Source organism: Colwellia sp. D2M02 (assembly GCF_018860755.1).
In the GTDB taxonomy this organism is placed as follows: domain Bacteria; phylum Pseudomonadota; class Gammaproteobacteria; order Enterobacterales; family Alteromonadaceae; genus Colwellia; species Colwellia asteriadis.
In genome coordinates this window covers 261100-318770 of sequence record NZ_JAHKPW010000070.1, presented here as the reverse complement: position 1 = coordinate 318770, position 57671 = coordinate 261100, and the positions used below count along the sequence as shown (strand labels likewise).

General features: G+C 38.2%; 48 protein-coding genes. 24 read left to right on the top strand and 24 right to left on the bottom strand.

Annotated elements, in window-relative coordinates; genetic code table 11:
- Window positions 1-20: 20 nt before the first annotated feature.
- The 14 genes from KO495_RS13800 to KO495_RS13735 all read right to left on the bottom strand — a co-directional run bounded on the left by KO495_RS13800 (window position 21) and on the right by KO495_RS13735 (window position 15702).
- Complete coding sequence (locus KO495_RS13800) at window positions 21-1010, bottom strand: type VI secretion system baseplate subunit TssG (RefSeq protein WP_215980978.1); 990 nt, start codon at window positions 1008-1010, stop codon at window positions 21-23.
- Entirely contained in the window at window positions 1010-2731 is a 1722-nt protein-coding gene (tssF, locus tag KO495_RS13795; RefSeq protein WP_252738956.1) for a type VI secretion system baseplate subunit TssF, read from the bottom strand. The genes KO495_RS13800 and tssF overlap by 1 nt, the downstream gene beginning before the upstream one ends.
- Before the next feature lie 57 nt (window positions 2732-2788).
- Window positions 2789-3193 carry a type VI secretion system baseplate subunit TssE gene (gene tssE / locus KO495_RS13790; protein WP_215980976.1) on the bottom strand — a complete coding sequence of 135 codons (405 nt, stop codon included), beginning with the start codon at window positions 3191-3193 and terminating at the stop codon, window positions 2789-2791.
- Window positions 3194-3266: 73 nt separating this feature from the next.
- On the bottom strand, window positions 3267-3752 hold the full coding sequence (locus tag KO495_RS13785) for an Hcp family type VI secretion system effector (protein ID WP_215980975.1): 486 nt from the start codon (window positions 3750-3752) through the stop codon (window positions 3267-3269).
- A 157-nt stretch (window positions 3753-3909) separates the two neighbouring features.
- Entirely contained in the window at window positions 3910-4194 is a 285-nt protein-coding gene (locus KO495_RS13780) for a hypothetical protein (protein ID WP_215980974.1), read from the bottom strand.
- A 29-nt stretch (window positions 4195-4223) separates the two neighbouring features.
- Window positions 4224-5744 (bottom strand): type VI secretion system contractile sheath large subunit, encoded by a 1521-nt coding sequence (tssC, locus tag KO495_RS13775; protein WP_215980973.1) that lies wholly within the window; start codon window positions 5742-5744, stop codon window positions 4224-4226.
- Between the two features lie 12 nt (window positions 5745-5756).
- On the bottom strand, window positions 5757-6266 hold the full coding sequence (gene tssB / locus KO495_RS13770) for a type VI secretion system contractile sheath small subunit (protein WP_215980972.1): 510 nt from the start codon (window positions 6264-6266) through the stop codon (window positions 5757-5759).
- An 80-nt stretch (window positions 6267-6346) separates the two neighbouring features.
- On the bottom strand, window positions 6347-7954 hold the full coding sequence (locus KO495_RS13765; protein ID WP_215980971.1) for a TssA family type VI secretion system protein: 1608 nt from the start codon (window positions 7952-7954) through the stop codon (window positions 6347-6349).
- Entirely contained in the window at window positions 7923-8924 is a 1002-nt protein-coding gene (tagF, locus tag KO495_RS13760; protein WP_215980970.1) for a type VI secretion system-associated protein TagF, read from the bottom strand. The genes KO495_RS13765 and tagF overlap by 32 nt, the downstream gene beginning before the upstream one ends.
- 9 nt (window positions 8925-8933) lie before the next feature.
- Window positions 8934-12614 carry a type VI secretion system membrane subunit TssM gene (gene tssM / locus KO495_RS13755; protein ID WP_215981075.1) on the bottom strand — a complete coding sequence of 1227 codons (3681 nt, stop codon included), beginning with the start codon at window positions 12612-12614 and terminating at the stop codon, window positions 8934-8936.
- 1 nt (window position 12615) lies between these two features.
- Window positions 12616-13347 (bottom strand): type IVB secretion system protein IcmH/DotU, encoded by a 732-nt coding sequence (gene icmH, locus KO495_RS13750; protein ID WP_215980969.1) that lies wholly within the window; start codon window positions 13345-13347, stop codon window positions 12616-12618.
- 42 nt (window positions 13348-13389) lie between these two features.
- A complete protein-coding gene (gene tssK, locus KO495_RS13745) occupies window positions 13390-14730 on the bottom strand; it encodes a type VI secretion system baseplate subunit TssK (RefSeq protein WP_215980968.1) in 1341 nt (446 codons plus the stop codon).
- Entirely contained in the window at window positions 14730-15197 is a 468-nt protein-coding gene (gene tssJ / locus KO495_RS13740; protein ID WP_215980967.1) for a type VI secretion system lipoprotein TssJ, read from the bottom strand. The genes tssK and tssJ overlap by 1 nt, the downstream gene beginning before the upstream one ends.
- A 19-nt stretch (window positions 15198-15216) precedes the next feature.
- Complete coding sequence (locus tag KO495_RS13735) at window positions 15217-15702, bottom strand: hypothetical protein (RefSeq protein WP_215980966.1); 486 nt, start codon at window positions 15700-15702, stop codon at window positions 15217-15219.
- A 341-nt stretch (window positions 15703-16043) separates the two neighbouring features.
- Between KO495_RS13735 and KO495_RS13730 the strand changes: the two genes are divergently transcribed.
- The 16 genes from KO495_RS13730 (at window position 16044) to KO495_RS13655 (ending at window position 32110) form a co-directional block, all read left to right on the top strand.
- Entirely contained in the window at window positions 16044-19799 is a 3756-nt protein-coding gene (locus tag KO495_RS13730) for a contractile injection system protein, VgrG/Pvc8 family (RefSeq protein ID WP_215980965.1), read from the top strand.
- Window positions 19799-20476, top strand: a complete 678-nt coding sequence (locus tag KO495_RS13725; RefSeq protein WP_215980964.1) for a GAD-like domain-containing protein — start codon at window positions 19799-19801, stop codon at window positions 20474-20476. The genes KO495_RS13730 and KO495_RS13725 overlap by 1 nt, the downstream gene beginning before the upstream one ends.
- Before the next feature lie 47 nt (window positions 20477-20523).
- On the top strand, window positions 20524-20793 hold the full coding sequence (locus KO495_RS13720; protein ID WP_215980963.1) for a hypothetical protein: 270 nt from the start codon (window positions 20524-20526) through the stop codon (window positions 20791-20793).
- Between the two features lie 58 nt (window positions 20794-20851).
- Window positions 20852-21721, top strand: coding sequence for a hypothetical protein (locus tag KO495_RS13715; RefSeq protein ID WP_215980962.1), 870 nt, complete (start codon window positions 20852-20854; stop codon window positions 21719-21721).
- Window positions 21722-21732: 11 nt separating this feature from the next.
- Window positions 21733-22488: a PoNe immunity protein domain-containing protein gene (locus KO495_RS13710; protein WP_215980961.1), complete on the top strand. Its 756-nt coding sequence runs from the start codon at window positions 21733-21735 to the stop codon at window positions 22486-22488.
- A 17-nt stretch (window positions 22489-22505) separates the two neighbouring features.
- Window positions 22506-23303 carry a PoNe immunity protein domain-containing protein gene (locus tag KO495_RS13705; protein WP_215980960.1) on the top strand — a complete coding sequence of 266 codons (798 nt, stop codon included), beginning with the start codon at window positions 22506-22508 and terminating at the stop codon, window positions 23301-23303.
- A 55-nt stretch (window positions 23304-23358) separates the two neighbouring features.
- Entirely contained in the window at window positions 23359-23880 is a 522-nt protein-coding gene (locus KO495_RS13700) for a hypothetical protein (RefSeq protein ID WP_215980959.1), read from the top strand.
- Between the two features lie 250 nt (window positions 23881-24130).
- Entirely contained in the window at window positions 24131-24928 is a 798-nt protein-coding gene (locus tag KO495_RS13695; protein WP_215980958.1) for a DNA/RNA non-specific endonuclease, read from the top strand.
- A gap of 6 nt (window positions 24929-24934) precedes the next feature.
- Window positions 24935-25270 (top strand): immunity protein YezG family protein, encoded by a 336-nt coding sequence (locus tag KO495_RS13690; protein WP_215980957.1) that lies wholly within the window; start codon window positions 24935-24937, stop codon window positions 25268-25270.
- Between the two features lie 264 nt (window positions 25271-25534).
- Window positions 25535-26104 (top strand): hypothetical protein, encoded by a 570-nt coding sequence (locus tag KO495_RS13685; protein WP_215980956.1) that lies wholly within the window; start codon window positions 25535-25537, stop codon window positions 26102-26104.
- A 146-nt stretch (window positions 26105-26250) separates the two neighbouring features.
- Window positions 26251-26460, top strand: a complete 210-nt coding sequence (locus tag KO495_RS13680; RefSeq protein WP_215980955.1) for a hypothetical protein — start codon at window positions 26251-26253, stop codon at window positions 26458-26460.
- A 257-nt stretch (window positions 26461-26717) separates the two neighbouring features.
- Window positions 26718-28403 carry a molecular chaperone HscC gene (locus KO495_RS13675; RefSeq protein WP_215980954.1) on the top strand — a complete coding sequence of 562 codons (1686 nt, stop codon included), beginning with the start codon at window positions 26718-26720 and terminating at the stop codon, window positions 28401-28403.
- Window positions 28403-29698 (top strand): hypothetical protein, encoded by a 1296-nt coding sequence (locus KO495_RS13670; RefSeq protein WP_215980953.1) that lies wholly within the window; start codon window positions 28403-28405, stop codon window positions 29696-29698. Before KO495_RS13675 ends, KO495_RS13670 begins: the two co-directional genes overlap by 1 nt.
- Before the next feature lie 247 nt (window positions 29699-29945).
- The gene (locus tag KO495_RS13665; protein ID WP_215980952.1) at window positions 29946-30548 is read left to right on the top strand and encodes a hypothetical protein; all 603 of its coding nucleotides are present in this window, start codon (window positions 29946-29948) and stop codon (window positions 30546-30548) included.
- 27 nt (window positions 30549-30575) lie between these two features.
- Complete coding sequence (locus KO495_RS13660) at window positions 30576-31163, top strand: hypothetical protein (protein ID WP_215980951.1); 588 nt, start codon at window positions 30576-30578, stop codon at window positions 31161-31163.
- A 47-nt stretch (window positions 31164-31210) separates the two neighbouring features.
- Complete coding sequence (locus KO495_RS13655; protein ID WP_215980950.1) at window positions 31211-32110, top strand: hypothetical protein; 900 nt, start codon at window positions 31211-31213, stop codon at window positions 32108-32110.
- Between the two features lie 129 nt (window positions 32111-32239).
- Here KO495_RS13655 and KO495_RS13650 read toward each other — a convergent pair whose 3' ends face one another.
- Together KO495_RS13650 and KO495_RS13645 are read right to left on the bottom strand one after the other, a co-directional pair.
- The gene (locus KO495_RS13650) at window positions 32240-34087 is read right to left on the bottom strand and encodes a DUF4105 domain-containing protein (protein ID WP_215980949.1); all 1848 of its coding nucleotides are present in this window, start codon (window positions 34085-34087) and stop codon (window positions 32240-32242) included.
- Window positions 34088-34274: 187 nt separating this feature from the next.
- Window positions 34275-34757, bottom strand: coding sequence for a DUF3015 family protein (locus KO495_RS13645; RefSeq protein ID WP_215980948.1), 483 nt, complete (start codon window positions 34755-34757; stop codon window positions 34275-34277).
- Window positions 34758-34983: 226 nt separating this feature from the next.
- Between KO495_RS13645 and KO495_RS13640 the strand changes: the two genes are divergently transcribed.
- Both KO495_RS13640 and KO495_RS13635 read left to right on the top strand, forming a co-directional pair.
- Complete coding sequence (locus KO495_RS13640) at window positions 34984-35379, top strand: immunity protein YezG family protein (protein WP_215980947.1); 396 nt, start codon at window positions 34984-34986, stop codon at window positions 35377-35379.
- 291 nt (window positions 35380-35670) lie between these two features.
- Window positions 35671-37113, top strand: a complete 1443-nt coding sequence (locus KO495_RS13635) for a response regulator (RefSeq protein ID WP_215980946.1) — start codon at window positions 35671-35673, stop codon at window positions 37111-37113.
- A gap of 33 nt (window positions 37114-37146) precedes the next feature.
- Here the strand turns inward: KO495_RS13635 and KO495_RS13630 are convergent, their stop codons facing one another.
- Window positions 37147-38172: a Gfo/Idh/MocA family oxidoreductase gene (locus KO495_RS13630; protein WP_215980945.1), complete on the bottom strand. Its 1026-nt coding sequence runs from the start codon at window positions 38170-38172 to the stop codon at window positions 37147-37149.
- A 200-nt stretch (window positions 38173-38372) separates the two neighbouring features.
- Between KO495_RS13630 and KO495_RS13625 the strand changes: the two genes are divergently transcribed.
- The 4 genes from KO495_RS13625 to KO495_RS13610 all read left to right on the top strand — a co-directional run bounded on the left by KO495_RS13625 (window position 38373) and on the right by KO495_RS13610 (window position 48575).
- Window positions 38373-39158 (top strand): DUF4097 family beta strand repeat-containing protein, encoded by a 786-nt coding sequence (locus KO495_RS13625; protein WP_215980944.1) that lies wholly within the window; start codon window positions 38373-38375, stop codon window positions 39156-39158.
- 333 nt (window positions 39159-39491) lie between these two features.
- Complete coding sequence (locus KO495_RS13620; RefSeq protein WP_215980943.1) at window positions 39492-42284, top strand: pitrilysin family protein; 2793 nt, start codon at window positions 39492-39494, stop codon at window positions 42282-42284.
- Between the two features lie 364 nt (window positions 42285-42648).
- The gene (locus KO495_RS13615; RefSeq protein ID WP_215980942.1) at window positions 42649-45693 is read left to right on the top strand and encodes a hypothetical protein; all 3045 of its coding nucleotides are present in this window, start codon (window positions 42649-42651) and stop codon (window positions 45691-45693) included.
- Window positions 45684-48575: an ankyrin repeat domain-containing protein gene (locus KO495_RS13610; RefSeq protein ID WP_215980941.1), complete on the top strand. Its 2892-nt coding sequence runs from the start codon at window positions 45684-45686 to the stop codon at window positions 48573-48575. The genes KO495_RS13615 and KO495_RS13610 overlap by 10 nt, the downstream gene beginning before the upstream one ends.
- A gap of 84 nt (window positions 48576-48659) precedes the next feature.
- Here the strand turns inward: KO495_RS13610 and KO495_RS13605 are convergent, their stop codons facing one another.
- Window positions 48660-49331, bottom strand: a complete 672-nt coding sequence (locus tag KO495_RS13605; protein WP_215980940.1) for an SGNH/GDSL hydrolase family protein — start codon at window positions 49329-49331, stop codon at window positions 48660-48662.
- Between the two features lie 273 nt (window positions 49332-49604).
- Here KO495_RS13605 and KO495_RS13600 point away from each other — a divergent pair, with 273 nt between their 5' ends.
- Window positions 49605-51776, top strand: a complete 2172-nt coding sequence (locus KO495_RS13600) for a cation:dicarboxylase symporter family transporter (protein WP_215980939.1) — start codon at window positions 49605-49607, stop codon at window positions 51774-51776.
- Window positions 51777-51886: 110 nt separating this feature from the next.
- On the opposite strand, the gene ggt is transcribed toward KO495_RS13600, so the two are convergent.
- The 6 genes from ggt to KO495_RS13570 form a co-directional block, all read right to left on the bottom strand.
- Window positions 51887-53680: a gamma-glutamyltransferase gene (ggt, locus tag KO495_RS13595; RefSeq protein WP_215980938.1), complete on the bottom strand. Its 1794-nt coding sequence runs from the start codon at window positions 53678-53680 to the stop codon at window positions 51887-51889.
- A 67-nt stretch (window positions 53681-53747) separates the two neighbouring features.
- Window positions 53748-54581: an N-formylglutamate amidohydrolase gene (locus KO495_RS13590; protein ID WP_215980937.1), complete on the bottom strand. Its 834-nt coding sequence runs from the start codon at window positions 54579-54581 to the stop codon at window positions 53748-53750.
- Window positions 54582-54678: 97 nt separating this feature from the next.
- On the bottom strand, window positions 54679-55743 hold the full coding sequence (locus KO495_RS13585) for a DUF2235 domain-containing protein (RefSeq protein WP_215980936.1): 1065 nt from the start codon (window positions 55741-55743) through the stop codon (window positions 54679-54681).
- A gap of 56 nt (window positions 55744-55799) precedes the next feature.
- On the bottom strand, window positions 55800-56180 hold the full coding sequence (locus KO495_RS13580; RefSeq protein ID WP_215980935.1) for a TM2 domain-containing protein: 381 nt from the start codon (window positions 56178-56180) through the stop codon (window positions 55800-55802).
- A gap of 57 nt (window positions 56181-56237) precedes the next feature.
- Window positions 56238-56468 carry a membrane protein insertion efficiency factor YidD gene (gene yidD / locus KO495_RS13575; protein ID WP_215980934.1) on the bottom strand — a complete coding sequence of 77 codons (231 nt, stop codon included), beginning with the start codon at window positions 56466-56468 and terminating at the stop codon, window positions 56238-56240.
- On the bottom strand, window positions 56461-56685 hold the full coding sequence (locus tag KO495_RS13570; protein ID WP_215980933.1) for a DUF4177 domain-containing protein: 225 nt from the start codon (window positions 56683-56685) through the stop codon (window positions 56461-56463). Before KO495_RS13570 ends, yidD begins: the two co-directional genes overlap by 8 nt.
- Before the next feature lie 144 nt (window positions 56686-56829).
- On the opposite strand from KO495_RS13570, the gene KO495_RS13565 reads away from it, so the two are divergent.
- Window positions 56830-57561 (top strand): YebC/PmpR family DNA-binding transcriptional regulator, encoded by a 732-nt coding sequence (locus KO495_RS13565; RefSeq protein ID WP_215980932.1) that lies wholly within the window; start codon window positions 56830-56832, stop codon window positions 57559-57561.
- The last annotated feature ends 110 nt before the right edge of the window (window positions 57562-57671 follow it).

Below are 57671 nucleotides of genomic sequence, written 5' to 3'. Positions count from 1 at the left end.
GCTATATCCTATCTGCTGATTTAACGAGCCTGAGCCATCCGTTGTTTGTATTGACTATCTTTAAACTGTTGAAATTCTATTAATTGTGATACTTCGCCTATATGACTATTAACACCGAGTATTACAGTGTCATCGCCTAATTGTTGAATCGCTTTATAATCATGGTGAATAGACATAGTGCACTCCCATGACAAGTCAGACGGCAATTGTGATTCAATCAATTTTTGTAATTTATTACCGTTAGTGCTGCCAGGAAAAAAGCTTTTAGCTCTGCTTTCTTCCATTTCACCCAGCTCGACAATAACTTTGCCACCTGACACTAAAACATGATCGCCCAAGATAACCGACTCACCTAAAACCGAGGTGCCTTCATCACCAAGCTTGGTGCTATTTCCAACAGGTTGCCAATTGGGACTTGAGTCATCTACTGTTATTTGTTCGCAATTAAATTCATTGCACAGTAGCTTTGCCATACCGCTAGCACTTGAGGTTTTTAATACTGCAACGCCAGCATGAGTATCTGTGCTGTGACGGCCCGACAAAATAGCGTTTAATACTTCTTCAAACTGATCTGAGCCAATACCTTTAATGGTTAATTGTGACTTTTTCCATGACTGATACAACAAGCAATAGTAGAGATGGTTAAACATATCTAAAAAAGCCCGAGTACGAGCAGCTGCAAGATCATCTCCCGCTGCTTGCTCTAGCAAATAATGTGGCATAGCCGCATCAACGCCATATAAACCTGAGTAATTTGATTCAACATGAAAAACCCCTCTGCCATGTTTAAGTAGGCTGGCTTTTCTTATGTCTGAAACAGGAAACCCTAATTCTTTATTGGGGGTAATAAGTACCCGACTACTCAAGCCTATTTGCATTTCATCAAGCTCTGCCCACTCTGTTTCTAAGAGGTTAAGCGCTTTAAATAAGCCGAATTTCCACGGTTTATCTTGAAGTTTTTGTAGGTTACTAGAGAGTTTACTCCAACTCGGTTGCTGTACTTCGTTCACTATATATGCGCACTTTGCCCAGGCTCTATCGCCCAAACAAATTCCTTATAGCTAGGTACGCACTCAATACGTGTTTGCATACTTTGGTTAATAGGCGCATATAAAACAAAAAACTGATGTAATACAGAAGCGAAATGGTATACGTCTGACTGACAAACAAATTTGTTTTCATCTAAGGTAATATGAAGCTCTGCGCCCTGAATAAATATGCCGCGTTTAATTTGGTTCACTTTATTACTTTTTACATCAATAATTGCTTCAATTCTTCGCTTGTTTTCTGAGCGTTTCGACCAATCAAATAAAGCCAACAATCGTTTCAACTCATTGACGTTGGATAACGATGAAAACTTAAGATTAAGTAAACTAATTAACTGCCAATGCTTAGTGTTGTCTTGAGATTCGTTGTAACCTGATGGACGGGCAATATTGCGAACTTGTAACATTGAAGGCATGTTTTTTCCGCCTTGGCTTAACTGCCCTTCTCTGATGGTTTGCTTCGGCCAGCGACCATTATAGGCAGTAAGCTCCAATGAGACAGTCTCATCAACACTATTTTGCTCAATAGGCAAAGCAACATAATGTGTTGGTACAACATCACCCACATCTTTTAAAATAAGTGTGTATAGCCTTTTTTCATCGCCAAAAATACTTTGGTAACGTGGGGTATAATCGTACGCCTGTGACGTTAACCTTTCACGTCCCTCAACCCTATCAACCGAATAGGTAAATACACTATTTCGTTTATTTCGATCGGGAACAACAACATATTCTGTTTGGTTCAATTCTAACTTAACTGGCTCTGCGTCTTGAGCAAAAAGATTAATACCAACAACACAATTAAGCTTGATGTTCGCAGCACTTAATTTATGCCCTGGCGGTAGTTTAACCGCAGATTTAATAACAACGTCGAAGAAATCACAACGCTCTGGTAATTCAACCTCGCTATTAAATTCAATATCAATAAAGTTAAAGCGCTCTTTGCCATTAAAGTAGTCGTGTAGTAATGCATAGCCAGGGTGGCTGGTAGAAGCATTGGGTAATAACGCGCTATGTTGATTTAAATTAGCAGGGGCAATTACTGCCTTAGTTAACCGGCAGTTAAAACCTGAATCAGCAGCGCCAAAGTCTAATAAAACGGGTTCACTGGCACTCATTAATAAGTGGTATAAACCACTAACAAGGGGGGTATCTCCGTCTAAATACAGACGTAATTTACTTAAATCGTAGTTTTCTTTCTCTCCCTGACATATCCACTTTACTTTAAAGCGTAATTCGGAGCCGTCAAAGGTGTCATGATTCTGCGCCGCAACAATTTCTAATGGCAACACGCTCACATCATGGCAAGTGGTAAATTTACACTTAACTTGTTCAACCGCCACTTCAGTTGTAATTTCAAGACCCTTTTTCACTAAAAGTGATTCTTGCATTGAGTATTTAGGGTGAAATTGAAAAACTGTTGTTGATGGGTAAAAATTTAATAACGCTGGGCATAGCTGCCTAAGCACTTGCTCTGATACTTCAGGTAGTGATTGGTCTAGACGTTTTTGAATGTTGGCGTTCAGGTAAGCGACTCCCTCAAGTAACCGCTCTACATGCGGATCTCGTTCTTTAATGGAGTCAATATTTAACTGCCCAGCGTGTTCTGGGTAATGCTCTGCAAATTGTTTACCTGCTTGAGTTAATAAGCGCATTTGAGCATCAAAGTACTGTTGCACACACATTCCTTGTTAGTTTAATTGTTGTTTCAATCAATAAATTTTTAGTCAGTGGTTTGATAATCATGATGAAGCAATCTTACGGTGTACATCAGCTTTGCCACCTGAGGCAAACTTAGTACTAAATTGCAGTGATAAACCACTCACTAAAAATGCTTGAATCTCTAAATTAATCACGCAGTCATGTTGATTAATATTTTTAGCGATTACATTAACGCTTCTAACTCTCGGCTCGTATTTTTCAATAAGCTTTTTAACTTCAAATGCTAATGTTTGTTGCGAGTACGGTAGCCCTTCATAAATATCCTCTACGTCAGGTAAGCCATAATCACTCATATGTACTAGTACGCCGCGGCGTGAGTTAAGTAGAGAGTTTAAGTGTAAGCATACGCTATCAAGTTCTTCTCGTTGTTCTGCTTCTACCGACTTGTAACACACCGGGTTAGCTAATTTATCAAATAACGCCATAAAGAATATTAGTCAAAGTGATTAAATAGAAAGGTGCTACCTGAGCATCAGGTAGCACCACCATTAATGGGTATTAACGGCCTTCATTCCATGAATCTGTGAACTCAATGTTGCCATCAAGGTATGTCCATGTGATTTTTTTATAACGTAATGAAACAGTTTCAAGATGCGGGTAACGCTCTTTATCTAAATCTTTAACGTTATGCATTGTTGGTGCAATTGACGTGATTTTTACATCTTCCAATTTTTGACAGAAGTACTCTCTTTCAGTACCCGTGTCATCAATGCGGTACCACTTAAGCTCAAGTTGCTTAAGTGTTTGACCATTAGCACAAGCTTTGTATAGGTATGGCGTAGAAGCATCAACTGCTTTTGTAATAACAAAAGGTTCATGTTTACGAGTACCTGTTAGTTCACCTGTATCGTTATCGATTGGAATACGTAACTCGTGATCAAAATGTAAAATTTCAATTGAACCTTCACGTTCTGCAACAGTTACTGAACCTTGGATATCATTTGCTTGGTCATCTTTCAACCACATATAAGCAGGAATTGCCATTGGGTATATCTCCTTTAAATTAACTAAATTTCCTAATTGATGGCATACACCTCTGTAAAATAAAATGCTATCCTACGGAGGTGCCCCAAAAAGCCCAGTGCCTTATGCCAAGGGGAACATCCCCTGAGCTGGCTGCAACCAGCTCAGGGAAATTACGCTATCTAACAATGACTAACTTTACGTCCTCAAAATAAATACTTGCTTGCCTGAATGATTTATCTTTCAAAACTAACAACACACTATTTTCGCGAACTTCTTTAACATTGCCAGAAATAACCTGTTCATTTTTCAACACTAAACTTACTTTTTTACCTATAGCTTGGTTAAGCTGTTCTGCAAACTGATAGTTACCGCTAGCTGTCTCCATATCCTTTGCAGACACTTGACAAAATGCGGTAACCATCATTAAAACGACTATTAACAAATAGCTACTTTGCTTCATTAACTTAACTTCCTATAGGTTCAGCTTTTTTACTTCTCGCCTGGCATTTGCCCAACTAAAGATAAGCTGACATCGACACCTTCTACTTGGAAGTGCGGTACAATAAAGGTATTCACGCGATAGTAACCTGGGTTGCCTGGTATTTCAGAAACAGTCACGTTAGCGTCTTTCAACGGATGAGTAGCAATTAGCTCTTCATCTGGGTTATTCATTTTAGTAACCAGTGAGCCTAACCAATCATTTAGCTGTTGCTCAAGCTCATGACGAGGTTTACTTGAACCAATGTTTTCACGTTGTAATACCTTCATGTAATGTGCAATTCTCGACACTAAGAAAATATAAGGTAGACGTGAGTTAATACGAGCATTAGCCGTTGCTTCAGGTGTGTCATACTCGGTTGGTCTTTGTGTACTATTTGCCGAGAAGAAACAAGCAAAATCAGAATTTTGATAGTAACTTAGCGGAATAAAACCTTGGTTTGCAAACTCAAGCTCTTTGGTTTCAGAAATCAATACTTCTGTTGGGATTTTAGTTTCTAATCCCTTACCTGCTTCAAATGAATGCATTGGTAGGTTTTCAACTTTACCACCAGATTGCGGACCACGAATATTTACAGCCCAGCCATTTTTATGGAAGCTTTGGATTATATTTGCAGCAAAGGTAAATGATGCATTACCCCATAAATATTTATCGTGGTCTTCACCTGTAATATCTTCTTCATAATTAAAGTTGCGTACTGGGTTTGCGTCACCGTAAGGTAAGCGCTGTAAATAACGCGGGAAAGATAAGCCGATATAACGTGAGTCTTCCGTGTTTCTAAAGTTCTTCCAACGGAGAAACTCTGCTCGCTCCATGTATGAACCTAGATCTTGAATTTTCGCTACATCTTCTAATGAATCTTTTAAGAAAAACTTAGCACCAACAGAGCCTAAGAATGGGCAATGAGCCGCTGAAGATACACGAGATATTTCTTGTAATAAGCTCACATCAGCAGCGCTACAGTCAAACTCAAAGTTAGAAATAATATTAGAGAATGGTTCGCCACCTGGAGTGTCATACTCTGATGTGTAAATATGCTTGTAAAGTGCTGATTGAGTTGTATCTGGCGCTTCTTCAAAGTCATCACGTAAAGTTTCTTTATCAACATCAAGCAATTCAATTTTGATATTTGAATTATTCGGTGTACGGTTGATGATATATTGCAATGAACGCCACGCCGATTCAATTTGCTGGAACTCTGAGTTATGTAATATCTCATCTAACTGCTCTGAAATAATACGATCAATTTTTAAAACGTAATTATCCAACAAGCTCTTATCGATACGAGTAACGTTACCGTCACTGGCCATATCTAAAAAGACACTTAATGCTGCAGTTAAACGCTCATCAGCTTTTGTTTCAGCCAAGTTATTAGCATCACGAAATGATTCAATAGATACTTTTTCTCCAACAGGAGCAATATCGACTAGATCACAAAGGTTTTCATAAGTACTTTTAGCAACCGTTTCTTCTACCGTTGCTGCTACATTTAATTGTTCTTGCATTGACATAACTAATTCCCTCTATTCTGCCGTTTTAGGTTCTAATAATGGCGCTATGTCTTCAAGCCTTGCTTTTAACTCGTCAAGCTCTGGCTTATTTTGCAATACACGCTCTAATTCTTTACGAAGTGATGAATTATCAAGTAAGTTTGATTTCAAGTCTTTCAGCAAGTTACGCATTGCTATCATTTTATTTAGCTCTGGTATTTGTGCAGCGACTTGTTCAGGGTCAAATGATTTAAATGAATCAAATGTTAGGTCAACACCAATAGCGCCTTCCCCTGTAATTTTGTTATCAACCATAAACTTAGCTTGTGGCGCAGTATTTTTAAGCACTTGGTCTAAGTTGTTTTTACTAATAGATACGCGTTCACGCTCCGCTAGTTCTTCTTGGTTTTTACCATTAGAGTAATCGCCAACAACCAACATTTTTAATGGTAATTCTTTACTATTAGAGGCGCCGTTTGTTTCAAGCTCTAAAGATATATTTACGCGAGCTCTCGGAATCTCTTTTTGAAATGTATCAGACATAGTCTTTCCTTTATTATTTCAATTATCCAACGCGCAAATAGCGCGAACTATCAATTATCCTAGAAAATCTAGGCACTAAGTTAAATCCAACCCAAAGCGACTTCAGGTTGAGTTAAAATCATTTTCTGTTTTAACGTTTGGCTTTTGCCTGCCAAAGCGTCATCACCACTAGCAGCCAAAGTATCAAAGCACAACACAGCGTTTCGCCACACTTGCATACAAAATGCAGGCTGCCATTGACCGAGTTCATGTTTGTCAATTTTTTGAACAAGCTCAACAAGCATAGGCGCAGCAAAATCATAACGTTCAGATAACAAACACATTTTTGCTTTAAGTAATTGCACGTTAGCTTGTGTAAAAGCATCGCTTGCCGGCAAGGCTCCTAAGGTTACTAATGCGTTATCTAATTTACCTTGTTCCACTTGCTCTTTAGCTGTGGCTTCAGCTTGCTCAAATTCAGTGTTGTTAGCACCTGCTGCTGAGTCAATTTGATTAAATTGCCCAGCAATATCACTAATAATATCTTTAGTTTTTGCGCTACATAGCGCACTGCCATCATCATAAGTTAGCTGGCTTAATTGAGGGAAACGAGAAGTGAGTTGATATAACTCAAGCTCAAGCTGTTTAATAACAACGGGATTTCCCAGCCCTTTTAATGCGTTTAATTGCATGGCTTGAAGGTCTAAATTAAAATGCATAGCGCCTTCCATAAATAGTGCTTCACCTAGCATTAATGCATTAAAGTAGTCGTCATTATTTAGTGCGTTGCTAATAGGAGAAAAAGCTGTACTTCTTGGTGCGGGTATACGTGTTTTTCCTTGCTCGTTAGGCGGTAATTTAATATCTGACCAACGCGCAGCCCTAGACAGTCGCATTAAACGCGCTATATTTTGCTTCTCTTTATCAAATGCGAGTAATTTACGCAGCATTTCAGCAAATTGCGTATCAGACTCAATATTCTGTAATGGCGCCGCGACCGCTGAATGAGATACATTTTGGGCTGTAACGTTTTGTGCTTGATCAGCGCTTTCACTACTAACTGTGTGTTTTTCAACCGCCTGGCTTGCTTCTGGCTTAACCGTTTCAACTTTTTCAACAATAACTGGATATTTTTTCTGTAATTTATCAGCCCACTGCATAAAGTCAGACAACGGTCCAGCATCTTGATCTAACTTTCTAACATTCTCATGCGCATACTTATTTAGCTGCTGTTGCAACTCAACAATAAGTTCAGGGGCAAACTGTCCTTGTTGCTCCGCTAAGGCAATAATACGGTTTTGCTGTCCAAGCAACCAAGTATGTACAGCCTTACGCGCTTTATCTTTAGTGGGGTGCACATCAGGTAAGAATGACTCAACAAAGTGGTTAAACAGTGCCAAGCCGCTGGCTAGTCCTGCAACGCCATACTCACTGGCCGCCGCAAATAATAAATAGCTCGCTATGCGTAAATCTTTTGATTTATCTGAGGTTAGACGTGTAGCAGTAATAAAAATATGTTTACAATCAAGTTCGCTAACACCCGAGAAACTTGATTTTAAATACTTAAAATCTTCCTCGTACTTTAAATCTTCACCACAAGCTATATCGCCTAGGGGTGATGAAAGTTGCTCTAACCAAGCAGACCAATTGTCGTGGGTATGGTGCTGTGTCATGGTTCTAAGCCTTACACCATCTGCGTAAAGCGTCATACATACTCACGTTGTTCATTTTGGCCAATGAGAGTGAGGCTTCGGATAACGATTGCGTTGCTTTTAATGCATTCAATTCAATAATGGCATTATTAGCTGAAGCGTCAGACCATATACTGTCAAAGTAAGACGGAGCCATAGGCGTTGTAAATATCGTTAAGCTTGCTGACTTATCATCACGCCCTACTTGATAAAACACCCACGGTCGCCAGTTATGATCGGCCACAACAGCGGTAACCAAATGCAACCAAAATGCAGCAATTACTTCAAAACCGTCGCCTAATTTAGGCATTGGAAAACGTAAACCTTGTTGGCTTCGTAGGCATCCTCGATTAGCAATAGACTTTAAGATTAATGATGACTCGTGAATAAGTACTGCACGTGACTCAAGATCATCAATGCCTACGGATGTCCATAGCGCTTCCATCGGTATATGACGAAATTTCTCTAATAATTGATTAATCACTGCAGGTTGCTTCAAGCCATACACAATATGCTCTAGTTGGCTTGACTGCTTTTGCATTTCTTCGTCTGATGACGATGCAAATACTTCACCTACAATTTGATGTAGATGATTAAAGTCATTACTGTCATTTAAGAATAAAGCCGCGGGATGCGTACGATATAACTCTTGTCCAGTATTAATAAAGCTAACAAAAGGATAATGTCGGCCACTACTGTCAAGGCTCGGCGTAATAACACCTATTAAACTCGCTTCAGTGTCATTACCCGCCATAAAAAACAAGTTAGTTAGGCCAAAAGTATTATTCTGTGGGTTACCCTGCAACGAGTTGCGAGAAGCATAAGCAAAGCCTTCTTTGATCCAATGGTCTAGCGCGATAGACTCTCTAGAGTTTACTTGAAACTTAATGAAATCAGGTTTTAACGCCGTCTTTCCTAAGTAACCATAAGTATTCTTGCGCAGTACTTCGGGTGTAACTTCTTTATGTCGCTTAAATAAACCAAACATCATCAATCCTTAATTGAGTCTAGCTAATGATTCTGACTGCTCGTTTGATTGAACAAACAAGGTTTTGGTTAAATAAAACGAAGTCATTGTACTACGGTTGAAAATACCATTACTGCGTCCAGACTTAAGCATAAACTTAGCACTAAGCGTATTCACAATAGATTCATCTTGTGGGTTTTTATCAGTAAACGACCAATCAACGGCATATTCAGTGCCTTTAATCCACCTAACCTTCGCTTCGCTAAGTATTCTTAATAAAGCCCAAGGCCCAGTGCGCTCAATACCTAATCTATTACCTTCACGGTCAATAGCATAAATACGTGCCGCTTCGGTAGTACCTTTGCCTGGCCAGTTAAATTTACGCCACTCTTCAGGCTCATTTCGATAACGGTAGGCTTGCTCGCTAAAGCCTAAATAAGTTTCACGAATACCTCGTTGTGGAACAGGTAATACTTGAAATTGAAACTGTGAGGTTTCACTACCTTTAGCGAATAACGAACGAGTTACGCCATTCGCTTTGTGTAAGCCCGTTAAAAATTGTTTACTAAAGCCTATGCCCATATTATTCCAAGTACGCTCTTCCCACTTACCCTTGCGTTTTTTCAAGAAGGGCTCTAACTGGTCTTCAACAAAGCGCCACAATAAGCCAGATCGGCTATTTAATAATTCAGAGACATCGGCAACAGCGGCATCAGCCCCTTTAGAATGGAAAGGGAACTTACCTTTAATACCAGCTTCGTACAGTGCAAACACTTGCTCTTGCCACTCTTCATCTAGCTGACGTCGTGAAACGGTCGCAATGGCATTGAAAGTTGAACGTAAAGGGCTTTTAAATAACCCTTCTAATGACTTTTTAGCGATAGGGTCGAGGGCTCGTAACTGACTCTCAACAATAATCCAAGAGCCTTGTAATCCACTTTCAGAGTCTTCACCATTCAATAGTTTTTGTGCAAACTCCATCGCCTGAGCATCTGACTCATTGCTACTCATTAGCGATTTAATATCGCTGTGTACTGTACTTAAAATGCTAATATATTGCTGTAAGAAATCGCTTACTTGACCTTGCTCTTTAGTGTTTGTAAAGCGTCTTAAATCAGCTAAGCGCCCTTCAAGTTCTGGGACTCTTTTAATAATAACGTTTGGAATATCGATGTTACTTTTCTCTGCAAGTAACTTAACATCGAGTGATACTGAATCAACACCAGCGTTTGGCTTATCACTTAAGTTAATGTTTTTATTAATATTAAGCATTAACTCTGCGAATGGTCCATCGAGAGAGCTTAACGTAGCCATTGAGACACTAGTATCGGCTAAACCATTAAAGCTTTTTACTTTTGAGCCTTCTAACAGTGCTAACCAATGATTTGCATAATCTTTAAAGTAAAGCGAGCGGATCGCTTTCTCCAGTACATTAGCCTTTGCACTGTCAACTAAGTTTTCACCTTGCTCATTTGCTGTTCCCATTACCCAGTCACCTGAACTGACAACAGTAACAACGCGCTTCATTTCATTATGAAAGTATTCTTGCCAACCTTTTTGCGTGAAGGCATAAGGTATTTGGTAGTTACCTACTAGTAACTTTTCATTCTTTGTATTAAGTAAACTTTTTAATGTTGTTGGCTTTTTCTTCGCTGCTTTGCTGGCAATTATTTGTCGGTATAATGGCTCTGGCTCTGGCTGTGTATCAAGCTGCAATCGAGCAATTTCAGTGATTGATTCATCATGACTCCAGTAAGCAATACGACCAGCGTTTTCAACATCACTGCCAAGGTAATCAACGTATGACGCTAATATAAATTCAATTTTTTGTGAGAACTCTTGCAGCTCTTCTTGACCTAACTCAATACCTAAAATAGGTTGCCAATGTTTCTTTAACTCTGCAATAGCAAAGGCTTTGTCCATTTTGCTTGGGTGAGTAGAAAACATAAGCTGTAATTTAAGTAAACTATAATACTCTTGTCGTAATTCATTCTTTCTGTCCATATCTTCAGCACTGGCCCAGCGCTCACCAAAGCTAAGTAACTGCCTTTTTACGGACTGCTGTATAGGTAAAGAGATTAAAGCTTCCATTTCTTGAATGGTAATAGCGGTAACCGCATCAAGTGTTTCATCACCCTCATATATACCTAAAATAAAGCGCCACGGTAGCTTATCTTCATAACTTACGAGTTGTTGTTGGTGGTCAAACACTTCAATAAAAGCTTGAATTCTATCGGCAGGATGCTCTGTAGTAACCGCCAGCTCAACCAATGCATCTACTTTTTCTTGACCAGAAGTAATCAACATAGAATTCATAGTATATGAAGTCATTAATAGTGCGACTGTACCAGCGATACTCGCTAAGGTCGCTGATACTGCTAAACCTTTTAACCAGCGCTGTATTTTGCGTTCGCGGCGATTACCGCGCGTTAAGTCTTGTAATTTAAAGACAACGTCATTAAAAAATCGGTTAATGAAGTAACTTTTGGTAATAGTCTCTTGATTTTGCTCGATAGCAACCGAGCAAAACTGTTCTCTAACACCCGATAATATCCGCTCTACTGGCGTACCTTCTTGTGTACCAGAAGTAAAATAAACGCCAGCAAACCAAGGAACTTCTTGGTATGGGTTGGCCTTGAAAAGTAAGTTAACAAATTCAGTTAACTTAATTGAAGCGGCTTTAAACTGGTTAGGAAAATCAACAATCAACGCTTTACGGTGTAAGTTTCTTTCACGCGCTAATTTACTCAATCGTTGTTCACATAAACGCTCGTACAATGCCTCCATACGCACTTCAAATAACTCAGCAGGGTCTTGGCTTTGATCTTCACTCTCATCAAGCAAATAAGCTCCCCATACTTGCTCTCGGTCTTTTTCAGACAAGTCAGCAAAGAAAGGTTCAAAACCACTAATTAAGTCAGCTTTAGTAAAAGTAATATGCACCGGGAAAATAACGCCAAGCTCATTAATTAGCTCTTGAATACGCTCACGAACCGTTTTTACGTGCTGACGAATACTCTCGCTATCACTGGTTAAAATATCAGCAACGCTGATTGCAACAATAACGCCATTTACAGGAAGCTTAGGGCGGTGTTTTTTCAGTAAACCCAGAAAAGATAACCACTCTTTATTGTCTGATGACTCTGTGGTGTAACGCCCTGCAGTATCAATTAATACCGCTTGATCAGAGAACCACCAATCACAGTTGCGAGTACCACCGAAGCCTTGAACGTGTAATTCATTCGAATTAGCGTAAGGAAAGTGCAACCCTGAATTAGCAAATAGTGTACTTTTACCGGTTGCTGACGGGCCAATAATCATATACCAAGGCAGTGCATATAATGCGGCATTACCACGATGACCTGCGCCTAAATGTGATGTTTTTAATGACTGAAGCACATCAGTCATTTTAGTTTGTATTTCATCAATTTCGGCTTGTGAGCCTGCATTGTGAGTAGCAAGCTCGGCAACTAATTTGTCACCCGAACGTTTTGTCCAAAACCAACGTGCAATCAAATAAATAACAAAAGCAGCGAATACCGCTAGCATTGCTATAATTCGCTTGTCTGGTGTATCTAACCCAACTAAATGACCTGCAAACCAAACAATGGTCAATACCGCAATAAAGCCAACAAACTGCCCTGCTGCTCTTGATGATGCTAAGCCAAGTAAAAAGTGCACTAGGCCACTTGTATTTCCGCGTCCTGCCATGTTACTCACTCTCTCCATTGAGTTCTGATTTGTTAAGTTGCTGTAATACCGCTAATTTAGTTTCAATTGCTTGATTACTGCTTTTCGCATCTTTGCTAATAACATAGTGAAAGCCCATGTATAAGAACATAATCAAACTTAAGCTGATGCTAAAAATCACCCAGTAAGGTAGGTTTCGACCTACCTTCATTACAAAACCTTCACTTGGCGTACCATAGGTAGACAGCCTGGTATCTACAACTTCGGTTGAGTCTTCTAACTGTGCTCGTATGTCAACAATAAGTGCTTTAAGTTGTTCGAGCCCTTTGACTTTATAGATGCCCTCAAAACCAAGTTGCAGACAAATGTAATAGACCTCTAGTACTTTTATTTTTCCTTCGCTGCCCATACGCAGCTTTTCCATACGTTCAAAAAATTCTTCGCCCGCACGGTTATTTCCGTAAAACTCTAGTTGTAATGGTCTACTCATCCACTGCATTCTAAAACTGGCGCCAGAACTCATCACCAACTCATCGCAAGTAGCTGTTAGTGCAAACTTTGCTTCTTGCATTTGTGAAGTTGTAATTTGATTTTCGTAGCATTTACGCTCGAATTGATCAAAACACTCAATAATAACCTCACGAAAGTCATCTGAGATTTTACTCACATCATTGTGTATTTTTAGTGGCATTAATGCATGTATTACAGGCGCAATACAGGCCAGCAGATCAGGTGTTTTATCTGTAGATTCCATTCTTTATTTCTCTAACTTATATCCGTATGCAAAAAATTTGGTCTAATTCTTATCAACAATGACAATTTCGACATTAGCTTTTTGCAAACTATAGGGTACAAAAACCGCTAAGCTTTGTTCTTCAACTATTTGTTGCCAAATATGACCATGAGACTCTAAGCGAAAATATTCATAACCGCTCTTCACTGCAAGTTTATTAGGAGTACGTTGACAATGACTCACTGATAAACCATTTAATGCCGAAGAAACAATAATATCTATTTTATCAACCGAGCCAATTTTCACTTGCTCACCAAAGGTATCAATCCATTTACTATCTGAGGATTCAAAATAAACAGCTAAATAGAAGTCGTTATTACTAAGTTGAGCCGAATCAATAGTGGCAACTTGGTACAACGCATCAGACATTTTCTCAAGCTTAAGTCCTGACATTTTCTTAGGTACAACGCCATCAAGTAGCTGAGTGATCATTTGTTCAAACTGCGCAAAAACTTCAGTTAAGTTGTTGTGCTGATAAGTAGGTAATGAGTCAATCAATTGACTGTGCTCGAACAAAGAAATACGACTGAGTAACTGTGTAAATTCGCTGTATAATCGTTCAGGATGCACATTCACTAACTGCTTTAAATGTGACAACATTTTTGCGCTTGGCAACATACCACTAAGTAGTAAAAAGCTATTCATTTCATTCGGGCCAAAATCTGTTACGGCCCCTAACCCTTGACGTCTACTGAGTAAAACATTCGCTTTAGCGTTAACTAGGTTATTCGTTCGGTTTAGTAACTCATTTAGATAAATAGAGGCACTAATATCTAGTAATGGCGGAATAAATTTTTCATTTAACGCAAAGTGCCCATCAGGGCCACGTACTATTTGAAATAATGGCAATACATCAAAATAGGTGGTGGTATCGGTATCAGTAAATAACGTTAGCTTAGGTTGAGCCACCATGACCTCACGCGTACGGGAAGAGTCATGTTGATCGTTAACGTCAATATATTCAGCCTCATACGCTGAAAGCTGTCCTGTATTGTTATAACCGCTAATGCCTGAACTGGCATTATTAGAGGCAAGCCCAACATATACTGTTACCGTACTGCTATTTTGGGGTAAAGTTAATGTTAACTGCTGATTAAATGAGCGGTTAAACGCTATATAGCGACCTGTTTCAAGTACAAACTCAAGTTGAAGTACATCAATTTCGCCGCGTGATAATGCAGTATTATCAATAGATATACGTTTAAAGCCATAGGCAATAGGCGACTGAATAAACTGTCGTTGAGCGTGTAAATACTCTTGATATTCATCAAATACTTGTAGGTGCTGTTGCCCAAGCAACACACCTTCAGCCCATACGGGTTTTCGACCTAAAGCTAGCGACATTATTCAGTTTCTTTTTTTACATGTGGAAATGTAATGGCATTGCTCGTTAACAATACATCTAAAGAGGTTGAAAGTTGCACAGTACCTGTATTCAGTTCGTGATAAACACGCCAGTTTTCATCAGATCTATCTCTAAACAAAGCGAAAATAGCAACATATTTTGCTTCTTCAGCTTGGTCAAAATTAATGCTTACCTTGTCTGATGGGTTAACAGTGCGCTCTTCAACTGTAATTAACGAATTCGCTAATACCGACTTATCTGATTTCCATAAATCTTCAAATGAAGCTGTTTTAAATCCTTGTACATCGGAGAGTTGATAAATCCTAAGTACAATAGGTAGCGCCTCATCAAATTGATTCATATTTAAATTGTCTGTTGCTGAGACATCTAAGTTAACTTGTGTTGATGTACACGCCATTAATGACGATGCAAAAAAAAGTATTGTAAATAATTTAACTAATTTCATGTTACTACCTGGTTATTTATTATAGTGTTTTATTGATAAGTTTTTGTTCTAAAATAGGGCAAATAACTTGTTCAAATCGAGCTTTTGCGCACGACTTCCACTCATGGTGTTTGCCTAATAGTTTATTAAAAAAATTGGTACTAGATTTCTGCTTTTGAGTATTGTTGAACGCTTCAACAACAAAAAGATCCATTGAAGAGATCAGTTTTGACTGAATAGTTAATAAGTCTTTATTAAGTAATGAGAACTCTTCAATGCCGTAACTTGCAAATGAGTCAAAATCGGGTGACTGGGTATTAATTAAAACTAAAAACAGCTCTAAAGCTTCATTGTGAAAAACACGATGATACGCTAGACCTACTTGGTCTAACAAAGAAGAAACTAAACGGCTCTGTGTCCAAACTGAAGAAATAAAACAGTGTTTGAATGAAGATTCAAGAGTTGAATCTGTAGAATGCTCAATAGAGTCATGTAAAAACATTACATTTTTTTTAGCAAGTTCCATATGCTGTTTCATCCTTAAAATCACAATAATTTGTTTACTATTTACCATGTAAATAGAGTAAACATTTTGTTTTCGTTACTTATGCGAAAACAAATAAATCATCCTTAATTTGATTGCGGCATGATAGCCGTTTATATGAACATGTCAAATGAAAGTTTATCTCATTAAGGTGGGTACTGCGCTAATCAACTGATTTTTAATATAATTAATTTTTAAAATATATTAAAAAAGCGAAACCAATAATGTGTTTTGACTAAAAAGTGTTGCGCTAGCGAAAAATTTAGTTACCATAACGTGCTTTAGGATACCTCTATTTTTATATTTTCGTTAAGGATGACGATTTGGCTTCCCCCCGTTTATTGATCACTTGTGCCAACGCTAGTTATGCTGCAAATTACTTGCAAGGTACCGACATATTAAGTGAACAATCACACTACACTGTTATTGTTGATACCCTTAATATACAACCACTACAACAAGGTTTAGGCAGTATTGTTTGCTTAAATTTTATTGCCAGTGACGGCTATGAACGCCAACTCAATTCAACGCTATTAAGTGTTGAAGATAAAGGGATTATTGGTGCTAACTTAGCGCAGGTTGACAGTTTAAAAAGACGTTACCAACTTACCTTAAAACCAAGACTTTCATTACTGAGTACTACACAACACTCACGTATATTCATTGATACGGGTCTGAGCGATATCTTAACGTTATTGCTTAATGATGCTGGCTATCAAAATAGTCAAATTCAGTTCACGCTGGCCACACCATTGCCTTATTTGAAACAATGCGTACAGGCAATGGAATCAAACCTTGTTTTTTTCAATCGCCTACTTCGCCAGTACGGTTTATTTTACCGTTTTGATTCCGCTGCAAGTGATGCTGCCATTGTTATTAGTGACAACAACTCGTCAAGCCCCTACCTTGACCGAGGTTTATTACAAGTACATCACGGCGTTGGTTTTAACCCTGAAATTGCACCGAGCCAATTGGTAAGTGATGTCGCCGCCCAAGGTTTTGTTGGCTTTACTCAGTGTCAATATACCACGCAAGTAGGTACAGGTTTAGCTAGTGCTATATCACAAGAGTATCGTTTAGAAGGTGAAGATTTAGCTGCGCATAACTTTGCTCAACCGGTATCAACCAGCTCCAATGAAGCGGATAATGTGGCGCAAAGTCAAAGCTTGGCATTAAATCGTTTTGAACAACTAATTACCTTAACAGGTAACGTACCTGATATTTTTGCTGGTTGCTCATTTTCATTACACGACACCTCAGGTATTAATGCCAGTGGCGATTATATTTGTGTCTCGGTAGAGCACTTTTGTCAACAGCCCTCAGATGAAACAAGCCAAGACGGCCTCACTAAATACCATTGTGTTGTTAAAGCAATACCACGAGGACAACCTTACAAGCTACCTTTTAAAGACTTTCCCCCTTTACCTATGGTTTTTTCAGCCAAAGTAGAGTCAGTCACGCCTTTCGCAACACTAACCGATACAGGCGAATACTTTACCAAATTGGGATTCGATGAAATAGCCAAAACGCCATTAACCAGCAGTCAATCGTTACGACGACTCGTTAATTACGCTTGTGCGAATCAACCACAAGCCACAGGCTGGCACTTCCCCTTAGCAAACGGCGCACAAGTACTTATTGGTTGTTTAAATAATGATCCTAGTCAAGCCTACCTCATAGGCTTTGACATGAACGATGACCAGCCGAGTGTTGTTAACAGTGAAAACTCACTACATAACCGCATTTTATCGCGCTCAGGTCACGAATTACGCTTTGATGATGATGACATTGCTCCAACCGTTATTTTACAAACGCTCGCAGGTGAACATTACTTTGAGCTTAATGCGCATACCCAAGCTGAGCAATATATTCAATGGCTATCACGGATTGGCAGTATCAGTTTTCATGCCGCTACCGACCTGTTATTTGACACCGAAGAAGGTAATATTGATGTCAGTGTTGGGGGCTATCAACACATAGATGCTAAAAATAGCGTTGGTATTACCGTAGAAGCCGATTGCACCAGCAAACAAGACTCTTTAAATATACAAAGTGCCACGCAAGTAAATCATACCGCTAAAGATATTTTACTTGAATCGCAAGGCTCAACCTCACTGCTAACCGCCCGCAGCTTAACTGTAACCGCCAATAACGCTATTGTATGGGAAGCCGCACAAGGCAACTTATCTATTAGCGCGCCACAAGGCTCAACCCTTATCAATACTGATGGTAATATTAGTATAGAAGGCACTGGCAGTGGTGACATTACCCTGTTTAACCAAAACGGTATGATAAAGCTCGACAGCAGTGGTAATGTAGAGCTTATCGGCAGTGATATGCTGACCTTAGACGGTCAAATGATAATTTTTGATGGCAGTGTTGAATACGATATTGAATCCCCCATCAGTGCCAGCGAGCCAAGTGCTATTCAACCACCGACTATTGGGCGAGTCGCTAATTTTAGTGTCGCTGGCGCATCGTTAACAGCCCCTACACAAGACATTGAATTAGAATACAGCTATCAAGACGGTGACCCAGTACAAAATGCCCCTTATACCTTAATACTCAAAGATGGAACCGAATTAACAGGAACGCTTGATACCAGCGGTAAAGCTACCTTATCGGGCATGCCTCCAGGACAGTTTACGGTACAATACGGCGAAGACGCACGTGATTATGCCCCTATTGAAAACACCACACCTAATCCACTTTATGGGCAAATAACGCCCAAAGCAGCCATTGAGATGGTTGAAAGTGGTGATACCAGCTTATTAAGTGATGCGGCAGATATCGCCGCAGGTGCAGGTGATTGGTTATGGGGCACGCTGCAAGGCGATTTCAATAAAAACCCGTCTACGTCACAAATTGTAGTCGGTACCATTATTTCAATGATACCCGTTATTGACCAAGTGATGGACGTGCGCGATGTTTGTGCCAATGTCATGTTATTAACCGATGACAATGAAACCAACGACACTGCAGGCTGGATTGCCTTAGCACTGACAGGTATTGGTTTTGTTCCTGTGATAGGCTCAGCCATTAAAGGCGTCGGCAAAGTCATTATTGAAAATGCAGGGGAAGTACTTACTCCTGCCCTTGCCGTGTTACGTGAACTAGGCAAAGGCGACCCCATTAAATTCTTACGCGACATTGACTGGGCAGATTTAGCCAAGCAAGCAACCGACCTAATTAAAGAAAAAGTGATTGCGATAAAAGATGCCTTGGATGGCATTATCAGTAGTTATTCTATGAAGTTATTATTGCCTAATTCCGCTATAGACAGTATTGCCTCGATGAGCCAAAAGCTAGGCGAAGTACTTCCTAAAGTGGAGCTCGGCATGCAAAAGGGCATGCAAGACCTTGAGAAAAAATTTAGCAAAGCCCTTGATGAATACACGGGTGAAATACCACATGTGGGTAAAACAGGCGATATTAAGAAAGTTAAAACTGATCAGTTGAAAGCGCCGAAAGGGAATGAGTTGAAAGGGGCTAAGCCTAAACTCATACCGATGAAAAAATATAAACCACCATGTTTCACTCCTGGCCCGGATTTAGCCAAAAACTTTAAGGGTGGGGAAAAAGCATTAGAAAAAGAGTTTTATAAACAGCTAAAAGCACAGCAAGCTGGTATAAATAAAATGACTGTTGGTGAGTACCTTAGTAACCGAAAAATCCTCACAGATCTAACGGATAAGCACGGTCACACAAAAGCTCGAAAAATGTTAACCAAGAACGGGAACGCTCAGGCAAGTGCCAGAAAAAAATTAGCCGATGAGATGACAGACTCTATCTTAGAGAGTCTTAGAAATAAAAATATAAGAGGTAAAGAAGCCATATCTATAGCTTCTAAAAAAGTAAAAGAACAAATGTCACAATTAGCTGCATTACACGATCCTGACCTTATTGCTGGAGGTAAGGATAAAATACGTAAATTAGGTAATAAAAATGTAAACTCTTCATTAGGCTCGCAATGGTCTAAATCCAATAGAGTAGCAGGAATGGACAGTTCTGCTCAAAAGGCTTTCGATACTATAGGACCAAATGCTAAAATGAATATAGAATTACAAAGGTGTAAATAATGAACACTACATTTGAATTAGATGAAGACTTTGAGTGGTTTTTAGAACAGTTTGGCTCCCCTACTTTTAGCCAAAGTGTTACGAGTGAAACTATCAAAAAATTTCAAGGTAAACTACCAGATAGATTATTAGCCTATTGGCAAGAATATGGCTTTTGCGGTTTTAAGAATGGTCTGTTTTGGGTAGTAAACCCTGATGATTATGAGGGTGTACTTGAAGCATGGTTAGGTGACACTGAAATAGTTGAACAAGATGCCTATTATGTTATTGCCCGTAGCGCATTTGGTGAATTATATTTGTGGGGCGCGAACAATGGATTTAAATATATAATAGATACAACTAACGGTTGGGTTATTGAAAAAAAAGGTGATAAGAAAAATATTGCAAAAGGCAATATGGATGATGCTATACAACTTTTCTTTTATTTAAAACGCCCCGAACCTCTTGATATTAAAGACCCTGAAGAAAAGCCATTATTTGAACAATGTAAAATCATGCACAAACCTCTCGCATATGATGAAATGTACGCCTTTGAGCCAGCGTTATTTTTAGGTGGTGAGCCTAAGTTAGAGAATACGAACAAAGTTAATATTTTTGCTCATTTATCAATGCTTGCTTCATTTGGACAAAAAGAACTACTCGACAAAGATGGCCTTATCCAAAAAGCCTTTGGTTAATATTGTTATTACCTAAATTTAGACTACTTCGCTCTTTAACAATCTAAATGCATAATAAACAGCTTATCCATTCGGGTAAGCTCTACCTCACTATTTTATTAAACTCTGATCATCTATCAGTGCCAGCGAGCCAAGTACTATTCAACCACCGACTATTGGACGAGTCGCTAATAATTGATGTACATGATGTCTGTGCCAACACTATGCTGCTCACTGACGATGACAACGCTAACGACAGCATAGGTTGGATTGCCCTCCCCTTAACGGGCATTAGTTTTGTTCCCCTAATTTCCAAAGTAAAGCGGCTCTGCCATTAAAGGCGTCGGCAAAGTTATTATTGAAAATGCAGGGGAAGTACTTACTCCTGCCCTTGCCGTGTTACGTGAACTAGGCAAAGGCGACCCCGTTAAATTCTTACGCGACATTGACTGGGCTGGTTTAACCAAACAAGCTATCGATTTAGTGAAAGAAAAAATAGTCAGTATCCGTGGTGCCTTTGATGATATTGTCGATAGCTGGTGTTTAAAAAGAATTATTCCCGATGAAGCCCTTGATAGCTTAAAAAATGCCAGTAAAAAACTCGGCGAAGTACTTCCTAAAGTGGAGCTCGGCATGCAAAAGGGCATGCAAGACCTTGAGAAAAAATTTAGCAAAGCCCTTGATGAATACACGGGTGGAGTACCTGCTTTAGGCATAACTAACGTACCTAATAAAGTAAAAACGATTGAACTCAAAGCCCCAAGAGGCAATAATTTACCCGGTGGTCAAGCAGCTAAAGCTTTAACAAAGTCACGAAAAACACCTGATGATTTTACTGAATTTAAATCAATGAACCATAAAAAGGCTGCTGCAGGAGAGTATAATAGCCACCAACTCATGACTGAAAAAGGCTATACACCACTCGGAAAAACTGACGGTAATTACAAACCCGGTGAAACAGGTATAGATGGTATTTACCTTCACCCGAATCCACCGCCCGATTATGTTATTACTGAAGCCAAATATAATACTGCTCGTTTGGGTAATACTAAATCAGGCAAACAAATGAGTGATGAGTGGATAACAAAAGATCGTCTTGAAAAGGCAGGCTTAAATCGTAGAGAAGTTGATAAAATTTTGCGTTCCTTAAAGAGAGGTGACGGTTCAGTTGAAAAGCTACTTATCAGAAATAAACTCGACGGTAGTTTAGTTGTCAAAACATTAGATGAAAATGCGAAAATCATTAGTAAAGCACTCGGATTTTAGGGGAAAATAAAATGTTGAGAGACAAGTTAAAAAATAAAATTTATTTCGATGAATATATAGAGTATAGCCTAGAAACAATAGATGAAGATCTCCATGACTTAGAAAGTGATAAAAGCTTAAATATTGATTCAAAAATGAAATTTTCATTTGGTTTAGTTAATGATTCTGTCAGATTAATGCACCTGCGCTACTCCCGCGGCGATAATTTATCAGAATTTATACCTCATTTAGATGCAATCCTGAAATATCGTGAAAAACAAAAATACTATGCTGATTTATTACCAGAAAATGAACAAAAAAAACGCATTGGTTGGGAAGAAATTCGTGAAGATTACCTAGAGGATTGGTTGAATTGGCTAGCCTTTGCTTATTGTCTAAATGTGGGACAAAGCTATTACCAGAAAGTACTCGTCCTATTGGGAAGTCAAGGCCTTGATGCGGTATTTGATAGTATAGCCGTAAAAATGGGTGATAGCTCACGTGAAGTAAATAATACCGTGTTGTTTAAAAAGCGCTTTAATAAACTGCATTTAGTAATAGAGGCAACTCCAGAGCAGCAACCTAAGATGATGCTCGCTTATTTAAATGCTTGGTATAAGCTTTATGGTAGCCCTGACTTACATTTGATGGATACCGACACATACAAAGGCTATTGGTGCTGGGAGGCCGCTTTAGTGGTTAAGCTTTACAACATAGACGATAGCAGCTTTATTGACCATGAGTACTACCCAAAAGATTTAGTGCACTGGCAAGATAATAACAAATAAGGTTAGGGATTAGACTCATGCGTGATACTCGCAAAGACAGTGATTATTTTGAAACCCTATTGGTTGATTTTGAAGAAGCGCTAAACGAAACCCAAGCAGCGCTAGATAATGGTAACTTCACCTCACCAAGTGAACGAGTTGATGTTTGTCAGCGCTTGTACCAATTAGCTATTATGCGTGCGGTCAGCCATTACTCATACGGCGCACATTTAGGTGATGTAAGACGTTACGTATTGGAAATATTGCCATATCGCAAGCAACTAACCGAATACTGCGATAAATTACCTGCGCCTCATCAGTTCTATCGTAATGCTTTTGAAAAGTTAGGCGGACAAGGTGATGCCGTTGGCTCTGAAAATATCAACCGATACATTTATACCCTCTGGTGGTTGTCACTCCTGCAAGCCTGTGAAGCTGACCAAGCGCACCTTGACGAAGTACTCGCCATTATTGGCGAGCAAGGCAAAGACGCCTTGCTTGATAACATTGCAATTGCTTTAGGTGATGTTAATCGCCCTATTTCTCCAACACTTTATTACCCCGACGTGTACCAAGCATTACATGATGCATTTAGCGCAAAGCCTGAGCAACAAACCGTATTGCTCAATCAATTTATTGAACAATGGTACGCACAATTAGAAGACGCTGATTGGCATGAAAACCATGAGTGTGATTGTGAGTTTGAGTATACGGATTATTATATTGGCTACTGGTGTTTTGAGCACGCATTAGTGGCAAACTTAACTGGTATAGAAAAAACAACGCTGGCACCTCACTCCATGCTAGCCAGTGATTTAATCAAACAAGCGCAATAAAGTTGCCTTGTTTTATAAAAGCACATCATGTGAACGACTCAAAAAAAGGATGAACATGAGTTATTTTATCAAAATACACCAATGCCAACACGACACAATAAAACAAACATTAATAAATAAAGACGTTGTTTTAACTCAAGAGCAACTCGATGAACATCAATCAGCCCTTGATGTATTATTTGCAAAATCATACACCCGAGACCCCGAAACACATGAGAGTGAAACAGCATGTGAGTTATTATACGCACTTGAGGCATTGTGCGAGGCTAAATCAACACAAAGCGATTGTATAACATTTTATCTTGATGATGATTACCCGCTGATGGTTGATTTCCTATTCAATGATTGGGATGTGGCTGATGACTTTACATTGCCATTGTCACCACATGGTACACCAGCAGTGGTTTATCGCGATAGCAAATCATTGAGCAGCTACATTACAGCATTTCAAGACATGCTTGATAACGAAGCTTACGACGAAGATTTTATTGAAGAGCATGAATTAGTAGCACTGATAAACTCTCTCTCTTGCGCTCGTCAGAATAATTGTGGTGTATTTGTTTTTTGTTTTCAGTAAAACGCTTGTGATTAGCCAACTACCTCTTAACAGGTGTTGGTTTTATCCCCCTCCCCAAAGTCAAGCGGCTCTGCCATTAAAGGCGTCGGCAAAGTTATTATTGAAAATGCAGGGGAAGTACTTACTCCCGCCCTTGCGCTTTCAATTGAAATAAGCACGTGAACTAGGCAAAGGCGACCCGGTTAAATTCTTACGAAAAATTGACTGGGCAGATTTAGCCAAGCAAGCAACCGACCTAATTAAAGAAAAAGTGATTGCGATAAAAGATGCCTTGGATGGCATTATCAGTAGTTATTCTATGAAGTTATTACTGCCTAATTCTGCTATCGATAGTATTGCCTCTATGAGCCAAAAGCTAGGCGAAGTACTTCCTAAAGTAGAGCTCGGTATGCAAAAGGGCATGCAAGACCTTGAGAAAAAATTTAGCAAAGCCCTTGATGAATACACGGGTGAGTTAGCCCATGTAGGCATAACCAGCGTACCAAACAAAGTCAGAGCCGACCAACTCAAAGCACCGAAAGGCAATGAGTTGAAGGGGGCTAAACCTCGCATCAACGTATTAGAGCAAAGTAAAAAAGGCGGTTGGAATAAGCAACTTAATGGTAAACTAGAGCCAAGTGCCACCTATAAAGTAGGTAAATATACCTATAAAACAGATGAATTAGGTCGTGTTAAATCTGTTGGTGGTGAGCTTGATTTGTCAAAAGTAGATAGAAATACCTATCAACAAGGTAAAGCAGGAAAAACTGATGGCATTAAAGATGGCCTCAGAGATGATGAAGGCGGTCATTTGATTGCTTCTATATTTAAAGGACCTGGCGAACAAATTAACTATGCTGCTATGGACGGCAATTTAAATAAAGGTGCATGGAAGCGTATGGAAAATACATGGGCTAAAGCATTAAAGGGAAATCCGCCTAAAGAGGTTAAGGTAGAAATAAATGCTATTTACGAAGGTAGCTCAAAAAGAGCTGAAGCATTTGATGTCACATATTTTATTGATGGGAAAAAGAAATCAACCACATTATTAAATAAATCAGGAGGTTAAAGGTAAATGCGAACGATTGATGATATCTACATGGGAATCGCTCAACATTTAATAGCACAGCTTAATGACAGCTGGAAAGAATGTAAGATTGAAACGGAATTTTTTGAGGATGCTGCTGAATTTGACGTTACATATGTTAGTACGAGAAATGAAACCATTGATTTAACTGCGGGGTATAACTTATTTAAATTATTTAAAGAGCTTCATAAAATAACCACTGAAAACTCTGATAATAAGTGGAATAAAGCAAAATACACGCTAGAGCCAACAGGTAAATTCAATATTGACTTTGAGTGGGATCAAGAGCTTGCTGATGAAATTGAGCGCTTAAATAACGAGTAACTTTTCAATACTTTCTGTGATGCTCTTAGCATTAATATAGCCTGCTTATCACTTCATCTGCATGCGACATTAATTAACGCCGTTATTCCCAACACCCAAGAAATAACGGCGTACCATACTTTATAACTTAACGATGATGACAACGCTAACAACAGCACTGGGTGGTTTACCCTTGCCGTTTTACGTGAGCTAGGTAAAGGCGACCCGGTTAAATTCTTACGAGAAATTGACTGGGCTGGTTTAACCAAACAAGCTATCGATTTAGTGAAAGAGAAAATAGTCGGTATCCGTGGTGCCTTTGATGATATTGTCGATAGCTGGTGTTTAAAAAGAATTATTCCCGATGAAGCCCTTGATAGCTTAAAAAATGCCAGTAAAAAACTCGGCGAAATACTTCCTAAAGTAGAGCTCGGCATGCAAAAGGGCATGCAAGACCTTGAGAAAAAATTTAGCAAAGCCCTTGATGAATACACGGGTGAGTTAGCCCATGTAGGCATAACCAGCGTACCGAATAAAATCAGAGCCGACCAACTCAAAGCCCCGAAAGGGAATGAGTTGAAAGGGGCTAAAAGCAGTAAGAAAGAATTTAATCTTTCAAAGCTGAAAGTTAGTGATATTCCTACATTCGATTCAGGTAACTTTAATAAGTGGTTTGATTCCAGAACTCCAGAAGAACTAGCGAACAGGTATAAAAATCCGGCTCTAAAAAATAAAATTTCAGATGGGCTTAGAGGTGCTCGCGGAAATCACGAGTTCTTAATGGTTGTAGAAGCACCAAAAACCGCGCTCTTTAACAATTTGAAATGGATTTCAAACCAGCCAGTTGCTTTATAGTTTTTCAAAGTGACAAGCAGGTTTTTATTAATTAACCTTTCTATACGCCTATTCTCTGGCTAATGCTAGGCTCATACATTTCAACATAGACTGCATTCAACAATAATCGCCCTCATCAAATCAAAGCCTAACTTATTGGTTTTGACATGAATGATGTGCAGCCCTCAGTCGTTACCAGTGTAAATTCACACCTAAATCGTATTGTTTCTCGCTCGGGCCATGAACTTTGTATTGACGATTTAGGTACTGAGCCTAAGGTGATTTTAAAAACCCTCGCAGGGGAGCATTATATTGAGTTTAATGCGCACAAAAAGCAGAGCATTTTCAGGGGTATTCGCTTACTGGATATATTTTAATTACCTTCGGCACTATCAGTTGTCATTCAACAAGCTTTTTATGTTTGTGATGACCATAGGCTATTTAATTTTAATTGGATTTGAGCTAAAGCTAAAGTGCCAAACACAGCAATGAAGCAGCATAACCAATTTAGTTTCAATTTAGTTGGATGATTCGCAATAAAAAATTCCTTTTATTTTACTGACTTACTCAATCTAAATTGGTAATATCTTGGGGCGTAAAAATTGGAATTAAATTATTCAGAAGGAATCTGACTATGGCCATTATAGGTATAGATTTAGGCACAACTAATAGTGCATGTTGTGTTTGGAAAAATGCAGAGTTAGTGCAAATCCCCAATCGATTAAATAAATTTTTAACTCCATCTGTTGTAGCCATTGACGATAACAAAAATGTTATTGTAGGCACTACAGCTAAGCAAAGACTAATCAGTCATCCACTAAGTACAGTTGCTGTGTTTAAACGTGTTATGGGCACAGAGCATTCGTTAGAAATTGGTGGCCTTTCCTTTACAGCACCTGAGTTGTCTTCTTTTATATTGCGTTCTCTGGTTGAAGATGCCGAACAATTTTTAGAGGAGAAAGTCACAGAAGCGGTTATTAGCGTGCCTGCTTATTTTAATGAAAACCAACGCTATGCGACTAAACTTGCCGGGGAACTAGCTGGGCTAACCGTTAGAAGGCTCATAAACGAGCCAACAGCCGCAGCAATGGCTTATGGTTTAAATAATCGCCAACAGGGCACCTTTATTATTTTAGATATGGGTGGTGGCACTTTCGACGTATCAATATTAGAATTTTTTGAAGGTGTTATGGAAGTACACGCCAGCGCTGGTGACAATTACCTGGGTGGTGAAGACTTTGTTACAGTAATGTTTGAACAACTGTGTATAGATAACAACTTGGATAAAAAACTGTTTTCCCGAAAAGAGCGGCAACAAGCGCTCATGAAGCTAGAAACAATTAAGTGTAATATTGACAATGAGTTGCGTCATAAACTTCAGGTGACATATCAAAATAAAACATACGATTTAACAATAGAGCAAGAGTGGTTTTATAGCGTTATAACACCATTGCTCTATAGAGTGCAGCAACCTGTTAAACAGGCACTACGAGATGCCAACTTACACCCAAATGAAATTGATGATGTTATTTTAGTTGGTGGCTCAACAAAACTAAAAGCATTGCGTTCAATGGTCAGTAAGCTCTTTGGCCGCTTACCTTCATGTAATTTAGATCCAGATCTTGTTGTATCAATAGGAGCAGGTGTTCAAGCTGGGCTGGTAGAGAAAAACGAAGCGCTAGATGACATTGTCTTAACCGATGTATGCCCTTTTACACTAGGAACTGAGGTGCTTGATGATTTTGATAACCCTGGTCAAATGCTCCCTATTATCGAGCGAAACTCTATTGTGCCGATTAGTGTGGAACGCGATTTATGCACTTCTACGGATAATCAAACAGCGATGCAGGTTGGTATATATCAAGGTGAACACAGGCAAGTAGATAAAAATATTTTCTTGGGTAGATTAAAAGTAGCTGTGCCTAAAGACAAAGCTGGACATCAACCTATTACCGTTCGTTATAGTTACGATATGAGTGGCTTACTGGAAGTCGACGTTAAAGTTAAAACTACCGGACAAACCTACAATAAAGTAATTCATAACGCACCAGGTGCATTAACAGCTGAGCAAATAACTCGTGCTAAAAAAGTGCTTCAAAAGCTCAAATTTCACCCTAGAGACAGTGAAAAAAATCGAGCTTTAGTGGCGAGGGCCGAACGTATGTACAGTAGCTCCCTTGGTTATCAAAGAGAAGAAATTGCTCAATTGATCTCTCGTTTTGAGCATACACTAGACCGCCAAAATCCCAGAGAAATACAACGAGAACAGGTGCTTTTCGGTGATGCTTTAGATTCATTCGATAATGAAAGTTGGTTTTAATGGTTGATTGGGAACAATTACAGATAGAGCCAACGACTGAAATTGGCTTGATTAAAAAAGCCTATGCTGCTCGTGTTAAAGTTATTCGCCCTGACGAAAAACCCACAGAGTTTTCTTTACTGCACAACGCTTATAAAAGCGCAATCAAGTACGCAAAAATTGCGGCTAGTCAGACAACAATGGCCATTGAGGAACAAACGTTTTTCTCTACACAAGAGGAAGATGTGCCCTCATATGAAGAAGAACGAGCACCTTTACATAAAGAAGAGGAGCAAGCATATTTCGGCAACGAGTTAATTAATGAAAGCACACATATTGACCTCGAAGAAACATTACTTTTTGATAAAAATGAATACCTTGCAGATCAACTTGCAACTGATGAATCAACAATCAGCGACCAGCAACTACATGACGAAATTATTGAGAACTCCTTTCAAAATTTAGTTAACTCGAATGAGAAAAATTTAGTTGAAACCCCACAGGATGTTGGAGTGACCAATAGCCAGCAAGAAGGCATTGATAATTTAGACGACATTTTACAACTATGCGACGAAATTTTATCTGAAGATAATTCACATATTCAATTTCAACTCTGGAGTGAGCTAAGTCAAAATAAAGCGCTACTTAATCAGGATATTCACTTTAAAGTGAGTTTATATTTAATTAACGCAATTTACGCCTTATATAACGCAATTTCCAACGGAAAAAAACATAAAAAATACTCAGTAGACGGTTTAGATAAAAACTCAATATTGTTACTGAATGACACATTTTTATGGCAAGAAGAGAGGGAAAAACTCAGCGTATTCGCACATTCAGAAGCATTAGATTCGATCATAGAATACATTGATAATGCTACATCTGACGAGAATAAGTCACTAGCCGCTGTTCAAGGGGGCGTTAGCGCAATTAATCGTTATTCAGAAGAGGAAATAGCAGTTTATGAAAACGCAAAGAACAGCTTATTCAAATTAAAAATATTATTTATTTTATGGTGTCTAATATTACTCGCTATTTTCTTTTTCTCTTTGTTTACAACGCAAGACGGTCTGTTGTTTAGCAATTCGACTATTAGAAATTTAGTGCTTGTGATTAGCCAATTCGTATTATGCTTCAAGCTTTGCCAAAACAATAAATTAGCATTCTATTGCGTTGGGCCTATTGCCTGTGTTGCTTTGTTCTTAATACCATTTGGTACGCTTTGGGGAATATTTACATTACGTCATCTCCGTAAAGCACGACACTATTTTAAATTTACTAATAACCCCCCGCGACCTAGTCGTGATAGGGCTTAGTTATTAACACGCTCTAATAAAATAACAGCAAAAAAATAAAAGGGGTCAGAGCCGTTTAAACAAATTAACCAGCTCAATCACTCTGTTTTGATTATTGTTACCAAAAAGCACGCTCTTTAACAATTTGAAATGGATTTCAAACCTGCTTGTTGCTTTGTCACTATACAAAGTGACAGGCTGGTTTTTATAAGTATGACTAACCTTTCTATACACTACACGTTAATTACTTGAAATGGAGTTCAAGCATATGATAATAAAGAAAATAAATGATTTACTATTTTCATTTAAAAAAAACAGTTCAAAAAGCAACAAAATCGATAACAACACGACCCTTGCGCTAGAAACGAATTACCCTACCCTTTCATATAAAGCCAAAGAGTCTTATCAATACTTAGCTCAGTTATGCCTTCCTAAAAATACTCGTAAGAATGAAGTATTTGAATTTATCGATACACTGAAGAATTATGACAATGACGATGATTATTTATCAACGTTAAACGTTTTCGCTGAGTTTTTAGATGACAATGATTACCACTTTATTATGTCATTTGATTTAAATTCGGAAACAAGTAATTTAGCATGGCGACTTAACTTGGCTTTACAAGAAAACTATAACCTGTTTCTTACACTTCCCTCATATGAAAAGGATATTTCTATTTCATGTGACAGCGTCATAACAAGCTTTGATGAAAAGTTAAGAGAAAATGACTTACAGCTCAGCATTATTGATACTGAGTCTGACGAATATGTTTTTCTCGTGCATTATATTAATAACATAAAGCATATTAAAACAGCCATTGAGCATATAGGTTATTGTCTTTTTGAAAATATAGCCTCTGAAACTAACTAATAAGTAACTTCAACTACAAGGATAGAAATGAAATATAAACTTATCGTAAACCTAATAATAATGTGCTTTTGTGCCCTGCCCATAGCTGTAAATGCTGAGTCGCCTAATAAAGAAGAATTATTATCACGTTGGGAACAACTTCAAAAAACCAGTAGTGAGTTAAAGTCGTTTAATAAAGTTGACGAAGACACTTATTCTGTCTCCTTTAATAATATTCCTTTTGAAGGAGATATTGACTTAATCAATATCAATATTGAAGAAATAACTTACGAAACGACATTGCCTATTAGCTATATGGGTATTATTGAAATTAAATTACCTAAAGCGCTTAAAGAGTTAGAAGAAAGTTATGGGCATAGCTTTTATCGATGGCAAGAGGGTACATATTTCTATTACAACCATAAAACAAATACGTGGTTAACAGGTAAAGAATACAGCAAACTTTCAAGCAATATTTACCAAACCCTTGAGCCAACAAAATTGACCAAACTTATGGAACAATACGCTGGAGAATTAGTTGTTGGCTTGGTGTTGCTATTTATAATGATGATGTTAATTCAGTTAACATTTTTATGGCGGATAAAAGCGAAACTAAATAAGGTTAAAGAACACTAAATAAACTGAAATGGAATTTAACTCTCACTAAAGTTAAAGGAATAATAATGAATAAAAAGATAAAATCGTTAGTTTTTTTACTTATCGCTGTGTGTGTAAGTGTAAGTAACGTAAAAGCAAATGAAATAGCTCAAAAGGTAATTGGATGCTGGAAAAATACAGGTAAAGATACCCTCTGCTATCAATCTGATGGAGCTATGTATCTAAATATGGGGAAGTTTACAATGCATGGAGATTGGCATGTTGAGGAAGACATCCTTGTCATTGCATTTAATGTCAACACGATAAAATTAGAAGTAATCTCTATTACCGCAGATACTTTCACCTATAAATCAACTAAAAACAGTATTGTAGAAAACGATAAGAAAGTACCTTATCAAGCACCTATCACTGAAAGAAACAAGAAGTCCCCCACAAAAACGAATAAAAATGGTCCTGCACAAGACATTGCAGCGATAGTCACAAACACTAACGGCTCAGGTTTTAGTAATGTTGATGGCGATCTACTAATTAATTCTCCTCATTGTAAGAACACACCAGTATTTTATTCAACAATTTCAAAGAAGTTAGTTGAGCAGGGCATTCCAAACTCTGAAAGCTTAGTTAACGATTTTTTTGAGTTGATATGTCAAGCTACACAAAATAGTGCTCTATCAGAAGTGATTAGCCCAGCGCCTTTTTTAACAAATTATGCCTTTTATTCTGGTGCAAAAAAACTAGGTAGCTGGCCTTGTGAGTCAGGGGAAAAAACCACTCAAAAAATTGTTTTCCAAGGGATTTTTATCACTAAAAATCAAGTGACTCGTTGGCAAAATACCAATAAAAATGAAGTGAATATTTGGTTAGCTAACTTTTATACCGCACCAAGTGATGCTATGAAGTTTACTATGCAACATGTAAATGATAAGTGGCAACTACATAGTGTTTGCCACTCAATACGAATTTAATATTGGGTGCATGAAGACTTAACAAAATACAACAAACAGCGTGCCATCGTGATGAATGATAATACTCTAAGCTATGGTAGCGCTGAGATCCTACATATAAACAAGCAAGAAAACATAACAAATAACACCTCAAAAATAATAATACAAAGTCAGTTTTGCTTGCGTCTCCTCGCGGTACCACTTTTTGTAATTAATATTACTACGTAGTGCCCAGTTAGTTTGCAAAGCCCAATTCCATGATAAATCGACGCGTGAATGCCGCGCTACTTCACTATTAAGTAACCACATAACATTGCCAGTAAATGCTAATTTATTATTACTGTTAAGTTGCCAAACCGCACCTAACTCGGTACCTAAGCCTACTTCAACGTTATCTGCTATATCACCTGCATTGAACTCAACAGATCCTAATATAAAGCTATGAAACTTATTAGGATCACCAAATGACTTGCCATACCCTCCTTGAGTAAAGTATCTACTTTTTTGCTTATTTATATCAGGCTGTCTATCGTACCCTAGCCTCATATTCCATGACCAACTATTAAAAACTTCATTGTCAGGTGCAAGTGACATTGCATCAATTAGGTATAAGTGTTCGATACGCAGTTTATCATTTTTGCTGAAGCTGCTCTGGAAATCAAAAAAGCTAATTTGAGCACCTGGAATATAACCAAGCGAATAATCAAGTAAATCATGATAGGCCAACCTATAGGAAAGCTCTATTTGATTATCGTAGTTATTGCTATTCACTAAGGTAATACCCACTCGAGATGAACTATGCCCCTGCTCAGGAGAAGCAAGTGGTTTTTCTGGCTCAGAAAAAGGAGGTGGTGTTTTTAGCTTACTGCGTTCATATAGCAATTTTTTTAAACGTGGTGCTATAAGATCTCGATTAAGCCCTTGATCATAAAAATTAAAGTTTAACCATTCATAGGCCATTTCTAAAATAGCGGCTTGTCGGTCTATGGTGTAGGTAGCGTTGTCAAATTCCCCCTCTTCAATTAACTGTTGAACAGATGCTAACTCTTGTGCTGATAGCTGTTGTGCATAATGATATAAACGCGTACCAAATGCTGGTCGGTAATTAGGCTCTTGAAGTAGCTTATTATTTTTCAATGCGGCAACAGTATCTGACGGAATCGCTTGAAAAGAAAATGAAGAAGTTAAATCAAGCTTTTCATTAGCAAGTTGCAATAAGCTTAATAACTGGTATGAGCAATTTTCATCAATAAAATAATAATCAAAAGTAGCTCTTTGTAGCTCCCACAAGTGAAGTAATATACGCTCAACCTCTCTTTCGGTAAAATTGAGCTTATATTCCCAAATATCTCGAGACTCTATATCATTATATTCCCGTACCTTTCGGTAATAAGGCATAACAGTGAAGTTACCAGGGTATTGCCCTACAAGTCCTTTAAACGCATACGCCGCTGCATTATCTTCAACATCAGGTTGGGCGGAAAAGTTGATCGCAAAAGCTACTAACTCTCTATGCCTGTTTTGATCTTTTGCATCAACGCGCAGTAACGTATGCCCAAACATTGATGAGGGGCTATTCATAAAGGCCGTAGGAAAAACCAACGTAATACCTGCGGGGTTCATCACTTCTTTCCATTGACTAAGTTCAATGCAGTTGAGCTCAGGCCAATTATTAGGTATTTTCTTTTTTAGCCAGGTATAGCGAGCAGGAAAGGCACAGCGTAGTTTGTTGGCTTCGTTTACCGTTAACCCTATTGCGTTAAAACTATCAACGGTAGCCAGCAACTCGGCATAGGGGTCTGTTTTTCCAGATTTAGTAAGAAAAAAACTCTCACTGTCTACTTCACTTTTCCACTCAGTCAACACAGCTGAGCGATAATGACCAAGCTGTAACCAATATGAATTTTTAGCTAAGGTCTTGAGTGATATATCGCTGGAAAAAGACGGTAAAGATAATAACGTTAAAATAATAAATATAACTGTGCTTAATATTTTCATGGTGTCTTATATACCCGTTACCATTCAAAGTGCTTGATTTTATAGGGAACTAAAAGTGGTGTAGGTGGAATATGTGTTTTATACAATGGTCATACCCTTGTTAAAATAAAAGAATACGACAGCTATAAATATAAAAAGCCCCTGAAGGGGCTTTAACATAATTTGAATAAATTAACTGCGTAGCTAATTAAGCAAGTTTATAACTTGATAATACAGCATTACTTGCTACCAAACGGTTTAGGTTTTCTAATACTGTTTGTGAAGTTACATTTTCAGAGGTGTAAATAGCGGAAAAGTTAGCTTGTGCTAAAGAAGCAAATTCGGCTTTATCTTGCTCTGCAAAGCCCCATACTTCTGCAAGTGTAGCCAAAGTTTCGCCTTCACCTTTTGAAATATCACGTGCTAATTGATCAACATTACCATCAATAAAAAGTGATACAGTTTCAGTTGAAGTGATAGGGCCTGTGCCATCACAACCTAATGTACCAAAAGTAATACCAAAAGTTTGGTTACCTGAAGTACCGTTAGTTGTTGCACCTAATACTTTGAACACTTTACCTTCTTTACCTGCAAATACCATAGAGCCTAAGCCACAACCAATATCTTGGTCAGCCATTGCTTGAGTGAAAGGTAAAAGAGAAAGTGCTGCTACAGCGATGATTTTTTTCATATTCATAAGTCCTTTGTATGATGAATTAGCCTTAGAAAAAAAGGCGGTGCAAAGTAACATACTTTTAGAATATAAAGCAATAAAAATAGGGTGAAAGTACAATAATTTATCAAGTAAAAATAAAAGGTTAAATAAACTGAAGAAAAGTTCACGATTATTACTTTTAACTTTAATTTATACTCTTTACAATTAACCAACACATAATTTATAGCTAAGGATAGTAATAATGTCAGCAGAAAAATCGTCTATTAAAAACTTATCAGAACAAGAACTTACTAAATCAATAGGTCAGTTTCTTTATCAATCTATTAAGGAAGAGTGGCTAACGGCCTATATTTCTCTCTCGTGTTTAAGTCCCCATCAGAATAAACATGAAGCGCTAACTAAAAGTTATGTTTGCACGGCTTATTATACTTGCGCATTTAATCCTGAGCATGAGACAAATGTTGAAGACAAACTCATTGAAAACGTTGATGCCATTAAACCAACATTTGAACAGCTATTCACACTTGCTCAAGAAAAGTCAGGAAAAGTATGGGCTGAAGCAATATTTACCATTGAGCGTAGTGGCAAATTTAATTTGAAATTTGTTGATGATACCCCTTTTGATGGTAACCTTTGATAAGAGGCAGGTTTCTTTTCTATATGTTATCTAACAAGCAGCTCGATAATCAACCTACTATTTAGTGCATTATCGAGCGCCATTATAAAGATTTATAATGCCTTAACTAATATCCTAGTTAGCAACTCCTCCTTAACATTCAAGTCAACAGTTATGCGGTTATTAAATCACTCTGCGAATTTAATGTTTTTGTACTATTATCAACGGAGCATACATAAACCCGTACAGGTAAAGTGGCCAAATGCTATTACGTAAAATAGTTTTAGCCTAAATACATTGAAAGGACTCGTTGTGGATATACTCAAAGTAGCATTAGTTAACCTGCCGGAACACTTTAACCTCCCTTTAGCAGCCTTAATCAAAGAAGAGCAATTAGGTGCATGTAAAAACGTTACAACCGCTAGCATTGCTAATTATTTAAAAAGCCAATCAGACGATACTAATTTTTTAATTGTTTACGACAACACAATAACAGAAGCGCAGCTGTGTCAGTTATCTGCACCATTACATATTCCCGTCATATTATTAACCGATGAATGTAGCTTTGAAATGGAAAGAACGGCAAAATCTTGCAATATCGATCTCATTGTCAATGTGAATTCGCCCGAGGTTTTAACTTTGGTGTACGGTTTTATACATCAATACCATATATATCAATCGCAACACGCATTAATTGTTGATGACTCACGTGTAGATAGTTACATCGTTGAAAACATCTTATCAAAAGAGTTTATAAAAAATACCATAGAACTCAATCCTAATAATGTCATTAACCTTTTACACCAAATAAGCTCTATTACACTCATTATTCTAGATTATGAAATGCCAAATAAAAACGGTTGCCAGTTAATGGACGAAATTAGAAACACATTTCCAGAACGACACTTTATTTTTATTGGTATTACCGCGAGTAGAAATGCGGTCATTAAGTTTTTATACGATGCAGCAGACGCTACCTTTATTAAACCCCTTGATTTAGAGTTATTTTCAGTCACATTAAGAAAATTAATTTTTAACGCCTACCAAAGCACAAAAGAGCGTCAATCTCTCATTGATTATAAAAATATAATTAACAGCTTAACAAAAGATATATTCAACCCGCTTTATATACTTTCTACCATTAATGAAGTGTTAGTTGATAGCGTACCTGACACTAAGAAAAGCGCTGATGCGAGCTTACTTTGTCAAAAAGCTAAAGATAAAATTGAACACACCTTTGCTGATCTGCAAAGTTACATTGAATTATCACAATGCTTACATAGTCCAAACCTAAAGGCGTGTTCATTAAATGCTATGATTGCAGGACAACTCTACATAGAGTCAAGCAAAGCGAAAATAAAAAATATTATTATTAACCAATCACTTGACGAAAAAATAAAAAAACTATGTGTACCAAACCAAGTAGAGCAAGTCATTACTCATTTAACAAAGCACGCTATTGATAATAGCACTCAAGGGGATAATATTTACATACGCCTTTATCCCGACAAGTTTAATATCGTCTTCGAGGTAGAAGATAGCAAACCTTGCATGCTTAGTGATGATAGTAAACATTTACTAAGCGAGCATAGTCTTACTGTAAACAGTAATGCTAAAGACCCTTTAGATATTGTTTTAAACAAGAAAATTATTGATGCTTTAGGTGGAACTACCGGTGAAAAGCAAGGTAAGAACGGCACCATCTATTACTTTGAACTTCCTTCTTATGCATTAACGCCTAGCAGTTTTCATTAAATAACTTAAACTCAGGTTAAGATCTCACCGTAATTAAAGAGCAGTATCTTCGGGGTATATTATCCCTTGTTGTGCTCTTACCTGCTCAATAACGCTTAGTACTTGTTCAGAAAGTTGCCAATGGTTAATCGGTGACTCTATTTTACCTTGTTCAATTAAATCAATGAAATGACTCAATTCATAGGTCATTCTATTACTCGTTTGCGCGACTGATATATTGTGTACTTCCCCATTATTTAATGTCAGTGTAACTTCGTTAAATAACGAGCTATGCTGCCAATTAATTCGCCCCTTATCGCCCTGTAACTCACCTAAATTGGCTCCATGACTTACTTTTGAGTAGCTGATAAGTCCTTGTAATTCTGTTTGAGCTATTCCTTGAGCATTTACTGAATGATCAGAGTAAGACAATAGTACGTCACCATAACCATCAACACCTGAAGCTAACTTGCTACACTGACTGGCAACCTTATTGGGTAAGCCGAATAAGTCAATAATAGGATAAAGGGGGTAAATACCAATATCCATTAAACCACCATTACCAAAAAACAAGTTAAAGGTATTAGGGTTTTCTCCTTTTAAGTAGGCTGGATAACGTGAAGATAATTGACAAAATGAAGCGCTATACTTACGAACCGTACCAATCGCATGTAAGTGTTTTTTTATTTGTAGGTAGTTAGGCAGAAAAGAGATCAGCATAGCTTCCATAAAACAGACATTGTTATGTTTAGCCGCCATAATCATGCGTGTTAATTGCGCAGTATTAATCGCAATAGGCTTTTCACATAGCACATGCTTACCCGCGTTTATCATCATCAAGGTTTGTGCTTCATGACAATTATTAGGAGAAGCAATATAAACAGCATTAACCTCACTAGCATTGGCAAGTTCGCTTAAGTCGGTATAACAATGCGCTATTTTATGTTTTTCAGCAAAGGTTTGAGCTGTTTCAAGCTGACGAGAGTAAACTGCATAAAGGTTAAAACGCGGGTCTTGTTTAGCTGCCTCAATAAAAGCACAAGTTATTTTACTCGTCCCTATAACGGCGAAATTAATCATATGGTTGTCCTTATAAATAACCTTTAACTCGTGCAAATAAGTAATTGAAAATAAGTAATTGAAAATAAGTAATTGAAAATAAGTAATTAGTAAAAAGGTTAATGAAAGTTCAAATAAATTTAAACCTTTTATCATGCAATGGCATCATACTAAAAAACATGATACTGATGAAATAAAAACAACAACACGGAGATACTCTTATGTTACAGCATTTATCTACTTTAAAATTAGCCCCACTTGCCTTATTAGTTATTGCTTCATGCGCTCAAGCAAAAACCATTAATAAAACCTTTGATGTTACGGCTGGCGGCTTATTAAAACTTGATACCGACATAGGCGCAATTAAAGTTAACACTCACTCACAAAGTACTGTATTAGTACAATTGAATATTGAAGGTGAAGACCAAGATAAACTACATATTAACTTTACTACACCAGCAAACGGTATAAATATCGAAGGAGACATCAAACAAGGCAGCAGCTTTTTTAGTGGTAATAAACACATTAAAGCAACTTACACGCTAACCTTACCAGAGCAATATAATGTTGACGTTGAAACCAGTGGAGGCTCAATTAGCATAGCAGATCTCACTGGTGAAGTAGACGTAGATACCGCCGGCGGCTCTATTTCATTAAGTAAAATACACGGTGATGTAGAAATAGAAACCTCAGGCGGCAGCTTAAAAATTGACGATGTAGTTGGAAAAATTGAAGCTAAAACTTCAGGTGGAAGTATCAAGATAAACCTACCAACTAAGCCAACAAAAGACAGTGAGTTTATCACTTCTGGCGGTTCAATTACTGCGTATTTAGCGCAAGACACTGCTGTAAGCTTAACCGCTAAAACCAGTGGCGGTCGCGTTAAGAGTGATTTTGCTGTAAAAGGTAGTGTCGATAAAAAATCAATCGTTGGTACTATAAACGGCGGCGGCCCTAAAATGTTACTTAAAACAAGTGGCGGCAGCATTCATATTAAAGAAATTTAATAGTAGTTAACCTCCCCTCTTGCGTTAATTAGCACCTTTACCTTAGTGAGCTAATTAACGCTCACTTTATTTACTCTCATTACTTTATTTACTATAACTAATTACCCCTTCGCTCGGTATACAGCCTTTTTCTAACCCCTTTAGGCTTTGTAGCTGACATATAAGCACCATACCAACTAGCATTTATTATTTATTCCCAACAGGGAATGTAAAAAAATTGTAAATACTTATGAATATTGGCACTATAGATAAGTACTTTATGGAATTATTCAACTATAGTTGTTTTCAGTTTCACTTCGTTGACTAACCTTTTTAGCATCACAAGGAGAACAGATGTTCAAGTTTACTCGCTTTAATAAAAATAAAATAACCACGCTCATTATATTTGCTAGCTTGCCTATACTTACGGCCTGCGCAACAGCAGATAACAGCAAAAACACTAATAATGCAGTTACCGCTAACACTCAACACAAAAGCTCAGCTGTAATTAATGAAGTAGAGGGTATACGTGAATACCATTTAGACAATGGTTTACGTGTTTTACTTTTTCCTGACCAAAGTAAAGAAACAGTTACCGTAAATGTCACCTACCATGTTGGCTCTAAACATGAAAATTACGGTGAAACCGGTATGGCACATTTACTTGAACATTTAGTCTTTAAAGGTACGCCAAAACATAAAGACATTCCCAAAGAGTTAAGCTCTCATGGCGCTCGCCCAAACGGTACTACTTGGACTGACAGAACTAACTACTTTGAAACCTTTGCAGCAACCGATGAAAACATTAATTGGGCACTAAGCATGGAGTCTGACCGTATGGTTAACTCATTTATTGCGAAGGAAGATTTAGATAGCGAGATGACTGTTGTCCGCAATGAGTTTGAACGCGGCGAAAACAACCCATTTCGCGTAACCTTACAACGCATGATGGCATCAGCTTTCACTTGGCATAACTACGGTAAATCAACCATAGGTGCCAAAGCAGATTTAGAAAATGTCCCCATTGAGCGCTTACAGGCTTTTTATCGTAAATATTACCAGCCCGACAATGCAACACTAATCGTTGCTGGTAAATTTGATAACGATGACATGCTAAAACGTATTAATAATTATTTTGGCGTAATTCCTAAACCAGATCGCGTTATTGCACCACTTTACACACAAGAGCCAGCACAAGACGGTGAAAAAAGCGTTACGGTTCGTCGCGTAGGTGACATGCAGTTATTTGGCGCTATGTATCATATTCCAGCGGGATCTCATCCTGACTACGCCGCTATTGACGTACTTTCTCAAGTATTAGGCTCAGCACCAAGTGGCCGCTTACATAAAGAGCTTGTTGAAAATAAACTCGCCAGTCGCGCATTTGGTTTTAACTTTCAATGGCAAGAGCCAGGAGTCATGATTTTTGCTTCGCAAATAGATAAAAGTTTTGATATTGATAAAACTGGCGACAAAATGTTATCTGTTTTAGAAAGTATTGAAAAAAATGCCATTACCGCCGAAGAAGTAGAACGTGCTAAACGTAATATTCTTAAAAATATTAACTTATCATTTAACTCATCTGAGGTTATCGCAAAAACCTTAAGTGAGTGGTTAGCCATGGGCGATTGGCGTTTATATTTCTTACACCGCGATCGCATTGAAGCGGTAACGGCAGAAGATGTACAACGTGTTGCTCAAACCTATTTAACGCGTAACAACCGTACTACTGGGCGCTTTATTCCAACAGACAAACCTGAGCGCGTTGAAATACCACAAGTGGCGAGTGTTGCAGCGATGGTTGATGGTTATGAAGGTAAAGCTCAAATAGCCCAAGGTGAAAACTTTGAACCATCATTTGACAATATTGACAACCGTACTAAACGCTTTACCTTAGCCAACGGTGCACAAGTGGCATTATTGTCAAAGAAAACCCGAGGTGAGTCAGTTTCAGTCAATATCAATATTGATTTAGGTGACGAGAAAAGCCTGCATAGTTTAGCAAATGTTAGCGAAAGTGTTGGTGCCATGTTAATGCGCGGCACCAAAAAATACACACGTGAAGAGCTAAAAGATGAGTTTGATAAACTTAATGCTCAAGTTTCTTTTGGGGCATGGGGTAATGGTGCATATGCTCGCATTACCACAACCAAAACTAACTTAAGCGATGTGCTTACTTTAGCCAGCTCTGTATTTAAAACACCACGTTTTGACCAAGCTGAATTCGATCAATTTAAAGCAACACGTAAAGTTGATATTGAACAAGGTATGCAAGACCCACAACAGTTAGCATTTAGAGCTTACTCTAAAAAGCAAAACCAAGTAGCCAAAGGTCACCCTAATTATGTTGGTTCTTTTGAAGAAAGTTTAACGGCACTAGAGAAGTTAAGTATTAGCGATGTTAAATCTTTCCATAACGCTTTTTATGGTGCTAATGCCGCTAAAATATCTGTAGTTGGTGATTTTGATGAGCAAAGTGTTAATGCACAGTTAAGCGAAATATTTGGTAACTGGAATGCTAAAAAACAATACCAACGACTAGCAACGCCTTATAAAAAAATGCCGGTTAAAGATGAAAACTTTAATACTCCTGATAAAGAAAATGCCACTTTTGTCGCCGCGATCACCTTGCCATTAGGTGATAATAGCGACGATGCTGCAGCATTAGAGCTTGGTAACTACATCTTAGGTGGTGGCTTCTTAAATAGCCGTTTAGCAACAAGACTACGTCAAAAAGACGGTTTAAGTTACGGCGCTGGCTCATTTATTAGCCCAAGTTCATTCGATAACAGAACAGCCATGGGCGCATACGCAATATGTGCTCCACAAAACTTAGCTAAAGTAGAGCTAGGCTTTAAAGAAGAAATGGCGCGCATGTTAAAAGATGGCTTCACAGAAGAAGAAGTTAACGATGCTAAATCAGGTTTATTACAGGGTGAACGCGTAAGCCGCTCGCAAGATAAAGAGCTAGCTGGCACATTACGATCGCAATTAGCGCTTAACCGCACTATGCAGTGGAACAAAGCCTATGAAGCACGTTTAGCTAACTTAACCGCTGCAGATGTTAATAAGGTAATGAATAAATACATCAAGCTTGAAGACTTCTCTATTATTAAAGCAGGCGATATGAGTAAAGTAGAGCAGTAAAACTTTATTCATTTAGCTTAGCCCTCGGCGTGATAACGTTAACGCCATAAAAAACCTTAGTATGAAAGTACTAAGGTTTTTTTATATTTTACCTACTTCTTTACTGCTAAGTCACTATTAACTATCAAGCGTTAATCATAACGCTAATATTACGTGAATGAAGCCGTTCACAAAACTATATTGAACTAACAGCGCTTACGAGAATAAACAACCAAACAAGCGATCCCTATTAATATTTACCTAATAAATTTAATTAGTTGTAATGAATACAGTCCCCGTAATCACTATTGAGAGCTATTGCAATTACGGCGAAAAGTGCTAAGCTCCCCGCTCAAAAAATGGAATATTTTACTAGGGAAGTAACATGAAAAATTATTGGGTAAAGGTGCTCCTTTGCTGTATTGGCTATATTAGCTATATCGTTAATGTGCATAGCAGCTCTTTTTCTCTTGAGCATACAAGTAAAAACCCTAAAGCACCTTCATATGCCGGTAATTACCTTTCTCAAGAGCAATTAATTGAGCGCTTTAATTGGGGCTATAGTAAAAAACTTGATTGGAATAAAGATCAGAGCCTTTACGCACGTTTGCAAACACGAGGTTTTGATACCGCTTTATTAGATAGCTGGGTGCAACTCGGCTGGCTCAACCATACAGCTGCAATAGATTTAGGCCTCTACCTACTTAAGCATAACAATACTGACAAAGCACTCAACTTACTTGCACAAGTTGACTTTTCTACACTCGGCGATGTGATCAAGTTAGATATTGTACTAACACTTTTAACATCTCATCCCGAAAAACTCACCGACAGTTTCATTGAGCACCTTAAAATTGGCATAAAGCCCGTCGAAAGAAGTGACTTTGAAACATATAGTATGGATCATATTTATTTATCTTGGATGCTATATCAAGCAAGTGAATTATTTACGCTTGAGGGCATGGCATTGCTTAAGCGCTTATTTCAAAAAAACAATAAGCTACTACGCATCACAAAAAATACGGGTTATGATTTAAGCCTTAATGCTGCCAAATGGTGGTATGAGCAAAACAAACATCAAGCCAATTTAAAAGAAACACTGACGCAACAAAGGAATATGCAATTACTAAAGCATTTAGCAACGCTTAATGTTTTACAGTTAACACCTAAAGAGCTAGAAAATATCAATACGGCTTTAAGCTTGCAGCCCAAATTGAAAGATTTAGATGCTTCCCTGCCAACCGTTATTGATGGCAATATTGAGCCACTAAACCAGTTTATCTTAGCGCTTCATTTAGGCTACCCCTACCCTGAGAAGGTAATCGAAAATATTGATATTAATCTATTAAGTGATGCCGCGATACAACACTTATTTTCTTGGGCAGTAAGTGTTGATCACCAAATTTTAGTAAAAAAGCTGTTCTCTACTGATAAAGTATATTTACTTGAAGCAAAAAGAAAGCTATGGACTTTGTTACAAATCACCGCCGCCCCACTATCCTGGTATAACGGTTTTATGGCAGAACAAGTAACCAGCTTTGCCAATGAAATGCTACAAAGCGAATGTAAAAGATCTGAACCTATTAAAGCCAACTATTTTTTAGAGGCAATCGACTTTACTACGTTAAACGACAGCGCGATCGTCTGTATTTTTTCATTAACCTTAAATAGTGATGTGCATAGTAAAGCTTGGTCGCAAGTGAATAACTTAACCGCTAATCAACAAGTCTGGGTATATAAAAAGCTAATCAACAACAACTTATTTTCCTTAGCAAGTTTAGCTGCTGATGGCGTGATTACTTTAGACAACGATACATTATTTAAAGCATTAGCACACAAAGATATGTTTTATCAGCTAAGCCACCATAGCCAGCTATTTTTACTTATGGGGGTTAGCGATATTCAATTACGCGACTTAATAGCAGTACATATTCAAGGTAATGAACAAGAACAACAAGCCAACTTCAAAATGTTGATAACTCGTCACAATCCCCTTAGCGCAATGTTTGTCGGTGACTCGTGGTTTCAGGCGAAAGTTTGTCAATTGCTAATTACCGTTCAAGACAGCGACACTTTCGCTGCTGCGCAAAAAACACTCACCAATAACACACTTAAGTGCCCGGTAGCAGCATTAGATAGCATTTTAGCGAACAACAGCATTAACTGGGATAATATTGAAAAAGCAGAGCATTTATTATCTCCCGCGTCACAGCGAGCATTGCTATTCAACTCACTTGAGTCGCGCTCTTACTTTTATTTACTTAATTATATCGATGCGCAAACCATTAATAGCTTACTTATTAAAAATTCTGCCAATGAATCATTACTGTCCCTAGTAAAAAAGCACGTTGAAGAAGATAGCACCGCTGCAACATTATTTTTGCCTTATATACGCCAGTTCGAGCCGAACTATAACTCCACTTATAGAAAGTCCACAGCTAAAGATAATTTATGGCAGGCAGCAAAAAACCTTGTAAGGAGCGCTGAGGTTTCCCCATTTAAGCAAGCACTTCACGCTTACCCATACTCGACTGAGACGATACATAACTTACTTAAGAGTTTTTCGTATGAAGCTAACCTTAACGTTCGAGCAATAGCCTTCTCAGCAATAGCGGAGCACCCTAACTTTACTGGTTACGTTAATAATTGGGCGCTATATAATTACTTATTTAGCTCAAACACTTCAGGCTCTGCAGAAGATTTACTCAATATTTACCAAAAAAATGGCTTTCGAATAAATGAGCTGGCTGAGCTTCCTCAAGGAGTGTATTTCTCATGTAAAGAGTTAGTGCAATACCTTAATCATGGACTGCCAAAAGACATTAAAACCGTCGATGGAAAAACGCTATTTGAAAGCTCAGTTAATGCCGCTATGACCCCTGAGTGTTTAGCTAAGCTAGACAAGTTAGCGGTTAATACCAAGACAGTATCGGATAATGTTTCAGTTTACCAAGCTTACCTTAGCGGGTTTCCACGTAAAGAAAGAAGCGACCATAAGCGGATCATTTCTATGTTCCAACAGTTTAAAAGCAAAGGCTTTAAAGTGAGTTCAGACGTTAAAACGAATAATAGATTAATAGAAGCCACAGCTAACTTCCCTCCTCAAGTACTCGGTTTTTTACTCGATAACGGCATTAATATTAATGATGCCGCCAATATAAAACAGCCCCCTATTGCTCACATTATAAAGTCATCGAATATAGAGCTACTAAAATATGCGGTTAGTCGCGGGGCAAAACTGAATGTTAATTACCAAAACCAGCCATTATTATTTTTAGCTACCCGGTCGAGCGAAATAACTGAGTGGATGCTTAGCAATGGTTATCCTGCCTGCATAAAGGATAAACAAGGTAAAACGGCTTACCAAAAAACTTACAATCGGAAAATAAAAAAAGTACTTGCGTTACACGGAGGTGACCAATGTCATTAAGATTTATTATTGGAGCAATTTTTACCTGCTTACTTTTTGGCTGTGGGAAAAGTGACGATTTAGATACCGCTGCATGGCAAGATATTATTGCACAGCAGTCATTACCAGCTGTTATCAGTGAAATTGAACAACGTGAAGTTTTGGTAGCAGATGAAAAATCAGCATTACTTAACGCGGCAATTTCACACCAAAAAATAGACTTAATTGAGTACCTTTATGAGCAAGGCGGTTTATCTCGTGATGCTATTTTACGTGGTTATAAACAATCTCCTGCTGAGCTAAAAGATACTTGGCAATACTTACTGAATTACAACAAGCTAAAATATCTAGGGAGTAATTCCCCACTACCTCGCTCTCGTCAAAATTATAATTACTTTCCTGACTTAGTTTTACGGTTTAGGTTATTCAGTGAGCCGGGAAGTATCCATTACTCAGAGTACCAAATGAGGAGTTTACTATCTGACATTGGTGATGATTTAGGTTCTGAGGATGGAGATCCCTTTACCTCTGAAGTCGCTATATTTAAAGCACAATTTCATCACTATTACGACGTAGAAAATACAGCTTACGTGAAATTTATGCTCGCGCTTTTCGATATAAAGTTTTTACGTAACATCAGCGGCCCAGACATCGATATTGCCAAAAAAAAGGCGTATCAAACAATCAAGGTGTTATCAAACACAGATTATTCTCCGGCAATATTTTACGTTGCCGATAATATGAGAAAATTCTACCCGGAGCTATCTGGTGATGATAGGTTCTTGCAAAAAAAATCATTACTTGAACGCGCAGCTAAGCTTGGCGATAAAGAGGCGCAGTCTGCATTATTAAATTTATTTGATGATATGCTCGGCGGCCAGAGTTATGAAATTAGGTATGGCTACGCAAAACAATTTCATAATGTTCGCGCTTATAAAGAGCTGATTATTGACCTACTGTATAGCACTGCTGAGAGCACCTATAATGGTAATGATGCAAGCGACACTGAAAAGCGCATTAAAACCTTTAAAGCAAAAGCAGCACCTTTATTTTTAGAGGCGACTAAAGCAGGCTTTTTTATTGAACACCTCGGAGTTCGTGATATCAAAGAATTGAGTATTAATTCGCAACTTGATTTTTTAGAAGGTTTTCTCATTCAAGGCAGCTATGATAAAGCAAAAGAACTCGCATTACTTTTATTACCATCGACATCTACGCAAAAGAACCTTAAACGCCTTATCCCCTTAATCATTAATAACTCTCTTATAAATGATGCAGCGGTAATGAAAACTGTGATTGACACCGTTAACTTAGCGGAATATTTAAACAATATATCGCAACTGAACTCGGAAATAACCATTAACGGCAGTTCCTTGCTTACTTATTTAATCAGTAAAGAACAAATTGAACTAGCGCAGCAGTTAATTGAAAGCGATGTTAATATGCAAGAGCAGAACTTTGCCTATACCAGTTTATATACTGCAATAGAAATAGAAAATGATGCGCTTATTAAGGAGCTTTTAACTCGCGCTGAAATGCCAATTTACCTTAAACGTTACGGCTACCAAGAGCAATCTCTATTACACCTTGCTGTGAGTTTAGCTAACTTTTCTCTGGTTAAACAACTCACCAGTAAAGGGGCCGATATAGCAGCAAAAGATCGCAATGATTTAACCGCATTAGACTGGGCTATTTCACTAAAACTGACTGACATTGCTAATTACTTAGCACAGCAAATGAACGTAGATATAAGCCAGCGCCTACATGCTAAACCTAAAGATTGCATAGTAGATAGTAAGTCTCAACTGACTTGGCTAAATAAAGAGGCCACAGGTGATTCATTATTTAGCTGGAAGAGCAAAGTCACGCTAAATGAACCTGACAATTGTCAATACGAAGCTTGTAGCCTAAGTGCGGTGATTAAACGCCTAAATGATATAAAGTACTGCCAACGTAATGACTGGCGCGTACCTAGCGCTAAAGAAATGCAGTCACTTAGTGACGAAGTACTAAGCGCCCTCAAAGGCAAGCCTGCCGCTTACTACTTTGTACAAAATAAGAGTGGAAATTTAGGGTTATTAAATATTGATCGCTTTGGTAACGGGCGAATTAGCATTAATACCTATCAAGCACATATTTGGCCTGTTGCAGGTAAAGCTAAAAAATTAACCCGCAATTTAACTGCACATCAGTTCTCACTGGGTGGCCCACCTGTGGTCGTTGCTGCGGATTTATCTGATGAGGCAATTAAAAGTCGAACCGATGAAGAAAACTATCAACTGGCTTACCAGCTTTATTTTGGACAAGTGCAAAAGCGCTCAACCAAAAAAGCCTTAGCGCTGTTTGACTACCTTAAAGTAAAACAGCATGCCGGTGCCCATGCTTTTTTGTCTTATCATTATGAAGAAAAAAATAAACCACAGTTATCATTTCAATTTGCAATGAGTGCTGTAGCGGCTGCCAAAAATGAGCACTGGCAAGGAGGTGCAAAAGCGCGTTTAGGACGAGCTTATATCCTTGCTATTGGTACACCACAAGATGCGGTTCGTGGAGTCGCCTTATTAAAAGAAGCTATTGCGCTTAACAATGTTGATGCGATGGCAACCTTGGCAAAATATTATCAAGACAACAACAAAGTGACTGAGCACTATACCTATCGCAAAATGGCCGCAGCGAAAAATCACGCCGAAAGCCAACGTATTTTAGCTGTTATGTACGATTTTGGTTATGGTTTATCTATCAAAAAAGATACGAAAAAAGCACTTAGCTGGTTTCGCGAAGCGTCTAAAAATGGAGATATATTAGCAACTAGGCGGCTTATTCGTGCATATAAGAGGCAAGAATTAGGGCTAACCTTTTCACAGCCTGATATTGATATATTAAATAAGCGCTTAGGTAAGTAAGTCTTACAACTAATATTGAAACTAAATTGTCATTTAAACTCTTAAGCTACCCTGTAATTGAGTAAGCTAAAGCCTTATCCCTTGCTAACTAGGGTTAAGGCTTTTAGCGACAAGTGGTGATTGTGGGGCAAAAATATTGATGATTTCTCTTGATAGCGCTTGTGCTAATAATTGGTGCTGATTAACTTGCCAATGAACTCCCTCATCAGCACAAGCTTGTACAACACTACCCGCATCAAAAAAATAGCAACCTAGTTTTTTAGCAACCTGCGCGTAATGTGGTGCTAATTGCTGCGATTTTTTGGCACCGTTCTGGTAAATATTAATATACGAGCCAACTTCATACAAAGGCGGCGGTGCAATAATCATCACTTTACCTGTAGTATTTTGTTCAGCTCCCTTACCAACCGAAAATTTAAGTACTTGCTCTGTTAAACTTTGCATTGCAAGCGCAACGTCTTCAACTGTTAACGCAAAGCGATTTTTTAAGTCATTGGTACCTAACATAATCAGTACTAACTCGGGCTTATACTCTTGAAGATAAGGCCTTAGGTAGCTTATACCTGACTTATCACCAGCAAAAGGAAAGTTGTGAACTAAAGTACGGTTAGGCTGCCCTGCTTCAATCACTGTTGCTACTTCAGATAACAACTGCGCTAATCTACCACTCCAACGTTGAGTTTTATTATAACGCTCCCCACTGGGTGAAGTTCCCCAGGTATTAGAGTCACCAAAGCATAAAATATTTATCGTCACTCGTTTCCCTCATTTTTTCAATGACACATTAATTATCGATAAAAAGAGCTGCAATGTAACGACATTATTAACTCAACATAAATGTACACATAATTGCGACTATGGTTACTTTATTTTTTCTTTATTGTTAAGTACCATATGGCGATATTTTATCCTGCGCTGTTATCTTTTATTAATAACAGCTTAAAATAGCATTAATATTCCTTAATACTGCTAAATACAGTATTGGTAACCTACCTTAAATGCTAGCTTTACTACGATCACGGAGAGCAAATGCCAATCGTAAAAATTTATAAAAAACTGAGTCCTTTTCAGCGCGTTATTATTGCCTTATGTTTAGGTATATTTACTGGGATTTTTGTCGGCGAGCCTGCGGGTCAGCTTGAAGTTATTGGTAACGTGTATATTCGTTTACTACAAATGACTGTTTTACCTTATGTGCTAGTTTCTATTATTGGTGGTTTAGGACGTTTAGACAGTAATATGGCTAGCCGTATTGGTATGAGAGCGGTTAAAGTTATTCTTATCATGTGGTTATCAGTAATGGCAACATTACTATTATTACCACTTGCCTACCCTAACTGGCAAACAGCAGGTTTTTTCAGCTCAAGCATGGTTGCTGAGCCGAGCCAGTTTAACTTTGTAGAGTTATATATTCCGAGTAATATTTTTGCATCACTTTCTGGAACTATAGTCCCAGCAGTAGTGTTATTTTCACTGCTTATGGGGGTAGCCTTAATACAGGTCAAAAATAAGGAAACCTTTCTAACACTAACCACCAACATTGGTGATAGCTTAATGAAAGTCGCATCCTATGTGGCTAAATTAGCCCCATTAGGTATTTTTGCCATATCAGCCTCTGCAGCAGGTACGTTAGCCGTTGAAGAATTAGGTCGTCTACAGGTATTTTTATGGGTCTATATCATCGCAGCTGCCTTGCTCGCTTTAGTATTTTTACCTTTACTTATTCATTGGGCGACACCGTTTTCATACCGTCAAATTATGTCAACCGCTGGTGAAGCGGTAATAACCGCAACCGCCACAGGTACTGTTTTGGTTGTTCTGCCGATGATAATTGAGCGCAGTAAAGCCTTACTCGCTGAACATAACATGCAATGCGAGGAAACCGACTCAACTGTTGATGTATTGGTGCCAACCGCCTACAGCTTTCCTAGTACAGGTACCTTATTAGGCTTAGGTTTTATTCTATTCTCAGCTTGGTATGTTGGCTCGCCTCTCGCCTTTAATGACTATATTTCTTTTGTCGTGATGGGCGCTTTAACTGCCTTTGGTAGTATGGCCGTTGCCATCCCATTCTTATTAGATTTTTTTGATTTACCCGCAGACCAATTTCAACTGTATTTACTCGGTAGTGTTGTCACCGCTAGATTCGCTACAGGCTTAGCTGCTTTACATGGCTTTGTGGTAACGCTACTTGTTGCCTCTGCTGTGATCAAAAAACTACGCTGGCACCGTTTAATGCAAGCAATTGGCGTACATTTAGCGGTTACTTTTGGTGTTATGGTAGCGACAGGTATTACCTTAAGCTCTTTAATTCCATACAAATATGAAGGTGTAAAAACTTTTGAAACTATGGTGCCAATGAAGCAACCGGTTAAAATTGAACGACCTTCTGAGCTGACCCCATTATACGAAGATGAACAAAAACTACCTCGCTTGGAAGTTATTATGGAGCGAAAAATACTACGTGTAGGCTATTACGATGCGAGCCTACCTTATGTGTTTCGTAATAATGAAAATCGTATGGTGGGTTTTGATGTGGAGATGCTAAATGAACTAGCAGCTGATCTTGAAATCACCATTGCGCTGTACAATATAACCGACCGTGAAGATGAAGCTGAGTTACTCAGTAATGGCAGTATTGATATGAGCATTGGCGGCCATGTTATAACGCCAATGCGTGCACTTAATGTCGCTTTTTCAGACTCTTATACCTACCATACCGCGGGGCTATTACTAAGTGACTCAAGGCGTGATGAGTTTTCAGAGCTCAGTGCAATGAAAGAGATGCCCAATTTACATTTAGGTGTTGGTAGTACCAAGTATTATCAAGATATGGTAAAAGAGCACTTTCCTAATGCAACGTTAACCGAAATAGGCAAAGATAACGTCCGTGGCTTTCTTAGAGGTAAATATCCTGAGGTCGATGCGTTAGTGTTTTCAACCGAGGCGGCATCAGCATGGGCAATGCTATACCCTAATTACTCTGCTATTATTCCTAAAGGGGTAAGCTTAAGAGCTCCTGTTGGCTTTGTACTACCTAAAGGGCAACTAGATTATGTGCAATTTATTAACACATGGCTGAAACTTAAAAAAGAAAATGGCTTTGAACAAGAGGTTTATAACCACTGGATACTGGGAGAAAACCCACAAGCTATACAACCTCGCTGGTCTATTATGCACGATGTACTAGGCTGGTTTTAAGGCTGAATAGACGACACATAATGCCTTAACTAGTAAGATATTATGTGTCGTAAAATAGGCTAAGCTAAAATAAGCTTAGCTTAGCAATGTAAACGCTGTATTACTTGTTTCTAATTAACCGCAACCGCTTTAGCATTTGGTCTACGCGGATCAGCGGCCCCAAAATAAACGCCATCTCTTAGCATAATGGCTTGTAAACTTCCTAAGGATTTAGACTCAACCACGTTATACCCTAATATTTTAAGTAACGTTATCGAGTCTGCAGCAATATCTTGTTCAACCAGTAAACGCTCGGGTAACCACTGATGGTGAATACGTGGGGCATTAGTCGCTTCACTAATATTCATATCAAACAGTAAAACATTCACTAGCTGCTGGAAAACTGCGGTAATAATTTTACTTCCCCCTGGCGTACCGGTGGCAATATAAGGCTCATTATTTTTAAAGACAATAGTCGGCGTCATAGAGCTTAAAGGTTGCTTACGTGCTGCTACAGCATTTGCTTCGCCGCCAACTAAACCGTAACTATTAGCAGTACCTGGCTTAGCGGAAAAGTCATCCATGGTATTGTTCATGACAAAGCCGGTTCCTGGAATCGTTATACCACTGCCAAAATAATGATTAAGAGTGTATGTATTGCTAACAACATTACCCGCTTTGTCCATCACTGAAAAATGAGTGGTATCAGGGCTTTCATGTAAACTTGGCTGTCCCGATGATATTTCAGCTGACGGGGTTACGCGCTCAAGCGATATACCTTGTGCAAGCTTTTTAGCATAGCTTTTACTAATTAGGCCTTGTGTTGGTACTCGAACAAAGTCTGGATCACCTAAGTGCATACTTCTATCGGCATAAGCGCGTTTAAATACTTCTGCTTGTAAGTGCATCATAGAAGCACTCCCCTGGCTTAACGCCTGTATGGGCAGCTGCTCTAGCATATTTAGCATTTGTAATAAGTGCACACCACCAGAGCTTGGTGGTGGCATAGTGACAATATCATAACCATTAAAAGTCCCTGTAAGCGGCTGCATTTCCTCAACACGGTAATTAGCTAAATCTTTCAGAGTAATTAAGCCATTACCGGTTTGCATCTCAGCCACTATTTTGGTTGCAATATCTCCTTGATAAAAGCCCTTAGCGCCATGCTTAGCAATGTAACTTAACGTATTGGCTAAATCAGGCTGCTTGAATAGCTCGCCAACTTGATATAATTGGCAGTCTTTTTTGAAAAATACGCGACAGCTTTCTGCATTACGTCTTAAATTATCAAGCTCTTTCTCAATAATATAAAGCATGTCATCAGTGACAGCAAAGCCAGAAGTAGCTAGTTCAATGGCAGGAGCAATAACTTGTGCTAAAGACATAGTGCCATATTTATCTAATGCATGAGCCAAGCCCGCAACCGTTCCTGGAATACCTGATGCAGATAAGCTTTGTAAGGTTTTATCGGTGTCAACTTCACCTAATTCATTTAAAAATAGGTTTCTATGAGCAGCTTCTGGTGCTTCTTCTCGATAATTAATTGCAATAGTTTTGTCGTCTTTGGCTAAGTGCACCAACATAAAACCACCACCAGCTAAGTTACCTGCTCGAGGTAGCACTACGGCTAATGCAAAGCCAACTGCGACGGCAGCGTCTATTGCATTGCCTCCTTGCTGCAATATATCGGCACCAACCTTACTTGCTAAATCGCTTTGACTCACCACCATACCTTTACGGCCAATCACGGGGTGATGAATATCGTAATAATTAACAATACTTTTTTGCTCATTTATTTGTGTAGTAGTTACGGTTGGAATTACAGAAGGGTTTTGGGCATTCACTTGCTCAGGTATAAGGGCTAGGCTGGCTATAATGCTGCTAGCTAATAAATAGGGCATTTTAGGTGACGCAAAAGAGAACATGAATTTACTCTACTGGTTGATGGTTATTATTTTTGTCGTTTAATGTCTTGACTATATTGTGAATAAACTAGTTTTTAAATTCGCTAATATACCACTGCGTATGTTTAGCGACTGTATTATTGTATTGCGTTTGCAATGACGGTAGTACCACACTATCAGGAGCGCCAGTTAATTCATCCATAAAAACTTTTTTAGTTTCTGTTGCCAGTACTAACACATTGTCATACTTACCATGACAAAAGCCCGCTAAATAGCCTTTACCATAGAAAATGTCATTTTCAGCGGCTGTAACGTCAATACCGTCGACTTGCATACTTTGTAAATCATGTAACCAGCGTTCAATGACAGGTCGCCACTTATCGCTTTTGACTGAGCTTGTACCTAAATTAAACACCGGTAAATCTTGGCGTTCATGTCTTTTATAGTTATACGAGTGGTTGTCATAAACAATACATTGACCAAAGTCTTCAACAAGTGCTTCAACAATCGCTGCCACAATACGATAAAATTGCGCATGTTTTGCTTTGCTTTCATTAGTCTCTTCACTTGTTAATGGTGTTTGCCAAATATCTTTTCCCCAAGCCGTTTCATAGACACACTCTTGTGTATTACGGTTTAAGTCATATTCATAACGTGAATCATGGGCAATTAGTGTGATGGCTTGCTCTTGAATAAAGCTGCCAGTATAGGGGTCTTCTTCGTAATAGCGTGATGTTTGGTCAAGTAAACAATTTTCACTTAATGACGCTCTAAGGTTACCGCCATCATGAATCGCAGCTGACATTGCTGGTAAGTATTCAGCTATTTTTAATGTAAAAGCACCGCCGATGATAGTCGCGGTAAAGCATTGACGGTTATTAATGTGTTCTATAATTTCGAGTTCTGATAATTGTTGTTGCATAAGTTAAGGCCTTAACAGAAATAACATAAAAGACATCATACAACTTGTTTATCAAGTAATTAAGTATTTATCACATTCAGTGTAGGAAAGGGTATATTTACCCTTGCTTAAGCCCCTTATCTACTGAGCTGTCATCCATAAAAGAAAAACCTATCTCACTTAAATTTCCTTTATTATTGAGTACATTATAATGCTTATTTAGTAATGCTTCTGGACGATAAAATTGATCGGTGCGAATACGTTCAATAACGCTGTAATGTACAAGCGGTAAGAAGGGTGATGCAGCTTCATTAACATTCACCCGAATAAGACGAGGTGCCCTTAAGAAGCTTTTCTTGCTTTGCAACGTTTGATAATGAAGTATATCTAACGCATCGGGTTTTATTTCTAATTTCTCAGACGTAATTAAAAAGCGTTCATTATTAAAAATAAGGGTGTGATCATTAAATGCGGTTATAGGTAAAATAATAAGTTGGTCTTTTATCTCCTCAAGCATGAACTTCAAGCATATATCTGACAGACCATCTTGCTGATAGCCGCCACCAATATCACTATGAACGCCTGAAAACCATACCTCTTTAATGCGTGAGTCTTTATTAAATAATGTTGGTTGAAAAACTAAGCGCTGCTCATCAATAGCTACTAAATGTACCGCTTTTTCAACATGCTGCCCCAACACATCATTTTCAAAAACAATACCACTGGCAGGAAAAGTTTTAGGGTTTAAATCTAACGAACCTCGCGTTGCTGCAACAGTATCAAAAACGCCAACAAACTTAACAGGCAAAGAAAGCTGAGAAGTAAATATACGTGCTATTGCAGCACCGCGACTAAAACCAAAGATATAAATATTATCGCCGTCTTGGTAATGCTTAATTAAATCAGACTTTGCTTGCGCCAGAATATCTTCCATTTCACCATAGGGTGGGGCAAAAGCACTATTAAGTAATCGTTTGAACCAGCTGCCTCGGGTACCAATACCGCTGTAATAAAAGCTTTGTTGGTGAGATAGTAGCTCAGAGTGTGTATGCTTAGTTGGCAGTTGCCCACCAAAAAACAAATGCAACTTCAAAACATTAGTTATGCTTTCATCGCGATTATTATCGACAATATCTTCGGGGCTATTACTGGTACCATCAAAGCAAAAAATTAAATTTTTCATATCATCCTTGAAGTTAAAGCTACGTAAAGCTAATCCATAACAACTAATTTTATCTGTTAATTATCAACCTGCTCTAATAGCTCTTCCATTAAACGATTGTTATAAGCGTGAATAATACTTTGACTCTTAAACAGTTGCGGTAGTTCAATAATAAAAGTAAGTAATACTAATGCAATTCCCGCAGCTATAAACGACCCTGTTAGAATAAAAACACAACCGAGTAGCATTAAACCTAGATTGATTGCGCCCCGCTTCCACTTCCCTAAATAAAAATGGTGTAGCCCTGCAACAAACAACCAGTTTAGTGCCGCATAAGTATCAGGGTCTTTAAGGTTTTCAACTTCTAAATTGTAATAATGACGTTTTTGTTCAAGGTTTAGGCGAGAAATTTGCTCTCTTAAGCGGTTTTCTTCTAACTTTAATAATACGTTAGTCATAACTTATATCCTTATAATTATTACTACTTAACTTTATGAATGTATTTGATAAAACATTTACTGCGTTGGGATCTCATCAGAAATAACCTCAACGCAGTCTTTATCGTTACAACGACAAATTCTGCCAATGCCAAGTCTAACGCCTTTAAAAAAGCCGAAGCGCTCAATCGCTTGATAAGTATATTCTGAGCATGTTGGAGAAAAGTTACACGATAAAGCGAAGTGGCGCTCTGAGCCACCAGTTTTTTGATAATAACGAATAGATTTCAGCAAGGCCGTTTTAATCACGAGATTTACCCAGTGTTAAAATAACGGCTTCTCGAGACCAAAAAAGCCAAAAGCGTTTTTGTTCTATTACTTGAAAAACCAATTGCCAACCATTAGCAGCCTCTTGATTTAATGTCGACTCCAAACGTTTAAGTGGTAAGCCGCTTGAGCCTAGTAATAAAGTACCGCAGCCCCCTTCAGTGACATAAATAACCTTATACTCATCGTATTGTGCCATAGAGCTTCCTTACTATTGATTAAAGCGTTGTTACTGCTTCCCAAAATATAAAAGCTGCCCATAAATAGCAAGCACTTTATTTACCGTCCTGTCACTGGTAGAATTTACCGAATTCTATTATTACCAATACGAGAACGATTAATCATGGGTAGAGCTTACCAAAACCGAAAATTATCAATGGCTAAAACAGCCGGAGCCAAAACTAAAGTTTATTCTAAATATGGTAAAGCCATCTATGTATGCGCCAAAAACAATGGCTTAGACCCTGATGGGAATTTAGCATTGAGGGGTTTAATTGATCGCGCTAAAAAAGATCAAGTACCTACTCATGTAATTGATAATGCGATAAAAAAGGCATCTGGTGCTGGCGGTGAAGACTACGCAGAAGCCCGTTATGAAGGCTTTGGCCCTGGCAACTGTATGGTTATTATTGACTGTTTAACCGATAACGGTAACCGTACCATTAAAGATGTTCGTCAATGTTTTACTAAAACTAACTCAAAAATTGGCTCTTCTGGTACTGTATCGCATATGTTTGATCACCAAGCTATTTTTGCTTTTAAAGGTGAAGATGACGAAGCCGTTTTAGAAACTTTAATGATGGCAGATATTGATGTTACCGATGTTGAACTAGAAGATGGCATTATTACCGTTTACGCTCCACATACTGAGTTTTTCAAAATCAAAACCGAGTTTGCTAACTCAATGCCTGAGTACGAATTAGAAGTTGAAGAAATTACCTGGGTGCCACAAACCTATGTTGATATTGAAGGTGAAGAAGACTTAGCCAACTTTGAGAAGTTTATTGCCATGCTTGATGATTGCGATGATGTACAAAACGTTTATCACAACGCTGAAGTAAAAGAGGAAGCTTAAGCTTTCTTATTCAGTAAGTACTTATTCAGGACGGGTCACAAACTTCCAATAAAAAAGCAGCTATCAAGCTGCTTTTTTTATGGTTATCCGTTTAACTAACCTGAACTCGG

Bases quoted from the DNA above. Each gene is read 5' to 3' on its own strand.
- tssE (WP_215980976.1), bottom strand. From the start codon at position 3,193: ATGGCGTTATTTGATAAATTAGCTAACCCGGTGTGTTACAAGTCGGTA.
- KO495_RS13610 (WP_215980941.1), top strand. From the start codon at position 45,684: ATGTCATTAAGATTTATTATTGGAGCAATTTTTACCTGCTTACTTTTT.
- tssM (WP_215981075.1), bottom strand. From the start codon at position 12,614: ATGGCAGGACGCGGAAATACAAGTGGCCTAGTGCACTTTTTACTTGGC.
- tssF (WP_252738956.1), bottom strand. From the start codon at position 2,731: ATGTGTGTGCAACAGTACTTTGATGCTCAAATGCGCTTATTAACTCAA.
- KO495_RS13670 (WP_215980953.1), top strand. From the start codon at position 28,403: ATGGTTGATTGGGAACAATTACAGATAGAGCCAACGACTGAAATTGGC.
- KO495_RS13585 (WP_215980936.1), bottom strand. From the start codon at position 55,743: ATGAAAAATTTAATTTTTTGCTTTGATGGTACCAGTAATAGCCCCGAA.
- KO495_RS13680 (WP_215980955.1), top strand. From the start codon at position 26,251: ATGAATGATGTGCAGCCCTCAGTCGTTACCAGTGTAAATTCACACCTA.
- KO495_RS13640 (WP_215980947.1), top strand. From the start codon at position 34,984: ATGTCAGCAGAAAAATCGTCTATTAAAAACTTATCAGAACAAGAACTT.
- KO495_RS13645 (WP_215980948.1), bottom strand. From the start codon at position 34,757: ATGAAAAAAATCATCGCTGTAGCAGCACTTTCTCTTTTACCTTTCACT.
- ggt (WP_215980938.1), bottom strand. From the start codon at position 53,680: ATGTTCTCTTTTGCGTCACCTAAAATGCCCTATTTATTAGCTAGCAGC.
- KO495_RS13625 (WP_215980944.1), top strand. From the start codon at position 38,373: ATGTTACAGCATTTATCTACTTTAAAATTAGCCCCACTTGCCTTATTA.
- KO495_RS13725 (WP_215980964.1), top strand. From the start codon at position 19,799: ATGAACACTACATTTGAATTAGATGAAGACTTTGAGTGGTTTTTAGAA.
- KO495_RS13705 (WP_215980960.1), top strand. From the start codon at position 22,506: ATGCGTGATACTCGCAAAGACAGTGATTATTTTGAAACCCTATTGGTT.
- KO495_RS13615 (WP_215980942.1), top strand. From the start codon at position 42,649: ATGAAAAATTATTGGGTAAAGGTGCTCCTTTGCTGTATTGGCTATATT.
- KO495_RS13590 (WP_215980937.1), bottom strand. From the start codon at position 54,581: ATGCAACAACAATTATCAGAACTCGAAATTATAGAACACATTAATAAC.
- KO495_RS13660 (WP_215980951.1), top strand. From the start codon at position 30,576: ATGAAATATAAACTTATCGTAAACCTAATAATAATGTGCTTTTGTGCC.
- tssJ (WP_215980967.1), bottom strand. From the start codon at position 15,197: ATGAAATTAGTTAAATTATTTACAATACTTTTTTTTGCATCGTCATTA.
- KO495_RS13665 (WP_215980952.1), top strand. From the start codon at position 29,946: ATGATAATAAAGAAAATAAATGATTTACTATTTTCATTTAAAAAAAAC.
- KO495_RS13565 (WP_215980932.1), top strand. From the start codon at position 56,830: ATGGGTAGAGCTTACCAAAACCGAAAATTATCAATGGCTAAAACAGCC.
- tssK (WP_215980968.1), bottom strand. From the start codon at position 14,730: ATGTCGCTAGCTTTAGGTCGAAAACCCGTATGGGCTGAAGGTGTGTTG.
- KO495_RS13780 (WP_215980974.1), bottom strand. From the start codon at position 4,194: ATGAAGCAAAGTAGCTATTTGTTAATAGTCGTTTTAATGATGGTTACC.
- KO495_RS13765 (WP_215980971.1), bottom strand. From the start codon at position 7,954: ATGACGCTTTACGCAGATGGTGTAAGGCTTAGAACCATGACACAGCAC.
- tssC (WP_215980973.1), bottom strand. From the start codon at position 5,744: ATGTCAATGCAAGAACAATTAAATGTAGCAGCAACGGTAGAAGAAACG.
- KO495_RS13785 (WP_215980975.1), bottom strand. From the start codon at position 3,752: ATGGCAATTCCTGCTTATATGTGGTTGAAAGATGACCAAGCAAATGAT.
- KO495_RS13630 (WP_215980945.1), bottom strand. From the start codon at position 38,172: ATGATTAATTTCGCCGTTATAGGGACGAGTAAAATAACTTGTGCTTTT.
- KO495_RS13580 (WP_215980935.1), bottom strand. From the start codon at position 56,180: ATGACTAACGTATTATTAAAGTTAGAAGAAAACCGCTTAAGAGAGCAA.
- KO495_RS13735 (WP_215980966.1), bottom strand. From the start codon at position 15,702: ATGGAACTTGCTAAAAAAAATGTAATGTTTTTACATGACTCTATTGAG.
- KO495_RS13655 (WP_215980950.1), top strand. From the start codon at position 31,211: ATGAATAAAAAGATAAAATCGTTAGTTTTTTTACTTATCGCTGTGTGT.
- KO495_RS13710 (WP_215980961.1), top strand. From the start codon at position 21,733: ATGTTGAGAGACAAGTTAAAAAATAAAATTTATTTCGATGAATATATA.
- tssB (WP_215980972.1), bottom strand. From the start codon at position 6,266: ATGTCTGATACATTTCAAAAAGAGATTCCGAGAGCTCGCGTAAATATA.
- tagF (WP_215980970.1), bottom strand. From the start codon at position 8,924: ATGTTTGGTTTATTTAAGCGACATAAAGAAGTTACACCCGAAGTACTG.
- KO495_RS13650 (WP_215980949.1), bottom strand. From the start codon at position 34,087: ATGAAAATATTAAGCACAGTTATATTTATTATTTTAACGTTATTATCT.
- KO495_RS13620 (WP_215980943.1), top strand. From the start codon at position 39,492: ATGTTCAAGTTTACTCGCTTTAATAAAAATAAAATAACCACGCTCATT.
- KO495_RS13690 (WP_215980957.1), top strand. From the start codon at position 24,935: ATGCGAACGATTGATGATATCTACATGGGAATCGCTCAACATTTAATA.
- KO495_RS13600 (WP_215980939.1), top strand. From the start codon at position 49,605: ATGCCAATCGTAAAAATTTATAAAAAACTGAGTCCTTTTCAGCGCGTT.
- icmH (WP_215980969.1), bottom strand. From the start codon at position 13,347: ATGGAATCTACAGATAAAACACCTGATCTGCTGGCCTGTATTGCGCCT.
- KO495_RS13675 (WP_215980954.1), top strand. From the start codon at position 26,718: ATGGCCATTATAGGTATAGATTTAGGCACAACTAATAGTGCATGTTGT.
- KO495_RS13700 (WP_215980959.1), top strand. From the start codon at position 23,359: ATGAGTTATTTTATCAAAATACACCAATGCCAACACGACACAATAAAA.
- KO495_RS13570 (WP_215980933.1), bottom strand. From the start codon at position 56,685: ATGGCACAATACGATGAGTATAAGGTTATTTATGTCACTGAAGGGGGC.
- KO495_RS13720 (WP_215980963.1), top strand. From the start codon at position 20,524: ATGCATAATAAACAGCTTATCCATTCGGGTAAGCTCTACCTCACTATT.